General features: G+C 32.5%; 57 protein-coding genes, 1 other RNA gene and 1 riboswitch (2 of these 59 cut by a window edge). Of the genes, 52 read left to right on the forward strand and 6 right to left on the reverse strand.

The features are described 5' to 3' along the window. The 6 genes from PYW44_RS06770 to PYW44_RS06795 all read left to right on the forward strand — a co-directional run. On the forward strand, positions 1–573 hold the 3' portion of the coding sequence (locus PYW44_RS06770; RefSeq protein ID WP_002507550.1) for a segregation and condensation protein A. The gene continues 162 nt to the left of window position 1, outside the view; only the last 573 of its 735 coding nucleotides appear in the window; its start codon lies off the left edge, out of view; its stop codon occupies positions 571–573. Further along, a complete protein-coding gene (gene scpB, locus PYW44_RS06775) occupies positions 563–1,105 on the forward strand; it encodes an SMC-Scp complex subunit ScpB (protein WP_031265982.1) in 543 nt (180 codons plus the stop codon). Before PYW44_RS06770 ends, scpB begins: the two co-directional genes overlap by 11 nt. Next, the gene (locus PYW44_RS06780) at positions 1,098–1,835 is read left to right on the forward strand and encodes a pseudouridine synthase (protein WP_115075994.1); all 738 of its coding nucleotides are present in this window, start codon (positions 1,098–1,100) and stop codon (positions 1,833–1,835) included. The genes scpB and PYW44_RS06780 overlap by 8 nt, the downstream gene beginning before the upstream one ends. A gap of 133 nt (positions 1,836–1,968) precedes the next feature. Continuing rightward, positions 1,969–2,694: a response regulator gene (locus PYW44_RS06785; protein ID WP_021339222.1), complete on the forward strand. Its 726-nt coding sequence runs from the start codon at positions 1,969–1,971 to the stop codon at positions 2,692–2,694. After that, complete coding sequence (locus PYW44_RS06790) at positions 2,678–4,453, forward strand: ATP-binding protein (RefSeq protein ID WP_037539570.1); 1,776 nt, start codon at positions 2,678–2,680, stop codon at positions 4,451–4,453. Before PYW44_RS06785 ends, PYW44_RS06790 begins: the two co-directional genes overlap by 17 nt. A 223-nt stretch (positions 4,454–4,676) precedes the next feature. Then, positions 4,677–4,812, forward strand: a riboswitch (FMN riboswitch). A gap of 65 nt (positions 4,813–4,877) precedes the next feature. After that, positions 4,878–5,423: an ECF transporter S component gene (locus PYW44_RS06795; protein WP_002507555.1), complete on the forward strand. Its 546-nt coding sequence runs from the start codon at positions 4,878–4,880 to the stop codon at positions 5,421–5,423. Positions 5,424–5,704: 281 nt separating this feature from the next. On the opposite strand, the gene PYW44_RS06800 is transcribed toward PYW44_RS06795, so the two are convergent. Next, positions 5,705–5,953, reverse strand: coding sequence for a ferredoxin (locus tag PYW44_RS06800; RefSeq protein WP_002507556.1), 249 nt, complete (start codon positions 5,951–5,953; stop codon positions 5,705–5,707). 109 nt (positions 5,954–6,062) lie between these two features. Here PYW44_RS06800 and PYW44_RS06805 point away from each other — a divergent pair, with 109 nt between their 5' ends. The 4 genes from PYW44_RS06805 (at position 6,063) to ypdA (ending at position 11,541) form a co-directional block, all read left to right on the forward strand. Beyond that, on the forward strand, positions 6,063–7,028 hold the full coding sequence (locus tag PYW44_RS06805) for a helix-turn-helix domain-containing protein (RefSeq protein ID WP_021339221.1): 966 nt from the start codon (positions 6,063–6,065) through the stop codon (positions 7,026–7,028). Beyond that, on the forward strand, positions 7,015–8,394 hold the full coding sequence (locus PYW44_RS06810; RefSeq protein WP_002507558.1) for a RecQ family ATP-dependent DNA helicase: 1,380 nt from the start codon (positions 7,015–7,017) through the stop codon (positions 8,392–8,394). Before PYW44_RS06805 ends, PYW44_RS06810 begins: the two co-directional genes overlap by 14 nt. A gap of 148 nt (positions 8,395–8,542) precedes the next feature. Then, positions 8,543–10,360: an elastin-binding protein EbpS gene (gene ebpS / locus PYW44_RS06815; RefSeq protein ID WP_021339220.1), complete on the forward strand. Its 1,818-nt coding sequence runs from the start codon at positions 8,543–8,545 to the stop codon at positions 10,358–10,360. A gap of 194 nt (positions 10,361–10,554) precedes the next feature. Beyond that, a complete protein-coding gene (ypdA, locus tag PYW44_RS06820) occupies positions 10,555–11,541 on the forward strand; it encodes a bacillithiol disulfide reductase YpdA (protein ID WP_002507560.1) in 987 nt (328 codons plus the stop codon). A 143-nt stretch (positions 11,542–11,684) separates the two neighbouring features. On the opposite strand, the gene PYW44_RS06825 is transcribed toward ypdA, so the two are convergent. Next, positions 11,685–12,659, reverse strand: coding sequence for an asparaginase (locus PYW44_RS06825; protein ID WP_021339219.1), 975 nt, complete (start codon positions 12,657–12,659; stop codon positions 11,685–11,687). A gap of 78 nt (positions 12,660–12,737) precedes the next feature. Here PYW44_RS06825 and cmk point away from each other — a divergent pair, with 78 nt between their 5' ends. The 25 genes from cmk (at position 12,738) to PYW44_RS06950 (ending at position 38,075) form a co-directional block, all read left to right on the forward strand. Continuing rightward, positions 12,738–13,397, forward strand: coding sequence for a (d)CMP kinase (gene cmk, locus PYW44_RS06830; RefSeq protein WP_031265979.1), 660 nt, complete (start codon positions 12,738–12,740; stop codon positions 13,395–13,397). Between the two features lie 307 nt (positions 13,398–13,704). Continuing rightward, complete coding sequence (gene rpsA / locus PYW44_RS06835; protein WP_002512432.1) at positions 13,705–14,886, forward strand: 30S ribosomal protein S1; 1,182 nt, start codon at positions 13,705–13,707, stop codon at positions 14,884–14,886. 190 nt (positions 14,887–15,076) lie between these two features. Continuing rightward, on the forward strand, positions 15,077–16,387 hold the full coding sequence (der, locus tag PYW44_RS06840) for a ribosome biogenesis GTPase Der (protein WP_021339217.1): 1,311 nt from the start codon (positions 15,077–15,079) through the stop codon (positions 16,385–16,387). Between the two features lie 18 nt (positions 16,388–16,405). Then, positions 16,406–17,404, forward strand: a complete 999-nt coding sequence (locus tag PYW44_RS06845; protein WP_021339216.1) for an NAD(P)H-dependent glycerol-3-phosphate dehydrogenase — start codon at positions 16,406–16,408, stop codon at positions 17,402–17,404. 168 nt (positions 17,405–17,572) lie between these two features. After that, positions 17,573–17,845 (forward strand): HU family DNA-binding protein, encoded by a 273-nt coding sequence (locus PYW44_RS06850; RefSeq protein ID WP_002483248.1) that lies wholly within the window; start codon positions 17,573–17,575, stop codon positions 17,843–17,845. A gap of 329 nt (positions 17,846–18,174) precedes the next feature. Then, the gene (locus tag PYW44_RS06855; protein WP_021339215.1) at positions 18,175–18,744 is read left to right on the forward strand and encodes a hypothetical protein; all 570 of its coding nucleotides are present in this window, start codon (positions 18,175–18,177) and stop codon (positions 18,742–18,744) included. Positions 18,745–18,750: 6 nt separating this feature from the next. Further along, a complete protein-coding gene (locus PYW44_RS06860; RefSeq protein ID WP_002507567.1) occupies positions 18,751–19,452 on the forward strand; it encodes a demethylmenaquinone methyltransferase in 702 nt (233 codons plus the stop codon). Between the two features lie 26 nt (positions 19,453–19,478). Continuing rightward, positions 19,479–20,432 (forward strand): polyprenyl synthetase family protein, encoded by a 954-nt coding sequence (locus tag PYW44_RS06865; protein ID WP_169926928.1) that lies wholly within the window; start codon positions 19,479–19,481, stop codon positions 20,430–20,432. A gap of 139 nt (positions 20,433–20,571) precedes the next feature. Then, positions 20,572–21,021: a nucleoside-diphosphate kinase gene (gene ndk, locus PYW44_RS06870; protein WP_021339213.1), complete on the forward strand. Its 450-nt coding sequence runs from the start codon at positions 20,572–20,574 to the stop codon at positions 21,019–21,021. 396 nt (positions 21,022–21,417) lie between these two features. Beyond that, complete coding sequence (gene aroC, locus PYW44_RS06875) at positions 21,418–22,584, forward strand: chorismate synthase (protein ID WP_021339212.1); 1,167 nt, start codon at positions 21,418–21,420, stop codon at positions 22,582–22,584. A gap of 38 nt (positions 22,585–22,622) precedes the next feature. Next, on the forward strand, positions 22,623–23,690 hold the full coding sequence (gene aroB, locus PYW44_RS06880; RefSeq protein ID WP_002507571.1) for a 3-dehydroquinate synthase: 1,068 nt from the start codon (positions 22,623–22,625) through the stop codon (positions 23,688–23,690). Between the two features lie 9 nt (positions 23,691–23,699). Further along, positions 23,700–24,998 carry a 3-phosphoshikimate 1-carboxyvinyltransferase gene (gene aroA / locus PYW44_RS06885; protein WP_021339211.1) on the forward strand — a complete coding sequence of 433 codons (1,299 nt, stop codon included), beginning with the start codon at positions 23,700–23,702 and terminating at the stop codon, positions 24,996–24,998. Positions 24,999–25,002: 4 nt separating this feature from the next. Further along, positions 25,003–26,250, forward strand: a complete 1,248-nt coding sequence (locus PYW44_RS06890) for a tetratricopeptide repeat protein (RefSeq protein ID WP_021339210.1) — start codon at positions 25,003–25,005, stop codon at positions 26,248–26,250. An 18-nt stretch (positions 26,251–26,268) separates the two neighbouring features. Next, a complete protein-coding gene (locus tag PYW44_RS06895; protein ID WP_021339209.1) occupies positions 26,269–26,829 on the forward strand; it encodes a YpiB family protein in 561 nt (186 codons plus the stop codon). Between the two features lie 4 nt (positions 26,830–26,833). Next, positions 26,834–27,436 (forward strand): DUF1405 domain-containing protein, encoded by a 603-nt coding sequence (locus PYW44_RS06900; RefSeq protein ID WP_002507575.1) that lies wholly within the window; start codon positions 26,834–26,836, stop codon positions 27,434–27,436. A 37-nt stretch (positions 27,437–27,473) separates the two neighbouring features. Next, positions 27,474–28,169: a zinc metallopeptidase gene (locus PYW44_RS06905; protein WP_002512429.1), complete on the forward strand. Its 696-nt coding sequence runs from the start codon at positions 27,474–27,476 to the stop codon at positions 28,167–28,169. 372 nt (positions 28,170–28,541) lie between these two features. Further along, positions 28,542–28,859 carry a nucleotide pyrophosphohydrolase gene (locus PYW44_RS06910; RefSeq protein ID WP_002512428.1) on the forward strand — a complete coding sequence of 106 codons (318 nt, stop codon included), beginning with the start codon at positions 28,542–28,544 and terminating at the stop codon, positions 28,857–28,859. Positions 28,860–28,891: 32 nt separating this feature from the next. After that, positions 28,892–30,040, forward strand: a complete 1,149-nt coding sequence (gene bshA / locus PYW44_RS06915; RefSeq protein WP_021339208.1) for an N-acetyl-alpha-D-glucosaminyl L-malate synthase BshA — start codon at positions 28,892–28,894, stop codon at positions 30,038–30,040. Next, a complete protein-coding gene (locus PYW44_RS06920) occupies positions 30,033–31,238 on the forward strand; it encodes a CCA tRNA nucleotidyltransferase (protein ID WP_021339207.1) in 1,206 nt (401 codons plus the stop codon). Before bshA ends, PYW44_RS06920 begins: the two co-directional genes overlap by 8 nt. Next, entirely contained in the window at positions 31,225–32,196 is a 972-nt protein-coding gene (locus PYW44_RS06925; RefSeq protein ID WP_021339206.1) for a biotin--[acetyl-CoA-carboxylase] ligase, read from the forward strand. Before PYW44_RS06920 ends, PYW44_RS06925 begins: the two co-directional genes overlap by 14 nt. 23 nt (positions 32,197–32,219) lie before the next feature. After that, on the forward strand, positions 32,220–34,919 hold the full coding sequence (locus PYW44_RS06930) for a helicase C-terminal domain-containing protein (protein ID WP_065367447.1): 2,700 nt from the start codon (positions 32,220–32,222) through the stop codon (positions 34,917–34,919). Positions 34,920–35,015: 96 nt separating this feature from the next. After that, positions 35,016–36,308 (forward strand): asparagine--tRNA ligase, encoded by a 1,293-nt coding sequence (gene asnS, locus PYW44_RS06935; RefSeq protein WP_115075995.1) that lies wholly within the window; start codon positions 35,016–35,018, stop codon positions 36,306–36,308. 96 nt (positions 36,309–36,404) lie between these two features. After that, positions 36,405–37,091, forward strand: a complete 687-nt coding sequence (locus PYW44_RS06940) for a DnaD domain-containing protein (RefSeq protein ID WP_021339203.1) — start codon at positions 36,405–36,407, stop codon at positions 37,089–37,091. Continuing rightward, positions 37,081–37,740: an endonuclease III gene (nth, locus tag PYW44_RS06945; protein WP_002507584.1), complete on the forward strand. Its 660-nt coding sequence runs from the start codon at positions 37,081–37,083 to the stop codon at positions 37,738–37,740. The genes PYW44_RS06940 and nth overlap by 11 nt, the downstream gene beginning before the upstream one ends. Positions 37,741–37,745: 5 nt before the next feature. After that, complete coding sequence (locus PYW44_RS06950; RefSeq protein WP_021339202.1) at positions 37,746–38,075, forward strand: YpoC family protein; 330 nt, start codon at positions 37,746–37,748, stop codon at positions 38,073–38,075. Positions 38,076–38,240: 165 nt separating this feature from the next. On the opposite strand, the gene PYW44_RS06955 is transcribed toward PYW44_RS06950, so the two are convergent. Together PYW44_RS06955 and recU are read right to left on the reverse strand one after the other, a co-directional pair. Further along, a complete protein-coding gene (locus tag PYW44_RS06955; RefSeq protein ID WP_021339201.1) occupies positions 38,241–40,508 on the reverse strand; it encodes a transglycosylase domain-containing protein in 2,268 nt (755 codons plus the stop codon). Continuing rightward, positions 40,505–41,131, reverse strand: coding sequence for a Holliday junction resolvase RecU (gene recU, locus PYW44_RS06960; protein WP_002507587.1), 627 nt, complete (start codon positions 41,129–41,131; stop codon positions 40,505–40,507). Before recU ends, PYW44_RS06955 begins: the two co-directional genes overlap by 4 nt. Before the next feature lie 249 nt (positions 41,132–41,380). Between recU and PYW44_RS06965 the strand changes: the two genes are divergently transcribed. The 9 genes from PYW44_RS06965 to PYW44_RS07005 all read left to right on the forward strand — a co-directional run bounded on the left by PYW44_RS06965 (position 41,381) and on the right by PYW44_RS07005 (position 51,299). Beyond that, positions 41,381–41,719, forward strand: a complete 339-nt coding sequence (locus tag PYW44_RS06965) for a DUF1798 family protein (protein ID WP_002507588.1) — start codon at positions 41,381–41,383, stop codon at positions 41,717–41,719. Further along, positions 41,716–42,282, forward strand: a complete 567-nt coding sequence (locus PYW44_RS06970; RefSeq protein ID WP_071665189.1) for an SLOG family protein — start codon at positions 41,716–41,718, stop codon at positions 42,280–42,282. Before PYW44_RS06965 ends, PYW44_RS06970 begins: the two co-directional genes overlap by 4 nt. Before the next feature lie 11 nt (positions 42,283–42,293). Further along, positions 42,294–42,653 (forward strand): cell division regulator GpsB, encoded by a 360-nt coding sequence (gene gpsB, locus PYW44_RS06975; RefSeq protein WP_002507590.1) that lies wholly within the window; start codon positions 42,294–42,296, stop codon positions 42,651–42,653. A 137-nt stretch (positions 42,654–42,790) separates the two neighbouring features. Then, an RNA gene (gene rnpB / locus PYW44_RS06980) (RNase P RNA component class B) lies at positions 42,791–43,166 on the forward strand. Between the two features lie 171 nt (positions 43,167–43,337). Continuing rightward, positions 43,338–44,471, forward strand: coding sequence for a THUMP domain-containing class I SAM-dependent RNA methyltransferase (locus PYW44_RS06985; RefSeq protein ID WP_002507591.1), 1,134 nt, complete (start codon positions 43,338–43,340; stop codon positions 44,469–44,471). Between the two features lie 38 nt (positions 44,472–44,509). Next, positions 44,510–45,415, forward strand: a complete 906-nt coding sequence (rarD, locus tag PYW44_RS06990) for an EamA family transporter RarD (protein ID WP_064782911.1) — start codon at positions 44,510–44,512, stop codon at positions 45,413–45,415. Between the two features lie 569 nt (positions 45,416–45,984). Next, the gene (locus PYW44_RS06995; protein WP_021339197.1) at positions 45,985–46,620 is read left to right on the forward strand and encodes an SDR family oxidoreductase; all 636 of its coding nucleotides are present in this window, start codon (positions 45,985–45,987) and stop codon (positions 46,618–46,620) included. Positions 46,621–46,956: 336 nt separating this feature from the next. Continuing rightward, positions 46,957–50,397 carry a dynamin family protein gene (locus PYW44_RS07000; RefSeq protein WP_115075996.1) on the forward strand — a complete coding sequence of 1,147 codons (3,441 nt, stop codon included), beginning with the start codon at positions 46,957–46,959 and terminating at the stop codon, positions 50,395–50,397. A 20-nt stretch (positions 50,398–50,417) separates the two neighbouring features. Further along, positions 50,418–51,299: a 5'-3' exonuclease gene (locus PYW44_RS07005; RefSeq protein ID WP_064782913.1), complete on the forward strand. Its 882-nt coding sequence runs from the start codon at positions 50,418–50,420 to the stop codon at positions 51,297–51,299. A 62-nt stretch (positions 51,300–51,361) separates the two neighbouring features. Here PYW44_RS07005 and PYW44_RS07010 read toward each other — a convergent pair whose 3' ends face one another. Beyond that, positions 51,362–51,769 carry a ribonuclease HI family protein gene (locus tag PYW44_RS07010; RefSeq protein WP_064782914.1) on the reverse strand — a complete coding sequence of 136 codons (408 nt, stop codon included), beginning with the start codon at positions 51,767–51,769 and terminating at the stop codon, positions 51,362–51,364. Positions 51,770–51,936: 167 nt separating this feature from the next. Between PYW44_RS07010 and PYW44_RS07015 the strand changes: the two genes are divergently transcribed. Further along, positions 51,937–52,518 carry an RBBP9/YdeN family alpha/beta hydrolase gene (locus PYW44_RS07015; protein WP_115075997.1) on the forward strand — a complete coding sequence of 194 codons (582 nt, stop codon included), beginning with the start codon at positions 51,937–51,939 and terminating at the stop codon, positions 52,516–52,518. A 16-nt stretch (positions 52,519–52,534) separates the two neighbouring features. Here PYW44_RS07015 and PYW44_RS07020 read toward each other — a convergent pair whose 3' ends face one another. Beyond that, positions 52,535–53,239 carry a queuosine precursor transporter gene (locus PYW44_RS07020; RefSeq protein WP_064782916.1) on the reverse strand — a complete coding sequence of 235 codons (705 nt, stop codon included), beginning with the start codon at positions 53,237–53,239 and terminating at the stop codon, positions 52,535–52,537. A gap of 240 nt (positions 53,240–53,479) precedes the next feature. Here PYW44_RS07020 and PYW44_RS07025 point away from each other — a divergent pair, with 240 nt between their 5' ends. The 7 genes from PYW44_RS07025 to PYW44_RS07055 form a co-directional block, all read left to right on the forward strand. Next, positions 53,480–53,674 carry a zinc-finger domain-containing protein gene (locus tag PYW44_RS07025; protein WP_021339191.1) on the forward strand — a complete coding sequence of 65 codons (195 nt, stop codon included), beginning with the start codon at positions 53,480–53,482 and terminating at the stop codon, positions 53,672–53,674. 12 nt (positions 53,675–53,686) lie between these two features. Further along, entirely contained in the window at positions 53,687–53,944 is a 258-nt protein-coding gene (locus PYW44_RS07030; protein WP_002507599.1) for a NifU N-terminal domain-containing protein, read from the forward strand. A 21-nt stretch (positions 53,945–53,965) separates the two neighbouring features. Continuing rightward, on the forward strand, positions 53,966–55,081 hold the full coding sequence (locus tag PYW44_RS07035) for a conserved virulence factor C family protein (protein WP_002512418.1): 1,116 nt from the start codon (positions 53,966–53,968) through the stop codon (positions 55,079–55,081). 46 nt (positions 55,082–55,127) lie between these two features. Beyond that, positions 55,128–55,562 carry a bacilliredoxin BrxA gene (gene brxA / locus PYW44_RS07040; RefSeq protein WP_064782918.1) on the forward strand — a complete coding sequence of 145 codons (435 nt, stop codon included), beginning with the start codon at positions 55,128–55,130 and terminating at the stop codon, positions 55,560–55,562. Positions 55,563–55,846: 284 nt separating this feature from the next. After that, positions 55,847–56,803 (forward strand): thymidylate synthase, encoded by a 957-nt coding sequence (locus PYW44_RS07045; RefSeq protein WP_002507602.1) that lies wholly within the window; start codon positions 55,847–55,849, stop codon positions 56,801–56,803. A 97-nt stretch (positions 56,804–56,900) separates the two neighbouring features. Continuing rightward, the gene (locus tag PYW44_RS07050) at positions 56,901–57,386 is read left to right on the forward strand and encodes a dihydrofolate reductase (RefSeq protein WP_115075998.1); all 486 of its coding nucleotides are present in this window, start codon (positions 56,901–56,903) and stop codon (positions 57,384–57,386) included. 9 nt (positions 57,387–57,395) lie between these two features. Further along, positions 57,396–57,671: the 5' portion of a DegV family protein gene (locus tag PYW44_RS07055; RefSeq protein WP_002507604.1), read on the forward strand. The gene runs 564 nt beyond the window's last position; the window shows 276 of its 840 coding nt (coding positions 1–276); its start codon is at positions 57,396–57,398; its stop codon lies off the right edge, out of view.

Below are 57,671 nucleotides of genomic sequence, written 5' to 3' on the forward strand. Positions count from 1 at the left end.
AGTGAATATTTGGTTATGGCCTCTGAACTACTTATGATTAAAAGTAAAATGCTGTTGCCTCAAACAGAAGAATCCGACGAATTAGAAGAGGATCCACGTGAAGACCTAGTGGGACGATTAATTGAATATCAAAATTATAAAGAATATACTGAGATTCTAAACGAAAAAAAATCTGAGCGTGCTTTTTACTTTTCAAAGCATCCAACTGATTTAACACACCTAGAATCTAATGAAACTTGGGATTCAAATAACACAATTGATTTAACAGATTTAATCATCGCTTATCAAAAAGTTAAAAATCGCGTTGAATTCAATACACCAAAAACTGTAGATATCCGTAAAGAAACATTTACGATTCAACAAGCAACTTCTCAAGTTAATGCGCGTTTACAACAACATGATTCGTTTAATTTTTTTAGTTTGTTTAATTTTACAGAACCTGTTGAAATGGTAGTCACACATTTTCTAGCAATACTTGAAATGTCTAAATCAGGCATTGTAAATATAGAACAACTCAAAAATTTCGACGATATCAATATTATAAGAGGTGTAAACTATGGCATTGAACGATAAAGGTATACTAGAAGCATTACTTTATACAGCAGGTGACGAAGGTTTAGATGAAAAACAATTACTCGAAATTTTAGACATAGACCAAACACAATTGTCACAACTCGTTTCTGAATACATATCAGATGGCTTAGAAATTCAACATTTTGGTCAAACTTATGTACTTACAACAAAAAAGGATGCAGCAAATTATATTGAAAAATTAATAGAACAAAAATCAAAAATGAAATTATCTCAAGCAGCAATGGAATCATTGTCTATTATTGCCTACAATCAACCTTTATCACGAAGCGATATCGAGATGATTAGAGGTATAAATTCTGACGGTGCTGTTAAAACTTTAATCGCTCGAGGATTAATAGAAGCTAAAGACGAAGCGGATTCCAGAAGTCAACAACTCTATACTACAGAACTATTTTTAAACGTATTTGGCATTGAACATTTAGATGATTTACCAACAACTGATGAGGAAGATGAAGAAATAGAAGCTTTCTTCAGTAATTTAGTAAATCAAAAAGGAGAAAATAATGAATAAAGAGACAGAAAGATTACAAAAGCGTATTGCAAACAGTGGTCACACCTCACGTAGAAAAGCTGAAACATTAATCACAGAGGGCAAAGTGTTAGTTAATGGCTCAGTTGTAACAGAATTAGGTACGAAAATTAAACCTTCTGATACGATTGAAGTTGAGGGTATTAAATTGGAACAACAAGATAAACTATATATTTTATTTTATAAACCAGCACAAGTTATCACTAGTGTATCTGATGATAGAGGTAGAAAAGTGGTTACAGATTACTTTAAACAAATTAAAACAAGAATTTATCCAGTGGGTCGTTTAGACTATGATACATCAGGTTTACTTTTATTAACTAACGACGGCGAATTCACTAATTTAATGACACATCCGAGTTATAAAATTAAGAAAAAATATGTCGTTAAATTGAAAGGCTATTTAATGCGTGAAGAAGTTAAAGCTTTAGAACATGGTGTTGAACTGGAAGATGGTCATACACAACCAGCTACTGTAAAAGTAAAAAACCAAGACAAAGATAAAAATTCAACACTTGTTGAAATTACAATTACAGAAGGACGCAATAGACAAGTCCGTCGCATGTTTGAACACTTTGGTCACGAAGTTACAAAATTACAACGTATTGAAGTTGGACCACTTAATCTTAAAGGGCTTAATGCAGGTGAGGGCAGAGTCTTAACACCTCATGAAGTAAAAGTGATGCGTCAACTTGCAGAACACGGTAAATAATAGTTATTACGTTTAGCTTGATTCAAACTATGAGAAAGGTTTCACAATCTTTTCCTTCGTAATCACTTTTCCTGCTAAACGTATGATATAATGTGATTAAATTGAAAGTTAGCAGTGTGGGAGGTACATACGTATGTCAAATGAAATACTTATCGTAGATGATGAAGATCGAATCAGAAGATTATTAAAATTATACCTTGAAAGAGAATCTTTTGAGATATATGAAGCAAGTGATGGTAATGAAGCATATAAAATGGCGATGGAACATGATTATTCATGTATTTTATTAGACCTCATGCTTCCAGAGATGGATGGTATCACTGTAGCCTCACGTCTCAGAGAACACAAAGAAACACCAATTATTATGTTGACTGCTAAAGGTGAGGAAACAAATAGGGTAGAAGGATTCGAATCTGGTGCAGACGATTATATCGTGAAACCATTTTCTCCTCGTGAAGTGGTATTACGTGTCAAAGCGTTGTTAAGACGTACACAAGTAGCGCATACAGAACAAAGTGAACCACATGCACGTGATTTAATTGAATTTGACCACCTTGTCATTGATAACGATGCACACAGAGTATTAGCAGATAATAACCAAGTTAATTTAACACCAAAAGAATACGAACTGTTAATATTTCTAGCTAAAACACCTAACAAAGTCTTTGATCGTGAACAACTTCTAAAAGAAGTATGGCATTATGAATTCTACGGTGACTTGCGTACTGTAGATACTCACGTTAAACGTTTAAGAGAAAAGTTAAATCGAGTATCTGATGCGGCAGCTCAAATGATTCAAACTGTTTGGGGCGTCGGTTATAAATTCGAGGTTAAGTCCAATGATGAATCGGCTAAATAATGTAGTGATAAAACTGTGGTTAACTATTATTTTAATAGTAACGACAGTTTTAATTTTACTAAGTGCTGCACTCATAACATTTATTCAGTCCTATTTTACGCAAGAAACTGAAGATTCATTACTCAAAGATGCACAGCGTATCAGTCAATTGGTGGAAAGCGCTGATGACAAAGCTACAGCTATTGAATACAGTCGTAAATTGATAGAAAATCCAGATGGACTTATTATTATGAATGATAAGCATATGGTGAGCCAACATAAAGATAAAATTAAAGACAAGATGTTTAAAGAAATTAAAAACAATAAAGATTATAACCAAGTGTTTGATAAAGGAAAACAAATTTCGGAACATGTTACTGTTAAAATCAATGGGCAACAGCGAACTTATGTGTTAATTGGTTATCCTGCTAAAAACTTGACTGAACAAGATAATAATCAAAATAATAACTACAGTGGCGTATTTATATATCAAGATTTAAAAACTGTTGAAGAAACCAATAACGTAATTACAGTTATTATTTTAATTATAGCTATTATCTTCTTAGCTATTACAACCGTTTTTGCCTTTTTCTTATCATCTCGTATAACAAAACCGTTACGAAATTTACGGACACAGGCCTTGAAAGTTTCTAAAGGAGATTATGCGCAAGTCGTACCTGTCAATACACGTGATGAAATTGGTGAATTATCTCGTACGTTTAATACGATGAGTTCAGAAATTCAACAACATATAGATGCCTTATCATCTTCTAAAAATATTCGTGATAGCCTAATCAATTCTATGATTGAAGGTGTATTAGGATACAATGATAAAAAAGAAATTATAATTTCTAATAAGATGGCTCAAAATACACTTCAAATACTGGATGAACATGAACTGAAAAAGCTTGATAAACAAAATGAACGTACTTTCAAAAACAAGCAAACACAATTTGAAGAATATGAAATAAACACACGTTATTTAGTAATAATAACGAGTTATATTGATCAAATTCAGCCAGATGGTCGTAGTGGTATTGTCGCTATTATTCGTGATATGACAAACGAACATAACATAGATCAAATGAAAAAAGATTTTATTGCTAATGTTTCACATGAATTACGTACGCCTATTTCATTATTACAAGGGTATACTGAGTCTATTGTGGATGGAATCGTCACAGAGCCTGATGAGATACATGAATCACTTTCTATTGTACTAGATGAAACTAAACGCTTAAATCGACTCGTAAATGAGCTACTCAGTGTTGCACGTATGGATGCTGAGGGTCTATCAGTAGAAAAATCTGTTCAGCCTATTGATACATTACTAAATAAAATGCAACAAAAATACCATAGTCATGCAGAAAGTTTAGGTTTAAGCATCAATTTAAATCCAAATACGCACGAACAGTTGTGGTATTATGATTTAGATCGAATTGAACAAGTATTAACTAATTTGATAGACAATGCAACAAGGTATACCGAAACAGGAGATGCCATCACTATCAGTTATGGAGAGTCAGAAACAGAAAATATATTATATATTACTGACACGGGCTCTGGTATTGCGCCAGAACATCTACAACAAGTGTTCGAACGTTTTTATAAAGTTGATTCTTCACGTAAACGTGGTAAACAAGGTACAGGTCTAGGTTTATTTATATGTCGAATGATTGTAGATGAACATGGAGGCAGTATTGACGTTAAAAGTAAACTAGGTCAAGGAACAACCTTTATTATCAAATTACCAAAGTTAACTGATAATGAGATGTTATAGCACTTACTTGAGTGTTACTGTTTAAATTAAACAATAATATAAAGACCGACGAAATCATTATTGTTATTTCGTCGGTCTTTATTATCAATTATGCTTACAAACTTACTAAAGAGTGTATATTTCCTATAATTCAGTCGCTTTCACTCCTTTTTAACATATTTAGAGCAATAGTATTGTTTTTATCTGAGTAATAAGCTATGATATATTTATAAAAATTTAAGATATTCATCTTCGGGGTAGGGTGCAATTCCCAACCGGCAGTAATTAAAGCCTGCGACCCATTTATTTTCATTTAAATAAATGGCTGATCTAGTGAAAATCTAGAGCCGACAGTAAAGTCTGGATGGGAGAAGATGGAGGGTTGTTTGTTGTGCTATTAAATCCTCCTATTCGATAAAAGATGAATGGAAGGAGATAATTTAATATGCAACAACAAACAAAACGACTTATTACGATAAGTATGTTAAGTGCGGTTTCTTTTATATTGATGTTTATAAAATTTCCAATACCATTTTTACCGCCTTATTTAACTTTAGACTTTAGTGATGTACCCGCATTATTAGCTACATTCACACTCGGACCGCTCGCTGGTATTATTGTGGAATTTATAAAAAATTTATTGAACTTTTTATTCAATCTTGGAGATCCAGTTGGTCCAGTTGCTAACTTTTTAGCAGCATCCAGTTTTTTACTGACAGCTTATTATGTCACTAAAAACAAATATAACCTTAAATCACAAATTATAGGTTTTACTGTAGCAACTATTGTGATGACAATTATTTTAAGTATCTTAAATTACTTTGTGTTGTTACCTTTATATGGCATGATTATGAATTTATCTGATGTTGTTGAAAACGTTAAGATTGTTATTGTATCTGGCGTTATTCCATTCAACATTATTAAAGGCGCTATTATTTCTATAGTGTTCATTGTTTTATTTAAACGTTTAAAAAATGTATTACCAAAATAAATTTAAAAATATCTGGAGATTAATACTCAGATAAATAAAAACAGGGTGATTTCTATTGAAGTAATACAGAAATCACCCTGTTTTTATATTTTAAATTAACTATTAATAATTCAGAACCATCTTAGACATAAAAATTAGCATGTTCCACATAATGAGAACACGCTAACCTTAAACATAGCCATTAGTAATTATAGATAGTAATCACTGTTTTCAGGCAAATGCTTATTATATATAATTAAGTATAAACGGCAATACTTACTTTTATGGAACTAACCTTGCTTTTATTCAAACTTTAATGCATCTCCATCAAATGATTCTTCTTCAATTTTAATTGAATCAGTAGGACAACCATCTAACGCATCTTCCATATCCTCATATAATTCTTCCGGCACCTCTGCTGTACCTTTGTTGTCATCTAGTATCACATAGGCAATACCTTCATCATCATAGTCATATATATCAGGGGCAGCGGCACCACAAGCACCACATGCAATGCATGTATCCATATCAACAATTGTATATTTAGCCAATTTCTTCGCCTCCTTTGACAAAAATGCTACACTAATAGCACAATTATTATTGTAGTCACTGTACTAAGTTTTTTCAAATGTTTTCGTTTTATAAAATGAGGGAGTAAACATGTATAATATAATCCAATTTGCACAAACACATGCACACAATTACAAAACTGAAAAAAGTATATTTAATATTATCACAGGGAAAAAGTCACATCAAACTTTTTTTGATGCCTGTAGTCAACAACTCTTATCATTATATCACAGCATGCCTAACTTGAAATATCAGTCGTTCGAGCGATACCTCAATCAATTTAATGATCAACATAATAGCTATCAAAATATCGTTAATCATCCGAGACATACGTTTGATAGTTTAACCAATACATTTAAAGCCATACAATTGTTAACTCAGACCCTATCTAACACACAACATAAGGTCTATCAATTCGTACCTATTACTCAACATAGTACTGTACACCAACAAGTTAAATTTGTATATAAAGAAATTATAAGCAATCAATTACAAGAACAATTCGTTGCAGAACTTACAACATTATTCCAATCTATACTGAATAAAAATAATACAATATATATTCACTATTACCTACAAGGTTTTGAAGAAAGTATGTATACACGACAACAAATCAGTTTAATAGAAGACATACCACAAGAACACTTATTTGAATTAGAATTTACAGATTTGGTCACTTTAATGTACGAGATTGAGCACGAGTCTAACTATCCACTGTTAAACAAACTCATTGTGCTACCATCATTATTAAATAAAACAGAGCAAACTTACTTAGGTTTACAAAATGGATTAAACTTCGAACAACTGGCTGCACAACAAAATGTTAAACCTAATACGATAGATGATCATATTTTAGAACTATTTATAAAAGGCTACATATCGAATTATGAAGATTATTTAACACATTCAACTTATACTGATTTCATGACTTACTACATTTCACATCGTAGTGAGAGGCTACGCAATTATAAAGAAATATTTCCGGACCTCAGCTATTTTGAATTGAAATTGATTATCGTTGGAATTGAGAGAGGTGAAATCAATGTTGCAACATGAGCTGAAAAAGTGGTTCGGGTTTGAGGATTTTAAACCTGGTCAACAAGAGATTATAGAAAGTGTATTGAACAATGAAGATACATTAGGTATTTTACCTACAGGAAGTGGTAAAAGTCTTTGTTATCAATTACCAACCTACATACGTCAACAACCGACACTCATCATTTCACCCCTCATTTCTTTGATGGATGATCAAGTCATGCAACTCAAATTACACGGTGAACATCATGTTTGTTGTATTCATTCAGGTATGGATGAAAACGAGAGAAAAAGAAACATTGAAGCACTAACAAAAAGTCGTTTTATCTATTTAAGTCCAGAATTTATACTCCAACCACAAAATTTTAAACTCATTAAAAATTTGGATATCGGCATGGTCGTATTAGATGAAGCACATTGCTTATCTGAATGGGGATATGATTTCAGACCTCACTATGCACTTATAGGTAAAATTATCTCCCGTTTTCCGACAGCAACCGTGCTTGCGCTTACAGCAACTGCACCGAATTATTTAACTTATGATTTAAACAATATGTTAAAAAAGTCTTTTCATGTTATTAAAACGAGTATGAACAGAGACAATATTTCTTTAGCACATAAAAATTTCAAAGATGATGAAGCTAAATTAAAATGGTTACTACCAGCATTAGAAAATTCAGGACCTACAATTATTTACGTTTCTTCTAAAAAAGTGTGTCTAACTTTAGCAAAAGAAATATATAATTATGGTTTTTTAACAGGAATATATCATGGAGATTTATCTTATCAAGAACGGCACACAGTTCAGCATCAATTTTTAAATAATGAAATACCTATCATCGTGGCAACCAGTGCATTTGGTATGGGCATTAATAAAAAAGATATACGTTCTATTTTTCATTACCACCTATCGACAAGTCCATCAAACTATATGCAAGAAATTGGTCGCGCTGGTCGTGATGGGGCAGACAGTCAAGCAATTAGTTTATTTCAACCTGATGATAGTTTTTTACTAGAAACACTATTATTTACGGATATGATGACCACTAATGACATAGATGCTTTTGAAACAGGTGCCTTTGTAACTCCGGACAAATTTGAAATATTAGAAATTTTAAATAGCTATTACTCATTTGCTGAGTTACGTACGATATTCGACAGGACCTATCAGCGAAAACGCCAAGGTTATATACGTATGCTAGGATACAAAAACCTAGACCAATGCCGACGCACTTATATGATGGAATTCTTTGGTGAAACGTTAAGTAAAAGACCTGATCAATGCTGTGATAATGATTCTGATTTAAATGTAATTAATTTAATTAATAGAAAAAAAGTAAAAAGAAAAATGGATTTTAATGAAAAAATACAAAATTTGTTTAAATAATAGACAAATACTTTACTTCACTTTTTCAAACAAGCTATAATACTACATATATACTAGCTTAATAGTAATTTTTTGCATAAAAAGTTATACATATTTACTTATTTTTAGGGTATAACAGTATATACTTAAATTAAAACAAGGAAGGATGATGAATTTGTCTAACAACAATTTTAAAGATGATTTTGAAAAAAATCGTCAATCTATTGATCCAAAAGAACATCAAGACAATGCAAAGGATTCCGTTAACGGTTCAGTTGACAACGTAAAAGAGGAAGTTTCTGATAAGACAGACGAACAATTCCCTCCTAGAAACGCTCAAAGAAGACAGCGCAGACGTGACACAGCAACAAATCAGAATCCAAATAATCAGCCTGAACAAGATAAAGGTGAAGTTCAAGGCGATGATCAATCACTACAAGATAATAACGCATCAGAAGCAGATTATGATAATAATAACTCAACAAAAGATCCTTCGAAGAATAATGATTTAAACCCCGAATCTACGAACAATCAAAATAACAAAGGAAACCAAAATGATTCCAACGAAAACGTTGAATCACAAAAAGATAATGAATCTAATAAAAAAGGTGCTGCTGTAGCTGGTGGCGCTGCTGCAACTGGTGCAGGTGCTTATGCTGCTGGAAAGCACAATGATAATAAAGATTCAGCAGAAAATGACTTAAATGATAATGAACAAAATATCAACAACTCTGATAACGAACGAGCAGACAAATCAGATGATGCTTCGCATTCAGAAAATGATAACAATAGTTCTAAGAAAAAGGGTGCTGCTGTAGCTGGAGGTGCCGCTGCCGCAACCGGTGCAGGTGCTTATGCTGCTGGAAAGCATAGCGATAATAAAGATGAACATAACCAAGATAACAACCAAGATAATAACAATAAAGCAACCGAGCAGAATAAAAATGAACAAGATATAGAAGATCAAGATAAAAAAGATCAAGATAAAGAAGGCTCTAAGAAAAAAGGTGCTGCTGTAGCTGGAGGTGCCGCTGCAACTGGTGCAGGTGCTTATGCTGCTGGCAAGCACAAAGGCAACAAAGACAATAAAGATAATCACAGCGAAAACGAAGCACAAGATAAAGATGAAAAGAACAAAGAAAAAAATGGTTCTAAGAAAAAAGGCGCTGCTGTAGCTGGTGGCGCAGCTGCTGCCGGAACAGGTGCTGCCGCAGCGGCACATTCTAAAGCTGGCGGTGGCAATGGCAACGGCGGTAATGGTAATGGCGGCAATGGTAATAATGGTGATAACAATGACGACGATAATAAGAAAAAGAAAAAAGGCGGTTTATTAGGTAAATTATTACCAATATTGGCTGCGATATTAATATTAGCTGCAATTGCTATTTTCGGTGGCATGGCTTTAACTGGCGATGACGAAGGTGACAAAAATAGCGATGACAAAAAAGTAGCTGATAATAAAGATAGTAAGTCTGATTCTGAAAAAGATAAAGATGAAGATAAAAAATCAGAAGATGATAAAGCCAATAAAGATGAAGACAAAGATGACTCATCTTCAAACTCAGAAGACAGCAATAGTGGTTCAGATTCTGCCAATTCTGATAGCGAAAACGCTGACCAAGCAAACAGTGATGCTAATTCTGATTCAGCTAGCAACGGTTCACAAGATGCAACAAATAGTACGCAAGACAGTCAAGGTCAAAGCGACCAAAACAGTCAGAGCGGTCAAGATCAACAAAGTGATCAATCTAACGCTCAAAGCAATTCATCTTCAGATCAATCACAAGCAACTAACAACCAAGATAGCGAACAAGCAAATAGTAACTCTGGCCAACAATCACATGTAGTCAATGGTCAAAATCTATATAGAATTGCTATTCAATATTATGGTAGTGGTTCTCCAGAAAACGTTGAAAAAATCAGACAAGCCAATAATCTACAAGGAAATGAAATCCATAATGGACAACGCCTTGTTATTCCACAATAGTTCATCATGTTATAAGTAAAAACCTATTAAACGACCAAACTCTTTAAATTAGTGAGTTTGGTCGTTTTTGTATTTAGTTTTTAAGATTAATAAAGCGTCAATATAATTTGTGCAAGAATATTCGATTTCTATCATTTGGTTTTTTCTAAACTACTGGTATAATATATTGGTGGTATAAGGAGGACAAATAAACTATGCAAACAGTTGAAAGTATAATTATTGGTGGCGGTCCTTGCGGATTAAGTGCTGCTATTGAACAAAAGAAAAAAGGTATTGATACTTTAGTTATTGAAAAAGGAAATGTTGTAGATGCAATCTATAATTATCCAACGCATCAAACTTTCTTTTCATCAAGTGATAAATTAAGTATTGGGGATATTCCATTTATTGTTGAAGAAAGCAAACCACACAGAAATCAAGCTTTAGTATATTACAGAGCAGTGGTTAAGCATCATCAATTGCGAGTTAACGCTTTCGAAGAGGTCCTCACAGTGAAAAAAATTAATAACCGTTTTACGATTACAACAACTAAAGATGTCTATCAATGTAGATTCCTTACTGTAGCAACTGGCTATTATGGTCATCATAATCATCTTGAAGTAGATGGAGCTGAGCTTCCAAAAGTAATGCATTATTTTAAAGAAGCACATCCTTACTTTGACCAAAATGTTGTAATTGTCGGAGGTAAAAACTCAGCTGTAGATGCTGCTCTAGAGTTAGAAAAGGCTGGAGCAAACGTAACAGTTATTTATCGCGGAGAAGATTATCCAAAAGCAATTAAACCTTGGATTCTACCGAATTTTGAATCTTTAGTACGTCATGAAAAAATTAACATGGCATTTAATTCAAATGTTACTAAAATAACAGAAGATAGTGTGTTTTATGAGCAAGGAAATCAAACAATTGAAATTCCTAATGATTATGTCTTTGCTATGATTGGTTATCATCCAGACTATGATTTCCTACAATCAATTGGTATAGATATCAATAGTAATGAGTTTGGTACTGCACCAGTTTATAATAGAGAAACTTATGAAACAAATGTCGAAAATTGCTATATCGCTGGTGTCATTGCGGCAGGCAATGATGCAAATACAATATTTATAGAAAACGGCAAATACCACGGCGGTATTATCACTCAAAGTATTTTATCTAAAAAACAAACACCACTTGAATCATAATAATATAACAAACTAGAGCGTAAGACAGAAATTAAATTTTTCTAATGACATTTTTGTCTCATGCCCAGCTCTGCAAAATCAATTAAAAAATGATGGTTCCTACGTTTAATAAAGTAGAAACCATCATTTCTTTTTTTAAATCATTATAACTGTGATTCGAAATATTTTTTTAACTGCTTAGCGTTTAATTGGTTACTTAAACCTACTAAAAGTTTAAGTCTTGCTTTCGGTCCATTTAATCCATTTGAAAAAACAACGCCTTTTTCAGCTAAGGTAGCACCGCCACCTTCATAGGCATAAATTGGGCCAACAATACCATTAAATGAGCGTGAGACAAGCACAACTGGTATCTCTTTATCTAAACACTTTTCTAGGCCTTCCAAACAAGTAGGTGGAAGGTTGCCTTGTCCTAGACCTTCGATAATAATACCATCAACTTGATGCTCACTATAAAAGTTTAATACATCATTATTCATACCCATATAAGCCTTTACTAAAGGAATGTTTAAATCATGGTTAATATCATTTAAAACTAAATGTTCGTATGGTTTATGGTGGAATTGAACACTATTTTTTGTCACTACGCCCAATGGTCCATGATTAGGACTCTGGAATGTATTCGTATTGGAGGTATGCGTTTTAGTCACATTTCGTGCAGTATGAATTTCATCGTTAAATACAACCATAACACCCATATCTGCTGCATTATCACTTGAAGCCACTCTAATAGCTGAGATAAAATTATATAAACCATCTGAGCCAATTTCATTTGAAGAACGCATAGCACCCGTAATTGTTATCGGTTTTGAAACATTTATAGTAAGATCTAATAAGTATGCCGTTTCTTCTAACGTATCTGTACCATGTGTAATAACAAACCCATCATAATTTTCATCCCTATTAGCATCTTCAATAATAAGCTTTAATGTTTCTACATACTTTATATTCATATGTGGGGATGGAACGTTAAATGGCGTAATTTCTGTTACATCAGCATATTGTTTAATAATGTCTTGATGGTTGGATATTGGATTGTCTGAATTTGTTACTACTTTATTAGTTTCATCTTGTGACATGCTAATCGTCCCACCAGTATGTATGAGAAGAAGTTTTTTCATATGGGCATTCCTCCTATTTATAACTTACATATTTATGATAAAATATTATACATAAAACAACAAGGAAGGTTTACTAAAATGAAATTAATTAATATCGCACTTGATGGACCTGCTGCAGCAGGGAAAAGTACAATAGCTAAACGCGTTGCTGCACAATTATCTATGATTTATGTAGATACTGGCGCAATGTATCGAGCTATAACTTATAAATATTTACAACAAAACAAGACTGAAGACTTCTCGCAATTGATAGATTCATCTGAATTATCATTAACATATGATGAAGAAAAAGGTCAGAGAGTCATTTTAGATAACTATGATGTTACTGATTTTTTAAGAGAAAATAATGTAACAAACAATGTTTCCTTTGTAGCATCTAAAGAAGCTGTGCGTACTTTTGCAGTTAAGAAGCAACAAGAATTAGCAGCTCAAAAGGGCATTGTTATGGATGGTAGAGATATCGGAACAGTTGTATTGCCAGATGCAGATTTAAAAATTTATATGATTGCCTCTGTTGAAGAACGTGCAATGCGTAGACAAAAAGATAATGAACAAAGAGGCATCGACTCTAATGTAGAACAACTAAAGCAAGAAATTGCGGATCGAGATAATTATGACATGACACGTGAAATTTCACCTTTGAAAAAAGCGGATGATGCAATTACGGTAGATACAACTGGTAAAAGTATTGAAAAAGTAACTGAAGAAATTTTATCATTAGTTACTGAAATTAAATAAAATAATAGTTTTTTTATAAATACAGCGTATTATAGTGCCGTTTCTTTTTAAATTGTGTAAAAAGGTTATATAATAACTAATGTAGGGTATATAAATAAGGTACATTTTTATATCAATTAGATCTGCATATATATAAATAAATGTAATTTTTAGGTAAAAATTTCAAAGCTTTAGTTAGCTATAAACCCTGATTTTACAACTTTTTAACAAATAGAATTTGAATTCCTATAATAAAGGGGAATTTCTTGACAATTCTGTCAGTTTATAAGATGTTATAATTATGTAGTGTAATAAGGAGGCAGACAAGATGACTGAAGAATTCAACGAATCAATGATCAAAGAGATTAAAGAAGGGGATACGGTTACTGGTGAGATTCAAGAAATTGATGAAAAACAAGTAATTGTAAACATTAACGGTGCTAAATTTAATGGTATTATCCCTATTAGTCAACTTTCTACGCATCATATAGACAACCCAGGTGATGCTGTCAAAGTTGGTGATGAAATTGGTGCATATGTTACAAAAGTAGAGTATGACGAAGAAAATGAGACAGGTGCTTATATTCTTTCTAAACGTCAACTTGAAACAGAAAAATCATATGAATTTTTACAAGAACAATTAGACAACAATAAAACGATTGAAGCTAAAGTCACTGAAGTAGTAAAAGGTGGTTTAGTAGTCGATGTTGGTCAAAGAGGGTTTGTTCCAGCTTCATTAATTTCAACAGACTTCATTGAAGATTTCTCTGATTTCGAAGGACAAGTTCTTAAACTAAAAGTGGAAGAACTAGATCCTGCTAATAATCGTGTCATTCTTAGTCGTAAAGCTGTAGAGGCATTAGAAAATGCAGAGAAAAAAGACGATTTATTAAATTCACTTAATGAAGGCGATGTTATCGAAGGTAAAGTTGCACGCTTAACTAACTTTGGCGCTTTTGTAGATATCGGCGGCGTAGACGGACTTGTTCACGTTTCTGAATTATCTCATGAACACGTTAAATCTCCAGAAGACGTAGTATCTATTGGAGATACAGTTAACGTAAAAGTAAAATCAGTTGATAGAGATTCAGAGCGCATTTCATTATCAATTAAAGATACTTTACCAAGTCCATTTGAATCAATAAAAGGTGAGTTTAACGAAGGTGATGTCATCGAAGGAACTGTTGTTAGACTAACTAACTTCGGTGCCTTTGTTGAAATTAAACCAGGCGTTCAAGGTTTAGTACACATTTCTGAAATAAGACATACTCACATTGGTTCACCAAGCGAAGTATTAGAGCCTGGAGAAGTCGTAGGTGTCAAAGTACTAGGTGTCGACGTAGAAAAAGAACGTATTTCGTTATCTATTAAAGCAACATTAGAAGCGGAAAATGTAGTTGAAAGTGATAGTGCCACTACGAAATCATACTTGGAAAGTGGTTCTGACGATGATGACAACCCTACTTTAGGTGATGTTTTCGGAGATAAATTAAAAGACTTCAAGTTTTAACGTATAAATTTAACACCAATTTTAAATCTTGTCCTAACATCTATTTAGGACAAGATTTATTTTTATGTAATCTCTAAAAACAGTTTTTTTAAAGCTAACCTAATAATATTAGTACAGATTAAATATTTCTTTTGATTTGCTTTCCCCTTATGATAGAATTATAGAGATTAAAAAAGAGAGGAAGTTAGTTATGACTAAACCTATAGTAGCAATTGTAGGCAGGCCCAATGTAGGCAAATCTACAATTTTCAATAGAGTCGTAGGTGAGCGTGTATCTATCGTAGAAGATACACCCGGTGTGACTCGAGACAGAATTTATTCATCAGGCGAATGGTTAACACATGATTTTAACGTCATCGACACAGGTGGTATTGAAATTGGTGACGCACCATTCCAAACACAAATAAGAGCACAAGCAGAAGTTGCAATTGATGAATCTGATGTCATTATTTTTATGGTTAACGTACGTGAAGGTTTAACACAAAGTGATCAAGTTGTTGCTCAAATGTTGTATAAATCAAAAAAACCTGTTGTTTTAGCAGTTAATAAAGTAGATAATCCAGAAATGAGAAATGAAATCTATGATTTCTATGCGCTTGGCTTTGGCGACCCTTATCCAATTTCTGGTTCGCATGGTTTAGGTCTAGGTGATCTTTTAGATGAAGTTGTCAAACACTTTAAAGAAGAAGAACCTGATCCATATGATGACGATACGATTCGCTTATCTATTATCGGACGTCCAAATGTTGGTAAATCTAGCTTAGTCAATGCAATACTAGGTGAAGAACGTGTTATCGTTTCGAACGTAGCAGGAACAACACGTGATGCAGTCGATACTCAATATACTTATGACGACCAAGACTATGTCTTAATTGATACAGCGGGTATGCGTAAAAAAGGTAAAGTATATGAAAATACGGAAAAATATTCTGTATTACGTGCCCTAAAAGCCATCGAACGCTCAAACGTTATTTTAGTTGTTATTGATGCTGATCAAGGCATTATAGAACAAGATAAACGCGTGGCCGGATATGCTCATGAAGAAGGTAAAGCTATTGTAATCGTAGTAAATAAATGGGATACAGTTGATAAAGAAACGAATACTATGAAAAAATTCAAAGATGAGGTTCGTAAAGAATTCCAATTCTTAGATTACGCTGAAGTTGCATTTGTTTCTGCAAAAGAAAGTCAAAGACTTAAAACGTTATTCCCTTATATTACACAAGCCAGCGAAAACCATAAAAAACGCGTGAAGAGTTCAACTTTAAATGAAGTAATCACTGACGCTATTTCTATGAACCCAACTCCGACTGATAAAGGTCGTAGATTGAACGTTTTCTATACTACGCAGGTAGCAATTGAACCACCAACCTTTATCGTTTTTGTAAATGATGTAGAATTAATGCACTTTTCTTATAAACGTTATTTGGAAAATCAAATCAGAGCAGCATTCGGTTTTGAAGGTACACCTGTGCATATTATACCTAGAAAGAGAAATTAATTATCGGAGGAGATATTCATGTCTAAAGTAACAGTCTTTGGTACAGGAAGTTTCGGTACAGCTTTAGCAAATGTTTTAGCTGAAAATGGACACCAAGTATTGATGTGGGGTAAAAATGAACAAACAATCAATGAAATTAATAAACAACACATCAATAGTAAATATTTAAAAACAGCTAAGATTAATGATTCAATCAAAGCAACATTAGATATTAAAGCTGCTATAAATTTTTCTGAAGTTTTTTTAATGGCATTGCCTACAAAAGCTATTAGAACAGTAGCAAGCGAAATTGATTCACTTTTATCAACTCCAAAAACATTTATACATGTAGCAAAAGGAATAGAAAATGATACTTATAAACGTGTCTCTGAAATGCTAGAAGATTCTATTTCAGCAGAACATAATGCAGGTATCGGTGTATTATCAGGCCCAAGTCATGCAGAAGAAGTTGTCATTAAACAACCAACGACAGTTGCTGCATCTTCTAAGTCACCTGAAGTAAGTAAATTAACACAAGACTTATTCATGAATGATTATTTACGTGTTTACACAAATGATGATCTTGTAGGCGTTGAATTAGGTGGCGCCTTAAAAAATATCATCGCTGTAGCAAGCGGTGTGATTTCAGGTATGGGCTTTGGTGATAATGCTAAAGCAGCACTCATGACAAGAGGTTTAGCTGAAATTAGCCGTTTAGGTGAAAAACTAGGTGCTGATCCTATTACTTTCTTAGGTTTAGGGGGCATTGGTGACTTAATCGTTACATGTACATCTACGCATTCTAGAAACTACACTTTAGGATTTAAATTGGGTGAAGGAAAATCATTAGACACAGCGTTAGATGAGATGGATATGGTTGTCGAAGGTGTGTACACCACAAAATCAGTTTATCATTTAGCAAAAGCGCAAGATGTTGACATGCCAATAACGAATGCACTTTACAGTGTATTATTTGAAAACAGACCTGTAGATGAGAGTGTTAAAGATCTTATGGGCCGTGGAAAAAAATCAGAATAATGAAGCATTATTACACTTTTTAACAAATATATAGCAATTTGTTGTTAAAATCCTATTATTTCAACGTTTTCTGCGCATAAATCATTGCAGTTGCAGTATTCGTTGTGTTAAAGTCATACCATAATGATATTAAGTATCATTATAAACCCTAGGGGAGGTGAATTCATAATGAACAAGACAGATTTAATTAATGCTGTTGCAGAGCAAGCTGATTTAACTAAAAAAGAGGCTGGTTTAGCTGTAGATGCAGTATTCGAATCAATTCAATCATCACTTTCTAAAGGTGAAAAAGTACAATTAATTGGATTCGGTAACTTCGAAGTACGCGAACGTGCTGCTCGTAAAGGCCGTAACCCACAAACAGGTAAAGAAATTGATATCCCTGCAAGCAAAGTTCCAGCATTCAAAGCTGGTAAAGCATTAAAAGACGCAGTTAAATAATTCTTTACTAAAACTAAAGCCCTTTTATAAGGGGCTTTTTCTTTTTTTATACACTTTTAATTTAAGAACGTTAAACAATTTGCATTTATTTATACTTAATATGATATCATCGATATAACGTTGAAATAAATTAAATATTATAATTGTCACAGCGCTTAATATAAATTAAATTATACATACATAAGTCAAAATATTAATCGCTTCATCACTCTAAAAATGTATTTATACAAATACTTCATACATAAATATTTACCACTATAACTATCGTTGATTTTATTTTTCTCTATATAATGTTAATATGTATATGGATAATAACGTGAGGTGTGAACATGGAAACGACATTAAGCATATTAGAAAAACAAATTGTATATAGACTTAAAGGTATACATTATTATGAATCTATAGCTATTGATGAAAACTTAGCGCAAATTCTCGATTCATATGATATTCCTGAAGAAGCTAGATTGGCTTGCCTCACAATAGATACTGCGATGCGTCATTTAGACGAAGTTTCTACAACGTTATCGTCTAAAAAGTCTATTTTAATTGGTGACTTATTGAGCGCACATTTTTATACATTATTAGCAAAGTTAAACGCTCCAACTTATCAAAAAGAAATAAGTGCAGCAATCGTTGAAGTGAACGAAATGAAGTCGTCAATACATCACGGTGCACTTACTAAAGAGAACATCAGTCAATATATATTAAAAGTTGAAAACCTATTTCCACGTATTACAATTCAACATTTTGCTCCTGATGCCAATCTTGAATCACTCAATGATAAATTATTAGCGAACTTAGCTAAAAAACATCCTTCTTATTTAAGTAAATTTTCTAAAGATGAATTAATTACATTTTTAGGTGAAATAAAGACTGAAATACATTCAAAAAAGAGGTAATTAACTATGGCAGATAATAAAGCAAAAAAAGAACAAGTACATGACGTTTTTCAAAATATTTCTGGCAAATACGATCGCCTAAATAATATTATTAGCTTTGAGCAACATAAGACTTGGAGAAAACGGGTTATGAAAGAAATGAACGTTAAACCTGGTAGTAAAGCTTTAGACGTATGTTGTGGTACTGCTGATTGGTCTATCTCACTCAGTAAGGCTGTAGGCCCCACAGGCGAAGTCATTGGTGTAGATTTCAGTGAAAACATGCTCGAAGTCGGCAAAGGTAAAACACAAGATATGCATAATATACAACTTGTACATGGCGATGCAATGAATCTACCATTTGAAGACAATGAATTTGATTATGTAACCATTGGATTTGGTTTACGTAATGTACCTGACTATTTAGCTACACTTAAAGAATTATACAGAGTGCTTAAACCAGGCGGTATGGTTGTCTGTTTAGAAACTAGCCAACCTACAACACCAGTATTCAAACAAGGTTATAAACTCTATTTTAAATTTATAATGCCTATTTTCGGTAAAATTTTTGCAAAATCCAAAGATGAGTATGAATGGTTACAACAATCTACTTTTGATTTTCCAGATAAAGAAAAGTTAAAACGTCTGTTTACTCAAGCAGGTTTCAGTAATATAAAAATACGTAGCTTTACAGGTGGCGTTGCAGCGATGCACCTTGGCTATAAATAAAAATGAATCAACCAAAGGTGATTAACGTGTCAAAGTTAAACATGAATAGTGAAATAAAGAAAATCGAAAAGCGATTAGAACAATCTCTTATAAGCAATGATAAAGTACTAGAAGATGCTTCTTATCATTTGTTTTCTTCAGGTGGTAAACGCGTTAGACCTGCCTTTGTAATTTTAAGTAGCCAGTTTGGTAAAGAAATGAATGAGGATGTTTATCGTGTAGCTGTTGCGCTTGAATTAATTCATATGGCAACTTTAGTTCACGATGATGTCGTAGATAAGAGTGATAAACGTCGAGGAAGCTTGACTATAGCTAAAAAGTGGGATCAAAATACTGCTATTCTTGCCGGTAACTTTTTACTTGCATCAGCGCTTGAACATATTTCTAGCATTGAAGATAACCGTATTCATTCGGTGATTTCAAATGCCATCGTTGAAGTATGTATGGGGGAGCTATTTCAATTTCAAGATCAATTTAATGGTTATCAAACAATCACGAGTTATTTGCGCAGAATTAATCGCAAAACAGCATTACTGATACAATTATCTACAGAAGTAGGTGCGATTGCTTCTGGTGCTGATTTGAAAACAGTTCATAATTTAAAAATGATTGGTCATTATATTGGCATGAGTTTTCAAATTGTTGATGATATCCTCGATTTTACAAGTACAGAAAAAAAATTAGGGAAACCAGTTGGTAGTGATTTAATGAATGGTCATATCACTTTACCTGTATTATTAGAAATGAGAAAGCACCCAGAGTTTAAAGCACAAATACAACAACTTACTCCAGATACAGATCAAGAGACGTTTGACTATTGTATCCAGCGCATTCAATCATCTGATGTTATACAAGAATCACAAGTAATCAGTGATAAATATTTAGAAAAAGCATTAAACCTACTTGATCAATTGGAAAGCGAAGCTGCTAAACCTTTATTTAAGAAATTAATTAAAAAAGTGGGGAAAAGAAATTTATAATTACATGAAAAGCATTGAAAGCGCTTTAATTACCTGTTAATATATTAATGTATCTCAAAACATAATATTTTATTGATACATAGTCATGTACATTATTACTGTACAATTGATACATAACAAACAGGGGGATTCACACATTATGGAAAGAACATTTCTAATGATCAAACCAGACGCGGTACAACGCAATTTGGTAGGAGAAATCATTTCTCGTATTGAACGTAAAGGACTAAAGCTTGTAGGCGGTAAATTTATGACTGTACCACAGTCACTTGCAGAAGAACATTATGCAGAACACACAGATAAACCGTTCTATAACAAATTGATTGACTTCATCACTTCTGCACCAGTTTTCGCTATGGTAGTTGAAGGTGAAGATGCAGTAAATATTTCGCGTCATATTATTGGTAAAACTAATCCATCTGAAGCTACACCAGGCACTATTAGAGGAGACTTAGGTTTAACTGTAGGTAGAAACATTATTCATGGTTCAGACTCGGTAGAATCAGCTAAAAAAGAAATTAACCTTTGGTTTAAAGTTGAAGAATTAAGTGATTATACTGGATCACGTGAAGCATGGTTATACGAATAACGTTAACTTCAATAAATCATAGGCTTTATGAAATGAATTATTATAATAAAAAAGCTAACTGAAAAATTCAGTTAGCTTTTTTATTTTATGTTTAACATTTATTTATACACTATACTTAGTATAGTGTATAAAATGTTGTAGATGGAGAGTAAGAAATCAAATTGAACCTTTGCTTTCTTTTCCTCCTATTAAATAGATAATATTGGAAAATGTTAATATTTCTATATAAAATCTAAAGTTATTACTATAAAAAATATTCAAATGTTACACTTAAAACATGGAAGTTTTCATAAGATTCAATATTTGTAAATTTTTCTGTTAATTTGAACAATTGAATGTGATAAGATATAGAGAATATTATAATTTAAAGTACTAAAGGAACGGAGTGGGAAAAGTATGAGATATTTAACTTCTGGTGAATCACATGGACCACAGTTAACTGTAATTATTGAAGGTGTACCAGCAAATCTAGAAATCAACGTAGCAGATATTAATGAAGAAATGTTTAAACGACAAGGTGGATACGGCAGAGGTCGTCGTATGCAAATTGAAAAGGATGCAGTTGAAATTGTTTCAGGAGTGCGTAATGGCTATACTTTAGGTAGTCCAATCACATTGATTGTTACAAATGATGACTTTACACATTGGAAGAAAATCATGGGTGCTGATCCAATAAGTGAAGAAGATCAAGACAATATGAAACGTGTAATTACTAAACCACGCCCTGGCCACGCTGATTTAATTGGTGGTATGAAATACAATCATAGAGATTTAAGAAACGTGTTAGAGCGTTCTTCAGCAAGAGAAACTGCTGCACGTGTTGCAGTAGGTGCAGTTTCTAAAATTTTATTAAAACAATTAGATATTAACTTTTATAGTAGAGTGGTTGAAATTGGTGGCATCAAAGATGATATCGAATATGACCTTGAAACGATTAAAGCTAATATTGATAAAAATGATGTTCGTGTTGTAAATGATGAGATAGCTCAAGAAATTCGTGATAAAATTGACTCAGCTAAAAAAGCAGGCGATACAATAGGCGGTGTAGTTCAAACAATTGTCGAAGGCTTACCAGTAGGTATTGGCAGTTATGTACATTACGATCGTAAACTTGATGGTAGAATTGCCCAAGGCGTTGTAAGTATTAATGCATTTAAAGGGGTAAGCTTTGGTGAAGGATTCAAAGCAGCTGAAAAACCAGGCAGTGAAATTCAAGATGAAATCTTGTATGATACTACAAATGGTTACTACAGAGGTTCAAATCATTTAGGTGGATTCGAAGGTGGTATGTCTAATGGTATGCCTATCGTGGTTAATGGTGTAATGAAACCAATCCCAACACTTTACAAACCACTAAACTCCGTTGATATTAATACAAAAGAATCATTTAAAGCTTCTATTGAGCGTTCTGACAGCTGTGCTGTACCCGCAGCAAGTGTTGTAGTTGAGAATGTTGTAGCATTTGAAATTGCAAAAGCATTACTTGAAGAATTTCAAAGTAATCATATAGAACAGTTAAAATCACAAATAGATGAGCGTCGTTTATTAAATATAGAATACTAAGTAGCAATTTAAAATTTATGAAGTAACTAGGTGAGCATATGAAATTAGAAACTACTTATACATCCAATAACTATCCAATTATTGTAGAACACCATGCATTAGATCAATTACATCAATATATAAATGATTATAAAGATGTTGTGTTGGTAGTTGATGAAACGGTAAATAATAATTGGAATGAAAAGATAGATTTTATCAGTTCTGAATATGGCGCACATAAACTTATCATTCCTTCTGGTGAAACGACAAAATCGTTAGCCTTTTATGAAGAAACGATTGAAGTATTACTCAGTAAACAATTAACACGTGATACTTGTTTAATCGCAGTTGGCGGTGGTGCTACTGGCGATTTTACAGGATTCCTTGCTGCAACCTTATTAAGAGGTGTAGATTTTATTCAAGTACCAACGACTATTCTTGCACATGATTCAAGTGTAGGAGGCAAGGTAGGTATTAATTCTAAACATGGTAAGAATTTAATAGGCGCCTTTTATAGACCTAATGCCGTTATTTATGATTTGAACTTTCTAACAACTTTACCCTATGGAGAAATTTTAAGTGGGTATGCAGAAGTTTATAAACATGCCTTATTGAGTGACATGGAAGCTGTACAAAATATTGAAACACAATACTCTGATCAGCCAGCACTCGCTTCGTTAAATGAAATTGAATATTATTTATTTAAAGGAATCCAAACGAAATTAAATATTATCGTCAAAGATGAAAAGGAATCCAATGTCCGTAAATTTTTAAATTTAGGTCACACATTTGGACATGCAGTTGAATACAACTTTAAAATTCCTCATGGCCATGCAGTGATGATAGGCATTATTTATCAATTTATTGTTGCTAATAAAGTCTTAAATAGAGATTTTGATATATCTCATTATTTTAATTATTTAGTCTCATTAAATTACCCATTAGATATCATTAATGAATTTGAGTTTGAAACCTTATATCAACTCATGTTAAAAGATAAGAAAAATGATCAACAAGGGATTCAAATGGTATTATTGGATGGCATTGGCAATCCTGTGGTAAAACACATAGATAAGCCAACACTTCTACATGCATTCACAGATTTCCTAACATATTTTAAAAAGTAGGTGGATTTTTTGACAAACAGTAAAACAATTGATATTAACGGACCATTGATTGGTGAAATAGAAGTACCAGGAGATAAATCTATGACACATAGAGCCATTATGTTAGGTTCTCTTGCATCTGGCACCTCTACAATATATAAACCACTTCTTGGTGAAGATTGCCTGAATACAGTGGAAATTTTCCAACAATTAGGTGTTGAAATTACTGTTGGCGAAGATAAAATAGAAATTAATTCTCCTGGTTATAAACACTTCAAAACGCCTCATCAAGTACTTTATACAGGTAATTCTGGTACAACGACACGTTTGGTGGCTGGTCTGTTAAGTGGTTTAGGCATTGAAACTGTTATTTCAGGTGATGAATCTATTGGTAAAAGACCGATGGACAGAATTATGAAACCTTTAAGCTTAATGAACGCTAATATAACAGGCGTCGATAATAATTACACACCGCTAATCATTAAACCTGCACAAATTAACGGCATGTCTTATCAAATGGAAGTTGCGAGTGCACAAGTGAAAAGTGCAATTTTATTCGCCAGTTTGTTTGCAGAAGAGCCGACAACTGTTAAAGAATTAGGTACAACACGCAATCATACAGAAACGATGTTCCAACATTTCCATATTCCTATTACTACTGATGGGAAAACGATAGAAATGCCAAAACGAGGAATCGAACATATTCAATCCGTAGATTTTCATGTGCCAGGTGATATTTCTTCAGCAGCATATTTTATAGTGGCGGGCTTGATAACAAAAGACAGTGATATTACAATTCACAATGTTGGCATAAACCCAACACGTTCAGGTATTATAGATATCGTGAAACAAATGGAAGGGAACATTACGCTATTCAATCAAACAGATGGTCCAGAACCAACTGCTTCAATCCGCATACAATATTCACCTGATATGAAACCACTCCAAATTGATGGAGATTTAGTGCCAAGAGCAATTGACGAAATTCCAATTGTAGCATTACTATGTTCACAAGCTGAAGGTACAAGTATTGTAAAAGATGCAGAAGAATTGAAAGTTAAAGAAACAAATCGTATTGATACGACTGCGAATATGCTAAATTTATTAGGATTTATGTTACAACCAACAAGCGATGGTATGATTATACATCCTTCAACTATGGAGCAAACAGCAACAGTCGATAGTTTTACTGATCATCGTATAGGTATGATGCTTGCTATTTCATCATTATTAACAGATGAATCGTTAACTATTAATCAATTTGATGCTGTAAATGTTTCTTTCCCGGGTTTCTTAACGAAGTTAAAACAATTAGAAAAAGAGGGATAAAAGTATGGAAGATATCTATAAACTCATAGACGATATCAACTTACAAAAATTAGATAACTTAGACACTCGTGTGAATGAAGCATTAAGTTCTCCAAAGGACGATGCACTTTTTATACTTGGTGAAACGTTATATAATTACGGTTTAATGCCTCAAGGGCTCGAAGTATTCCGTACGTTATACCATAAATATCCTGATGAAAGTGAACTACTTATCTACTTCATCGAAGGTTTAATGGCTGAGAATCAAACTGATGAAGCTTTAGAATATTTAAACCAAGTTGAATTATCAACTGAACGTTTAATGTTAGAAGCTGATTTATATCAACAATTAAATATGTTAGAAGTTGCGATAGATAAATTAGTCGACGCCATAGATATAGAACCAAATGATCCAATTATACACTATGCACTTGCTGAATTATTGTATTTTGACGGACAATACTTACGTGCAGTTTCTGAATACGAAACTGTGCTTGAAACAGGCGAATATCAAGTGAATGGCACAAATTTATTTTCTCGCTTAGCAGATTGTAGTTTGCAAAGTGGAAACTACAGTGATGCGATTAAAATGTTCGATGAAATCAATGAAGAAGAAATGGTTTCTGAAGATTACTTTAAAAAAGCGATTGCTTATGAAAAAAATGAGCTCTCTCAAGAAGCAATTAATTTAGTTCAAACACTATTATCTAAAGATCCTGACTTCTTACAAGGCTATTTTTATCTGCAACAACTTTATGAAAATGAACATAACCATGCAGAAGCCATTGAAATTGGTAAAGAAGGCTTGAGATTAAGTCAATTTTATAAAGAGTTGATGGTATCAACAGGCAGTATAGCAATTGAACATGGCGATGCTAATGAAGGTGTACAATTATTATTGCAAGCCTTAGAAGTTGATAATGCTTACCAAGAACCACTTTTAATCCTAAGTGATTTATATAGACAAGAAGAAGACTACGAGGCACTTATAGCATTATTGAAATATGTTGATGAAGAAGATTTAGATCCCGTGTTTATGTGGCATTTAGCATTTGCGTTAGGACAAGAGGAACGTGACAAAGAAGCACAACATTTCTTTGAATTAGCATATCCAACATTGCACACGCAATCTGCGTTTCTAAGTGATTATTATTTCTATCTAGTTGAAATCGGACAAATTGAACAAGCAAAAACAATGCTAAATCAATTACTGGAATTAGATCCAAGCAATGAAACATGGCATGATGAAGCAGAAAGATTATTATCTTTCTAGTCAAGGAAGGTGAGTAAGATGAGTAATACCCTACAACAAGTGAAAGCTAATTTCATTGAATATCTGCTTTTTCAATATCAGTTTAAATCTAGGATTAGTGTGTGGGTATTAAACTTAATTAAGTCTTCACCTGAGTTACTACAACAAATTCATTTTGTGGATGAACTCATTTCCGATCATCATATTTTGGAAATTGCTATGGAAGATACTGAGCAACAAGGAATCAGGTTTACACTTAAAAACCAGCAGTTGATTAATAGTGACGAAATCTTCAATTATATAGCAAATGATGCTGTGTCTTTTGATATCAAACTGCATTTTAGCAAAGCACAATCTCGAGAGACTCGTTTAGATGAATTATTATTAATGCAATTGTTACATTCACCATACTATGCTATGTATATGCAAGACATCTATAGTATCCCGCTATCAAAGCAAAGCGAGTCCTCTATTATCACGCATTTACAAGATAATATTGATTTAAGTTTACAATTGCATGATAAAGCACTGTTTTATCAATTAACTCAAATCCTTAATACTTTTGAGTTAAGAAATGTAAATAAAACAATGAAGGATTGACCTTATGAATATAAAATCTTTATGGCATTTACTCATTTATAATAAAGGTGTACTTTACTTTCTGCTTATTTGTAATTTATTAGGCACGATATATGGTTATATATGGTATGGTAATCAACTGAGTGTATCGAGTTGGCAGTTCATACCGTTTGTGCCAGACAGTCCAACCGCTTCATTATTTTTATGTATTGCATTAATCGGACTTATCGCAGGTAAGAACTTACCAATTATTGAAGCTTTAGCTTTTGTATCGCTGATAAAATATGGTGTATGGGCAGTTATTATGAACATCATTATGTTTATACAATACGACTCAGTTACAATTATTGGCTGTATGCTTATATTTTCTCACGGTATTATGGCTATAGAGGCATTTTTCTTTTACCCAAGATTTAAAATTACTATTCTTGCTTTTACTATTGCTGTGATATGGGTATTCCATAATGACATTATTGATTATGTATTTATGCAATATCCTTACTATGATTTCATTGCTAACCATGTTGAAGGTATTGCTTACCTCGCGTTTTGGTTAAGTGTCATACCTTTAGTGCTATATTTAAATTTAACTCGATTTAAAAAGGATAAAATATTTGACCATCATTAACGTTCACAGTAAAATGTTTATAAAGGAGTGAGGATTTTTGTCTTTTATCTATATGATTATATATTTTGTTATTCTAATGGTATTGCCTTTATGGGCGCAGCACAAAGTTAAGTCTAATTATGAAAAATATTCACAAGTAAGATCGACAAGTGGTAAGACAGGTCAAGAAGTTGCTATAGAAATACTTCATGCAAACGGCATTTATGATGTTGATGTCGTTGAAGGAAAAGGGTTCTTAACAGATCATTACGACCCTAGAAAAAAAGTTCTCGTGTTATCACCAGCTAACTTCAGTAGACCTTCAGTTGCTGGTACAGCAATTGCAGCCCACGAAGTTGGTCATGCGATACAACACGCAGAAGGTTATTTCTTCTTAAGATTCAGAACATCTTTAGTACCACTAGCTAACGTAGGTAGCTCAGTTGGTTACTTAGCAGTATTTGCAGGTATTATTTTAACTACTATGCAAAGTACTTTAGGTTCTACAGCATTATGGATTGGAATTGCATTCATGTCTCTTGCAGTATTATTCTCAATTGTTACACTACCAGTTGAATTTAACGCAAGTAGTAGAGCTATGAAACAAATAAAAAGCTTAGACATTGTTAATGAAAAAGAACACCGCCATGCTAAAAAAGTACTTACAGCAGCGGCAATGACTTATGTTGCTTCAACTGCAGTTGCATTAGCAGAGCTTGCAAGATTTATTCTTATTGCTAGATCAAGTGAATAATAATATAAATAAGGTTGAGACATATAATTATGTCTCAACCTTATTTTTTTAGTCATCTTTGCAGGAGTGAAACGACGAAATCTTATTAGAAAAATTAGATTTCTGTCTTGCTTCCATTTTTGTTTAAACTGACATTCTTATTATTTCGGATTTAAATCTCACCAAAAAACACATCTAAGCAAAAATATTAATTTACTCACTTTTAAAAAGAAGTGGTTACTACTTAATTACGTGTAATAATGAAATAAACAAATTAAAACGATTATAGTCAAATAGTAAATAATATAACGGTTAACTATTGCAGGAATAATGCATGAAGCCTAAAATTAGTCTATACTATATAAGAAACCGTTAGAATGTGAGGCGTATATGATGAAGACTATGAAAAATATGCAAACTGAAGTGGATGACTATATTGGTCAATTTAAAACAGGGTATTTCTCTCCCTTAGCTAATCTTGCGCGATTAACTGAAGAAGTTGGTGAACTGGCAAGAGAGATTAATCACTACCATGGTGAGAAAAAGAAAAAAGAGACAGAAGACGAAAATACAATTAAAGCAGAACTAGGTGATAATTTATTCGTTTTATTATGTATTGCCAATTCTTTAGATATTGATATGACAGAAAGCTTTGATGAAACAATGAAAAAATTTAATACACGTGATAAAGATCGTTTTGAACGAAAATAATTTAATTTGAAATAGAAAGGGTGTCCCACCTTATGAAAATAGGCATTACTTGTTACCCATCTATGGGTGGTTCTGGAATCATCGCCACTGAATTAGGCATAAAACTTGCTGAACGTGGGCATGACATCCATTTTATTACATCTAATATACCTTTTAGAATACGCAAGCCATTACCAAATATCACGTTTCACCAAGTTGAAGTCAATCAGTATGCTGTTTTTCAGTATGCTCCTTATGACATAACTTTAAGTACTAAAATTGCTGAGGTTATCAATGAGTATGATTTAGATTTGTTACATATGCACTATGCAGTCCCTCATGCAGTTTGTGGTATTTTAGCAAAACAAATGTCCAAAAAAGACATTAAAATTATGACTACATTGCATGGGACTGATATAACTGTACTAGGTTATGATCATTCTTTAAAAAACGCAATTAAATTTGGTATAGAAGAAAGCGATATTGTGACGAGTGTAAGCCAGTCACTCGCAAAACAAACTAATGATATCATTGAAACAAACAAAGAAATTATTCCAATATATAATTTTGTTCGGGAAAATGAATTTCCAACAAAACCCGATGTACAAACTGAAGAAGATGAACGATTAAAAGCTTGTTATGGAATAAAACCAGAAGAGAAAGTTTTAATTCATGTTTCAAACTTCAGAAGTGTAAAACGTATTGATACAATTATCGATACATTTGCAAAAGTACATAAATCTATGCCGTCAAAATTATTATTATTAGGCGATGGTCCAGAATTAATGGATATGAAACAAAAAGCACGTGATCTAAATATTGAAGATGAAGTTCTTTTTTTAGGAAAACAAAATTGGGTTAGTGAATTTTATCAAATTTCAGACTTAGTCTTACTACTAAGTGAAAAAGAAAGTTTTGGTCTAACACTACTTGAAGCAATGAAATCTGGAGTAGTGCCAATTGGATCTACGGCTGGTGGAATTAAAGAAGTCATTAAACATGAAGATACTGGTTTTTTAGTTGATGTAGGTGATAGTACAAGCGCAAGTGAGTATGCCTTAAAATTACTCACAGATGCAAAGCTTTATAAAACAATGCAAACACAAATGCTAGCAGATGTCTCAGAACGCTTTTCGTCTGACTTAATTGCAGATCAATATGAGTATTACTACAAAAAAATGTTAGAGGGTAACAATGACTAAAACATTATTCGAAGCGGCAAAGCCAATTTTAGAAACTTTACAAAAACATCAGTACCAAGCATTTTATGTTGGTGGGGCAGTTAGAGATTACTTAATGCAAAAATCAATTCATGATATCGATATTACGACTAGTGCCACACCAGATGAAATTGAAGCAGTATTTGATAAGACCATTCCTATTGGTAGGGAACATGGCACGATTAATGTCGTCTATAATGGCGATCAATATGAAGTGACAACTTTTCGTGCTGAAGGTGAGTATGATGATCATCGTAGACCTAATGAAGTCTTTTTTGTAAGAGACTTATACGAAGACGTAAAACGAAGAGATTTTACAATGAATGCCATTGCTATGGATGTGAATTATCAAATCCATGATTACTTTGATGGACTAAAAGATATAGAACAGCGATTAATCAAGACAGTTGGAGATCCAGCAGAACGATTTAACGAAGATGCATTACGTATTATTAGAGGTTTGCGCTTTCAATCACAACTTGGGTTTACGTTGGAGAAAGCTACATTTAATGGTATGCATGCCCATATAGCAGATATTGCGCATTTATCTATTGAACGTATCGTAATTGAACTTAAAAAATTAACATTAGGTCAATATGTGGCCCAAAGTTTCAATAATTTAAAGTACTTTAATGCATTTAATTATATACCATTTTTTAAACGTTTTGACTTATCAAAATTTATATTAGAAGAATCAATATCATTATCAATGTTAATTGCATTCTTAAAAGCACAACAACCCGATGTTGACACACAGCTGTCAGATTTGAAAATTAGCAACAATGAAAAGAAATATATCACTAGACTCGAACGCATGTTACAACAAATGCCAGAAATCCACAGCAAACAAAGTTTGAAGTTATTTGTTTATGATTTCGGAAAAGAAGATATACTACAAGTACTAAGTTATGAACGTATGCTCAATAGTAATAATATTATAAAAGTATCTCCATTGATTTTTAATGCTGCTTCCATCAATGAAATTAGCCAAAAGTTACCGATTTCATCAAGAAAAGAAATGGATATAAATGGTAAAGATATATTACAAGTATTAGATAAACCAAGTGGTGCATGGCTTAAACCCATATTACGTCAAGTTGAATGTGCCATACTATCAGGTGAGGTCAAAAACTTTAAACCAGAACTGCTAAAGTGGGTGAAAACACATGTCCAAGTATAGTAAAGATGTTGTTCAAATGTTATATCAGCACCAACCTGATTACATATCGGGTCAATTTATAGCAGAACAACTAAGCATTTCACGTACAGCTGTAAAAAAAGTAATAGATCAACTTAAATTAGAAGGGTGTCAGATTGAATCAGTGAATCATAAAGGGCATCGCTTAATCCAATTACCTGATAAATGGTATAGTGGCATTGTATTACCAATGCTAAAAGCACAAAATGTATTTGATCATGTTGAAATATTGGAAAGTGTTAATTCAACTCAATTACTGGCTAAGCAAAAATTAGTAGGTAATACAAATACCTTTCTTATTTTAAGTGATGAACAAACACAAGGTAAAGGCCGATTCAATAGGCCTTGGTCCTCTTCCAAAGGAAAGGGCTTGTGGATGTCGATTGTTTTAAGACCTGATGTACCTTTTGAAATGATAACAAAATTTAATTTATTTATGGCTCTAGGCATAAGAGATGCGATACAACAGTTCAGTATCGATCCGGTTACCATTAAATGGCCAAATGATATTTATATAAATAAACAAAAAGTTTGTGGCTTTTTGACAGAAATGGTTGCGAATAGTGATGGTATTGAAGCGGTTATTTGCGGCATTGGTATTAATATGAACCATTTACAAGAAGATTTTAGTAATGAACTACAACAAAAAGCTACAAGTGTCCGCATTCATGCTGACGAAAAAATTAACCGCTACTATTTTTTACAATCGCTTGTAAGTCATATTGAATATCGATATAAACAATTTCTTGCAGAACCATTTTTAACTATTCGAGACGAATACATAGCAGCCTCGAATATTTGGAATAAAACATTAAGATTTACCGAGAATGGTAGACAATTCCACGGAGAAGCGCTTGATATTGATGAAGATGGTTTTTTACTTGTATTGGATGAAGAAAACAATCAACATCGTTTAATCAGTGCAGATATAGAATTTTAACCTCGTTGAAAGGAGGAATGAGAATGACAAAACCGTGTTATGCCGTTATGGATTTAGAAACAACAGGAAACCAATTAGACTATGATGAAATCATTCAAATAGGTATTACTTTTGTTCGTGAAAATAAAATAATCGGCACGTACCATTCAATGATTAAAACAGATTTAGAAATTCCTCCTTTTATACAAGCATTAACATCAATAGAAGAAGCAATGTTAAATCAAGCACCATATTTCCATGAAATAGCTGAAGATATTTATAAACAAATTGATGGTTGTATCTTCGTGGCACACAATGTTGCTTTTGATTTGAACTTTATAAAAAAATCTTTTAAAAATTGTGATATCAACTATCGTCCCAAAAAAGTAATGGATACGTTAGAATTATTTAAAGTCGCTTTTCCAACAGATAAAAGTTACCAGTTAAGTGAGTTAGCAGAAGCACATGGCATTGTTCTAAACAACGCACACCGTGCTGACGAAGATGCTGCTACAACAGCGCAACTTATGATACTCGCATTTGAGAAATTCGAAATGTTGCCTTTAGATACTTTGAAACAACTATATTATTTAAGTAAGAATTTAAAATATGATTTACATGATATTTTATTTGAGATGGTACGTAATCATAAAGATAAGTCACTAGAGGATGTTTATGACCAATTCGAACAAATTATTTATAAAAAACAAAAAGATTTCAAAGCACCAACAGTAGATTTTGATGGCACTTTGAAAGATTTATATACCTTGATTACTAAGGAACTTAATTTGACCTATCGACCACAACAATTATATCTTTCAGAGATTATTTTAGAACAGTTAATGAATAGTGAAAAAGCAATGATTGAAGCACCACTTGGAAGTGGCAAGTCATTTGCGTATTTACTCGCTTCTTTAATGTATAACATTGAAACTGGTAAACACGTAATGATTTCAACTAATACTAAATTATTACAAAACCAATTATTGGAAAAAGATATACCTGCGCTTAAGCAAGCTTTAAATTTCAAAATAAATGCTACTTTAATAAAAAGTAAACGTGATTATATTTCATTAGGTTTAATTAGCCAAATCTTGAAAGAAGAAGCCAGTAATTATGAAGTCGGTATATTAAAAATGCAATTATTAATTTGGATTACCGAAACAGACACAGGTGATATTCAAGAGCTAGACTTAAAGGGCGGACAAAAAATGTATTTCGAACAAAAGCTAGAGACTTATGTACCTGTTCGAAATGATATACATTACTTCAACTTCATTAAACGAAATGCTCAAAATATTCAAATTGGTATTACAAATCATGCCCATTTAATACATGCTGCACATGATAATTCTATTTATCAATTATTTGATGATTGCATTATCGACGAAGCACATCGCTTGCCTGACTATGCCTTAAGCCAAGTAACCAATGAATTGAGTTATTCTGACATCAAATATCAACTCGGCTTAATTGGTAAGACAGAAAATGATAAGCTGCTTAAATCTATCGATCATTTAGAACAACAAAGAATACTTGAAAAATTAGATATACCGCCTATAGATGTTTTCGGGTTAAAAACAACAGTCAATGAGATACATGATTTAAATGAACAATTATTCACTACTATTTTTGAAATCATTCAAAGTTCTGAAGTGCATGACGATGAAGTTCACAAGCTCCATTTTGTCTATCATTTTGACGTTGCACCAATTTTGAACGATTTACATTCAATTATTCATAAACTTAATATGACTTTAGAATTCTTCAATGGTATGAGTCACAAAACAATCAAGTCTGTGCGCAAACAAATACTTTATATTAATGATCGTTTTAAAGAAATTGAGCACAGTTTAAAAAATAACCACACAAGTTATTTATCAATTAAAAATATAAATCAAAAATCAACAATTAGACTTAATGTCAAAGACTATGATGTTAAAGAAATATTAACGACACAAGTATTAGATAAATTTAAATCACTTACATTTATTTCAGGCACATTAACGTTTAACCATTCATTTGAAAATTTCAAACATTGGTTTAATAAAGATATCGTCTTTAACACGTATGAGATTGATTCGAAGGTAATGTCACCAAACCAAACTACCGTATTCATACCTAATGATGTGGCTTCATATAATTATAAAAGTATTGATGATTATGTGAGTTCTATCGTTAATTACGTGATTGAGTATATTAACATTGTAGAGTCTAAATGTTTAATACTATTTACAAGTTATAAAATGATGCATATGGTTCAAGAGTTATTAAATGAATTGCCGGAATTTGAAGACTATGTCGTTTTGACACAACAGCAAAATCAAAACTATAAGATTGTTCAACAATTTAATAGTTTTAATAAAGCAATCTTACTTGGCACAGGTACATTTTTTGAAGGCTTTGACTTTCAATCTAATGGCATAAAATGCGTCATGATTGCTAAGTTACCTTTTATGAATCAAAACAATACAAAATATTGGTTAATGGAATCTGAGTTTACTTCTACATTCAAAGATTATGTATTACCTGATGCTGTAACGCGTTTCAGACAAGGCCTCGGTAGATTGATACGTAGTGAAAATGATAAAGGCATTATCGTATCCTTTGATGATCGCTTAATTCGTAGTAATTACAAACAATTTTTTGAACAATCGTTAGAGAGTTACCGTCAAAATAAAGGTGATATCAAACAATTTTCAAGCATACTCAAGAAATTAAAAAAAGAGGACAAACGTAATTAATAAACTCAGCACCCACAACTAGAACTTATACATCTATTTTGTTAAAATATATAAGGATAAAGAAAAGAAGACTACAATATTATTAGGAGACTGGCTATGAAGACAACGATTAAAGAAGCTAAACAATATCTTAACCAAGAAGTTACTATTGGCGCTTGGTTAACTAATAAACGTTCAAGTGGGAAAATAGCATTCCTACAATTAAGAGATGGTACAGGCTTTATGCAAGGCATCGTAGCAAAAGCAGAAGTAACTGAGGAAACATTTAAATTAGCTAAAGAATTAACACAAGAATCATCTATTTATATTACTGGCGTTATTTCTGAAGATAATCGCTCAGATATTGGTTACGAAATGCAAGTGAAATCAATAGAAGTAATCTCAGAAGCTCATGATTACCCAATTACACCTAAAAGTCATGGTACAGAATTTTTAATGGACCATCGTCATTTGTGGTTACGTTCTAAAAAACAACATGCTGTAATGAAAATTAGAAACGAGATTATTCGTGCAACTTATGCATTCTTTAATGACAATGGTTTCACAAAAATTGATCCACCTATTTTAACAGCAAGTGCACCTGAAGGCACAAGTGAGCTATTCCATACAAAATACTTTGATGAAGACGCGTTCTTATCACAAAGTGGACAGCTTTATATGGAAGCTGCTGCAATGGCTCACGGTAGAGTGTTCTCATTTGGTCCAACATTCCGTGCTGAAAAATCTAAAACACGTCGTCATTTAATTGAATTCTGGATGATTGAACCTGAAATGGCTTTTTGTGAACATGCACAAAGTTTAGAAGTTCAAGAACAATATGTGACATATGTGATTCAATCTGTATTGACAAATTGTAAACTTGAACTTAATGTATTAGAACGTGATACATCTAAACTTGAAAAAGTAACTACACCATTCCCACGTATTACATACGATGATGCTGTAGTATTCTTAAAAGAACAAGGTTTTGACGATATAGAATGGGGCGAAGATTTCGGTTCTCCTCATGAAACGGCTATCGCTAATCATTATGATTTACCAGTGTTTATCACTAACTATCCAACAAAAATTAAACCTTTTTATATGCAACCGAATCCAGAAAATGAAGATACTGTACTATGTGCAGATTTAATTGCACCTGAAGGTTATGGTGAAATTATAGGTGGGTCTGAACGTATAAATGACCTTGACTTACTAGAGCAACGTATTAATGAATATGGCTTAGACGCTGAAAGTTATAGCTATTATTTAGATTTACGTCGTTATGGCAGCGTACCTCATAGTGGTTTTGGTTTAGGCTTAGAAAGAACTGTGGCTTGGTTATCCGGTGTGGATCACGTTCGTGAAACAGCACCATTCCCACGCTTACTTAATCGATTATATCCATAATATTTTAAATAATATAATAAGATTCACAAACAGCGTCCAGTCCACAAATAATGGCTGGACGTTTTTATAACAATATCAAAGATGGGAGGGGTTAATTTGGATAGAGAACAATTAAAAACAAGACCTATTGTAATTCGAAAAGAACTACTTGATCATTACAATGAATTAGGCTTAAATGAAACAGAGTTAGTGATTTTAATCAAATTATTACATGCCTCTGAAACATCTAATAAACAACCTTCAATTGAAACTTTACAGCAAGGATCTGCATTAGATTCAAGAGAAATCACTTCAATCATTCAAACTTTAATACAGCATGATTTACTAGAACTTAATGTTAATAAGGACGAAGAAGGTAAGTTCACTGAATATATGAACCTTGACCAATTCTATGATAGGTTAAGTGAAATTATGCAACAAATGAATGTAAAACAAGTCGAACATGAATCTGAGCTAGAGTTCAATACATTATTTCAAAAAATAGAACAAGCGTTTGGCAGACCTTTATCTCCATATGAGATAGAAACATTAAATCAATGGTTAGATATAGATAAACATGATTTAAGTGTCATTCAAGCTGCTTTAAACGAAGCAGAGAGCCAAAATAAAATGAGTTTTAAATATATCGATCGTATTTTACTAAATTGGAAAAAGAATAATGTAAAAACGATTGAAGATTCGAAAAAAATTAGCCGCCAATTTAACCAACCTAAAATGAAACATACAGTTAGTAAGGTCCCTAAATTTGATTGGCTGAATGGGGAGAATCCAAATGGTAAGTAATAAAAAAGCACTTGAAATGGTTGATGTCATAGCTGAAATGTTTCCAAATGCTGAATGTGAACTTGTCCATGACAATGCATTTGAACTTACAATTGCTGTACTCTTATCTGCACAAACAACTGATATTTCTGTAAATAAACTTACGAAACCTTTATTTGAAAAATATAAAACACCAGAAGATTATTTAAGTGTGGATATTTCAGAACTAGAAAATGATATACGTACTATTGGTTTATATAGAAATAAAGCCAAAAATATTCAAAAATTAAGTCAATCGCTTTTAGATAAATTTGATGGTAAGATTCCTCAAACACACGCTGAGTTAGAAAGCTTAGCAGGTGTGGGTAGAAAAACGGCCAACGTTGTTATGAGCGTAGCTTTTGGAGAACCTTCATTAGCTGTAGATACACATGTAGAACGTATCTCAAAACGTTTAGGTATATGTCGATGGAAAGATAATGTACGTCAAGTAGAGGATAAATTGTGTACAGTAGTTCCTAGAGAAAGATGGAACAAAACACATCATCAACTCATATTTTTCGGTCGCTATCATTGCTTAGCACGTAAACCGAAATGCGATGTTTGCCCATTATTCGAAGATTGTAGAGAAGGTCAAAAGCGCTATAAGGCAAGTTTGAAAGAGGCATGAACAAAATGATTACAAAAGAAGATTTTACAAAGTTAGAACTGGAATTGGATTCATACGCGAAAGTAAAAAAACTAAAATCACCAGAAGCAAAACGATTGTTAGATCAATACTTTAATCTGATTCAACTTTACTTTCAACAAATTAATGGTATTGAAATTATTGATTTTAAATACTTAGATGAATATGCTGTCGTTCCAATGAATTTCGAAGAAAGATATCATTATATGATAGCACGTAAATATCATTTTATGGGTTACAGCCAAATGAAAACATTAAAATCAGAACTTATTAAAATGAACGCATCTTATCAAATTCGTCTAAAAAACAAACATTAAAACAATAAAAACAGTGTAAGCTCTCAAAGTTAGAACAATTACGCTGTTTTTTATTCATTATTGTATTTATTTGATGAATTAATATGTATAAATGTACTTTAACTAAAAACAAAGACCCGATTTCCAATTAATATGGAAACCGGGTCTTTTAAAATTGAAGTCTTGTTATTGTGTACTATTTGAAGTAGCTGTGCCACTTCTATTTGCATTTGTAGTATTTGTACCGTTTGCATTGGTAGTGTTTGCACCACTTGTATTATTGGTATTTGTGCTACCAGTATTGTTATTACTTGAACTATTACTGTCTGAATCACTATCCGAATCATTATCTGAGTCACTGTCTGAATCGCTGTTATTGCCTTGACCTTTAGGATCATTATCAGTTGTATTGTCATCAGACTCACCTTTAACTGATAAATTATCTTTACTGTCTCCGCTAACAGAGTCTGGTTTCGTAAAGTCTTCACCATCACGTGGTGAAATAGTAGACATTACATCTTCTAATAGGAATTGAGGATATTCTTGTTCATCACTTCCTACAAAGGAGTTAGTTCCACCTTGTTTAACTTCATTGAATCCCATCCATACAGACATACTGTATTTAGGTGTGAAACCATTAACCCAAACATCTTTAGCAGCATCATCAGGTAAATTATATTGTTGGTAAGTTTGTTGTCCATACGTACCTGTACCTGTTTTAGCGCCTATGTTTACTCCAGAGATGTCGTGTCCATATGCAGAACCATAAGCTTCAAATGTACCTTTTAGCACTTCAGCTAGCATATAAGCAGTAGAATCTTTCATAGCTTTTTTGCTTGTATGGTCATATTCAATGACTTCACCATCTTGTTTTTCAACTTTTTCAATTGAATGCGCATTGTTGTACTCGCCACCATTTGCAATTGATGCAAATGCTGATGCTAATTGTGTAGGTGAGAACTCAGATGCAGAACCACCTAGTACTTCAGAAGGTCCAATATCTCCTTCATATTCTAATCCTACTTTTTCAGCGAATTCCTTCGGCGCATCATTTCCAGCATTTTCTTTCGTTGATTGCCAAGCTTTTAAGGCAGGGATGTTGAAACTTTGACGTAATGCATCATAAAGTTTAACCGTTCCGTGACTTTCCATGTCATAGTTTCTGAATGTAACACCATCAACTTGGTATTCCTCTTCATCTTTCATAGCATGGTCAGTTGCCCAAGACATGTTTTCAATTGCTGGGCCATAAGATAAGAATGGTTTTAAAGACGATCCGGTAGGGTGTGCGTCTGTTGCTAAGTTTCTATCAACGACGTCTTTATAATCTCTACCACCAGATATTGCAACAAGTTCGCCAGTTTCACTATCTACAATAGATGAACCAACTTGTTGATCCTCATTTTTATAGTAGCTACCATTATTAATACGATCTTGCAATGTTTCTTGAACGTCTTTGTCCATATTTGTATGGATCTTAATACCACTATTTAATACAGATCCTAAATCTTCATCTTTAAACTCTTTATTATTCATAAGTTCTGATTTTACAAAGTTAATATATGAATCATATTCTTTTTTAGAATCATCTTTACTTACTTGTCGCTCTTCATTAGTTCGTTGAACAAGTGTATCTTGTATTTTAGTATCTTGTGCTTTTTCTTTCTCTTCTTTGGAAATCCTATCATGATATTCCATGAGATAAAGCACAGTGTTTTTACGTGATTCCGCTTCTTCAGGATTATCATAAACATTATACGTATTTGGTACTTGTGGTAAACCGGCAAGATATGCTTCTTCAGTTAAAGTCAAATCTTTCAATTCTTTATCAAAGTAATACTTAGCTGCCGCTTTCACACCATAAACACCATCAGAATAATAAATCTTGTTCAAGTACATTTCGAATATTTCATCTTTACTGTACTCTTGTTCTAATCTGTATGATAAGTACGCTTCTTGTGCCTTACGTGCAATAGATTTTTTATCTGTCAAGAATGATCGTTTAACAACTTGTTGTGTTAAAGTCGATGCACCTTGCGAACCAAATCCACCAGTAATATTTTTGGCAACAGCGCCGAACAGACGTTTATAGTCTAGTGCACCATGACTGTAGAAGCGATTATCTTCTGTAGCTAATACAGCATCCTTCATTCCTTTAGGCACTTCATCTAATTCAACATGTTCACGTCGTTGTCCGTTATCAATTGTTTTCACCAATTCTCCATCTTTATCATAAATCTTAGCTGGGATTGGATCTTGTAATTTTGACTCAGTAAACGCTGGAGCTTTCCAAGCATAATAAGCAAATAACAAGATACCTATTAACGCTAAGACAATGAACGCAATGATAAGAAAGCCAACTATCTTGATTATCGTTCGTTTAATATTCCTATTCTTTTTTTGATCGGACTTGCCTTTCTTGTTAGATTGGGAAGTCCTTTTTTTCTCCGTCATACGCGGTCCTCACTTTCATCTAATATCAACTTATCAACAGCTTTGAGGTAATTCAATCGTGGTTGATACTGATAAGGAATATAGTAACCATTTTTTCTTACTTCTTCAACCGTTACCGACTTTTTAATGTTATTCGTATGTCTTTCCCAAAAATATTTAAACTTAGAATAGGGAAGGAGATATACTTCATCAAGCGTTTTAAATCGAATTAATAAAAATACTATCCCATTTTGTTTGAAACAAGACGCCATATGTGAAACTTGGTGTTCATGCATATTACTCAATGGGAAAGAAGTCTTATTTTTCGTTTCTTTCGCTTCAAAGTCAAGGTAATGTCCATTATAAATACCATTATAATCAGTTGTAGACGGCGTTCGGAAATAAGCCTCATTAATTACAGCCTTACTTCTCATAGGATAATGAACATTTACGATTTGAACAGGCGTTGGTTTTTTATGTATAACCGCCATTCCATGGTTCAAATAGTATGTGTTCGACAGTTCGATATCATTTTCAAGCGTCATACCTCTGCCACCATAGTCTATTTTACCCGTTTGACCCTTATGAGTTCGTCCGACTTGAGACTTATTTCTATTAAATGGTTTCCCATTAGGGTAATTCATTGTTTTTCACCACTTTAGTTTGGAAATCAAAAACTTTTTCCATTATACCCGACTTTGGCAAATTTTTCCAAACCTTGAAATATGAATCAATGTATTTACAAATACATCAAGTACATTTTAACGTGCTTTGCATAATTAAACAATATTTGGAACTAATTAAGGCGCTATTATAACATAAATGTAAGACGACGCTTTAGAAATGACTCACATTATCTTTTATGGTAAATTTATTGTGTAGGAGGAAACTTCATGCAACAGTTAATTACGCAATTATTAGATGATGTACAGCTTATGCAAGATAAATATGAATCCGTAAAAGCATCTGGCGAAGATTATGATTTTTATTCTGTTGTCGTCCCATTCACGAACAATATTGATGAATTACTCACATCCTTTATTCAATATGAAACTCAAATACTTCGCTTGCAATATATGAACAAACAAAAATTTGATTTATTAGTTTCTAATATCGAAGAATTATCTGTGGAGTGCCATTTTAAACGCTCAAGCCGAAAGTTGTTCACAGAAAAAATTAAGGCTGTTCAATATGATTTAAGCTATATTCAAAGAAGTGAGTTGTATCTATGATAAAAACAGTTTATGTCACAGGTTATAAATCTTATGAACTTAATATTTTCAAAGATGATGCTCCAGAAGTTTCCTATTTAAAAAAATTTATAGCACATAAATTAAATCAATTGATTGAAGAAGGCTTAGAATGGGTATTAATACAAGGACAGATGGGTATAGAGTTATGGACAGCAGAAGTAGTACTTGATTTGAAGGCAACACATCCAGAACTTAAATTAGGTATTATTACGCCATTTCATGGTCACAGCGATAGATGGAACGAACAAAATCAAGCTAAATACCAAAATATCACGCAAAAGGCTGATTTTGTAGATAGTGTGTTTCATTCACCATACGAAGGACCTCATCAATTTAAACAGACAGATCAGTTCATGTTAGATCATACAGATCAAACATTATTAATATATGATGAGGAGCAAGAAGCAAGTCCAAAATTCTTCAAGCAAATGTTAGTTGATTTTATGGAAAAAACAAATTATACTTGTGACATTGTGACGTTCGATGAATTAACTGAGTTCATCAATGATTTACAGTGGTCTCAAGAACAAAGTTTCGAATGAGGTGGGAAAAAATGGCAGATATTTCATTGAAATTATCAGCAAAGGATATTTATGAAAAAGATTTTGAAAAAACTATGACACGTGGTTATAGAAGGGAAGAAGTCGATGCCTTCTTAGACGACATCATAGCGGATTATCAAAAAATGTCAGACTTAGATAGTGAAGTTGTTAAGCTTTCCGAAGAAAACAACAAACTAAAAAAAGAACTTGAAGAACTTAGATTACGTGTAGCGACGTCAAGACCACAAGAAAATAAGAATTTCTCTTCCAATAGTAATGCTGCAACTAAGAGTAATAACAACAATAACAATAATAATGTTGATATTCTAAAAAGAATTTCTAACTTAGAAAAAGCGGTATTTGGAAAATAACACGCTAATGAATAATTATAGTGTGTGCAAATCGTAGATATAGCTTCATCTACATAAAACCAAGTTTTGATTTCATTCAAAACTTGGTTTATTTTATTTGTTTAGCCGTCTAAAGCATGGTATACTTTCAAAGATGGTGTTTTGGGTGATCGCTATAGCAATATAGAGGAAAGTCCATGCTCACACAATCTGAGATGATTGTAGTGTTCGTGCTTGATGAAAAAATAAGTCAAGGCATTAAATTGACGGCAATGAAATAACCTAAGTCTTATAGATACGGTTAAAATAGTTTGAAAGTGCCACAGTGACGTAGCTTTTATAGAAATATAAAAGGTGGAACGCGGTAAACCCCTCGAGTGAGCAATCCAAATTAGGTAGGAGCACTTATTTAACGGAATTCAACGTATAAATAGGACATGCTTTTAAAAGCATGTAGACAGATGGTTACCACCAGCGTACGAGTGTATCTAGTACACGATTGCAGTACAACGGTACAAAACATGGCTTACAGAAATATCATCACTAGACCCAAGCTCTCCCACATAGGAGAGCTTTTTTAATTTCTAAAGTTATAGAAGGTATTCATTAAACTGAGTTGCATTAGAACTTAGTACATTGTCATATCTATTTAAAAAATTTTTTGATAAAATATAAGTAAATCTTTATTTAAGAAGGAGCAAACTAATGTATCAATTATTAGCCGTATGTCCTATGGGATTAGAAGCAGTTGTGGCGAAAGAAGTTCAAGAATTAGGTTATGAAACAACTGTCGAAAATGGCAGAATATTTTTTGAAGGTGACGAATCTGCAATTGTTAAGTGTAATTTATGGTTACGTACAGCCGACAGAATTAAAATTGTAGTAGGTCAATTTAAAGCCACTACATTTGATGAGTTATTTGAAAAAACAAAGGCCTTACCATGGGAGACAATCGTTGAACAAGATGGTAATTTCCCAGTACAAGGCCGTAGTGTGAAATCAACGTTGTTTAGTGTGCCTGATTGCCAAGCAATTGTAAAAAAAGCAATTGTTGAACGTTTAAGACGTGCGTACCAAGAACGTGGTTGGTTAAATGAAACAGGTGCAAAATACCCAGTAGAAGTTTCAATATTAAAAGATAATGCACTCCTTACAATAGACACTTCTGGTTCAGGGTTGAATAAACGTGGTTACCGTTTAGCTCAAGGTGAAGCACCAATTAAAGAAACACTAGCAGCAAGCTTAATTCGTTTAGCGAATTGGACAGGTGACACACCGTTAATAGATCCATTCTGTGGTTCTGGCACAATAGCGATAGAAGCTTGCTTAATCGCGCAAAACATTGCTCCTGGATTTAATCGTGATTTTGTTTCTGAGAAATGGGACATGATGCCTGACAATTTATATGATGAAATGAGAGACGAAGCAGACCAACAAGCTAATTACGATAGAAAACTTGAAATTTATGCTTCGGATATCGATCCAGAAATGATAGATATTGCACGCAGAAACGCTGAAGAAGTGGGATTAGCTGATATTATTCAATTTAGCGTGAAAGATGTTAATACACTTACAATAGATACAGATGAGCCAATCGCACTTATAGGCAACCCGCCATATGGTGAACGTATTGGGGACCGTGATGAAGTAGAAGTTATGTATCGCTATATAGGTGAACTAATGCAACAACATCCTCATCTATCAACTTATATTTTGACAAGTAGTACAGAATTTGAACATTTAGTTAACCAGAAGGCAACTAAGCGTAGAAAGTTATTTAATGGATATATTGAATGTACGTATTATCAGTATTGGGGTAAGAGAAAACCTCAAAATTAAAAATTTAATAGAGTGAAAAGTAGAAAGAGGTGCATCTTTTGAACACTGAATTTAAAAAGGGAATCGTATTTGCTTTTGGTGCATATATTTTATGGGGTGTTCTACCCATATATTGGGATTTAATTAGAGAATTAGGCGCATTTGAAATTTTAGCATATAGAATTGTGCTTTCGATGATATTTATGCTATTTGTTGTAGTGTTCACTAAAAATACTGAACCCTTTAAACGAGATGTTCATCAACTCTTTACAAACCCAATTCAACTCATTGCTATTATTGCAGCAGGTTATGTAATTACAATTAACTGGGGCACATTCATATGGGCTGTAGCAAATGGTCACGTACTGCAAACTAGCTTAGGATATTATATTAATCCACTCGTAAGTATTATACTTGCACTCATATTCTTGAAAGAACGTTTTAATAAATTAGAGTGGATCGCAATTGCATTAGCAGTTATAGGTGTGCTCTATATGACATTAAAAATGGGTGTATTCCCAGGTATTTCGCTATTATTAGCAAGTTCGTTTGGTTTATACGGGTTAATTAAAAAACTAGTACCGATAGATGCCATTAGCAGTATCACTATAGAATGTATTGCTACTGCTCCAGCAGGCTTTATATATCTATGGTATATATGGCAACAAGGAAGTTCTTCTCTAGGAGTCAATAGTTCATCATTTTGGCTATTATTTTCAGGGGCGATTACAGCGATTCCGCTAATATTGTTTTCAGCAGGTGCCCGTAGAATCCCATTGTCATTAACCGGCTTCATTCAATACATCGCTCCAACATTGATGTTTGTATTAGGGATATTCTTATTTAAAGAACCATTTAATATTGACCAGTTAGTAACGTTCATATTTATATGGATTGGTATTATTGTCTATAGCATTTCTCAATACTTTAAAATTAAGAAAGATAAAAACCCTTTAATTCGTTAACAATTTAAGCTTATCATTACATTTAGATCTCTAGATGTTGAGAGACTGGGACATATCACGTGTCTCAGTCTCGTTTTTTATTTTGTCAGTGGCTGACTGAATTGAAAATGCGCTTATATCAAACTATTAAAGAAATACTACTTCATTTATTGTAATCAAGTAGTTCTTATTCAAGCTTTCCAACGATTGTATTACATTTTACAGTCACCTATGTCGGGCTCACACATACGACGAAATTTTATTAGAAATATTAAATCTCTGTCCCACTCCCTTAACATATCTAGAGATTTTACAATTCCACACATTATATGTACAAAAATGCATATCGCTAATATAGCTATGGTGATTAATCATCAATACATTATAGTAATCCAATTAAGCACTCAGATTGTAATCAAGTATGTTTTAAGTTTAATATGAGGGTAAAGAGGTTAACTATAGTACTGTGAGTTTAAACAGATTATATGTAATAAGCCTACTTCAGTCTTAGTAATGAAAAGAAACGAAGTAATATTTTTGATTAAATAGCAAAGTTATTAAAAACAATAATATAATATTGGAGTGATTGGATGACAAGAGTATTAATTCTAGGGGCAAATGGTGCAGTTTCTAAAGCAGCTATTAATTCTTTTTTAGAAAACACATCCTATACCTTAAGATTATTTTTAAGAGATGCGAATAGATTACCTGACTTTGCATCAGATAGAATTCGTGTGCGAGAAGGTGACGCTACTAACTTTGACGATGTTAATAGTGCAATGGACGATGTAGATATCGTCTTAGCTAGTTTATCAGGAGACCTTGATAAAGAAGCAGCAACTATTGTAAAAGCAATGCAAACAAATGATGTGAAACGTTTAGTCTTCGTAACATCTTTAGGTATATATAATGAGGTCCCAGGAGAGTTTGGGGAATGGATTCAACAACAAATAGGTGATAGATTACCTGTTTATAAAGCAGCAGCTGATATTATTGAAAGTTCAGGGCTAGATTATACTATTTTTAGACCAGCATGGTTAACACATACAAATGAAATTGATTATGAAATTACTCAAAAGAACGAATCATTCAAAGGTACAGAAGTATCTAGAAAAAGTGTAGCAGCTGTCGTTGTTAAAATCGCTAAAGATCCAAGTCTTTATTTAAAAGAAAACATAGGTATCAATAAGCCGAATACTGATTACAATAAACCTAAAGGGAGTTAATAATAAGTAGGTATATAAAGACTGAGTAAAACAATAGACAGACTATCAATACTGAAGCGTATATATAGATTAGTTCATCATAAACTACCTTATGCTGGTGTCATTCCAAATTTGTTTGGAGTGACTTTTTTATTACGATTGTTTTATATCATAACAACCCATTTCTATAATCATGCTAAGTGATTAGAATACACTACGTACATAACGTAACATTAAGATAAATTATCATTAATACGGATTAAAAGAAATTTAATTTCACTTACTACCTTTAGACAAACAATAATTTGTTATACAATAAGTTTAATTACATACAAGTAATCAAAGGGGATACATATAATGTCTAATACTGAGCAACTCGATATTTTATATAAACTAAAAAAAGAAGTTGAAAAATCAAATAATGGACGTCTTGTCCACATCATCAATCAAGTTATTAAAAAGGTATACTTAGAACAATATACTGCAACTTTTGTAGGCCACTTCTCAGCAGGTAAATCTACTTTAATTAACTTACTCTTGGAAGAAAGTATTTTGCCAAGTTCGCCTGTACCAACAACAAGTAATACGGCTATTGTGTCTGTGTCAGACGAACCAGGAATTATTGCAAACTTAAGCAATCAACAATATACATTATTAAATAATTACGATGAAGTTAAACAAATGAATCGTGAAAACATAGATGTAGAATCTGTAGAAATAAAATTCCCATCAGATAAATTCAAAAAAGGTTTCACGTTACAAGATACACCTGGTGTAGACTCTAATGTTGCAACACACCAATCAAGTACAGAGGAATTTATGTATACGAGTAATGTACTTTTTTATACAGTAGATTACAACCATGTGCAGTCAGCTTTAAATTTCCAATTTATGAAACAGTTAAATGCAGCAAATGTGCCAGTGGTATTTGTAATTAATCAAATAGACAAACATAGCGAAGAAGAAATTACTTTCGAGACATTTAAAGATCGTGTAGAGAAATCAATCGCTGAGTGGGAAATCGAATTAGATCAAATATTTTATGTCTCAAAATATGATCATGAATATAATGAAATTGACACGCTTTCTAATTATTTAATTGAAAAAGACACCCATAGAGAATCTATCGAGGATTATGTGGAACGAATTGTTGAATTTATTACTGATGAACAATTATCTTATATTCAATATGAAATTCAAGATATTTTAGATCAACTTGATATTTTCGAAGCGGATTTTGACCAAGCTTATCTCAATTTCCAACAAAACCAAGAGGTCAGTGAAGAAGCCAAGTTATTAAATAACCCTGATGAATTATATGACTTTTTAAAGCAAAAACGTAAAGATATTTTAGATAATGCATATATCATGACGCATGATATTAGAGAAAAAATCAAAATTTATTTAGAAAGTCGTACGAAAGACTTTAAAGTCGGCGGTTTATTTAATAAAAAACAAAAAACATTAGAAGAACAACAAAAGAGATTAACAGCAGTTGTAGAACAACTCCAAGACAAAGTAAATCAAGAAGTCAGACAACCACTAAGAGAAGACATGTCATTTTTAACACGTTTTATAAATTCTTCAGAGGTAAATGACGACATTCTTAATCAACATTATACAATACACCCAGAACTCATAACTGATTTATATCAAATGCAAATAACAATTAGTAATCAATATGTTTTAACATTTGCAGATGATTTGATGGCTTCACTTAAAAAATTTATTGCAAAAGAATCTGACCCATTATTTAAAAAGGCTATTAAACATTCACAAGCAAATGATATCGGTACAGAACAAGAAGACGATTATAATGATTATGTGAAATTTATGGAAATGCGTAATTTGAGAGAGTCTCTGGAAACACAAAACTATATGCATTATTACATTCATATGGATGACTCTTTAGATAAATTAATAGACCGAACAGAAATCAAATACACAGCACAAGACAATACTGATACTGTCAAGATGAGTAAAAGAAACACAATTGAGAAACATTACGATAACCAAGACAATACGCAAAACATCAAAAATGCACTTGAATTAATTCAAGATATACCTTTATTCGAACAAACAAAAAAAGACATTGATGATACATTAACGAGATTAGAAAATAAAGTTGTGAAAATAGGGGTCTTTGGTACATTTAGTGCAGGCAAAAGTAGTTTGATTAATGCCTTACTGGGTGGCTCGCACTTAGTCAGTTCACCTAATCCAACCACTGCAGCAATGACTGAATTAACTTATGGACATGAAAGTCAGATTACACTTAAATCATCTGAACAACTTTTAGACGAGTTAAATCAAGTTTTCGAAATTGAAAATAAAGCATTTGATAGTATTGAAACGTTTTTAAGTAAAAATACAGATAAAATCAAAGCGACTTTGGAAAAAAATCAATTGGCTTTTGTGAACGCAGTTGAAAAACATTACAGTATGTATAAACACATGTTAGAAGAAGGTCAAACACATACTATTCCACAAGATGATATTAAAAAATGGAGTGCAGAAGATGAGTATGCAACGTTTGTAAACACAGTACACCTTAAACTACCAATCGATTGGTTAAAAGATAAAATCATCGTTGATTCCCTAGGATTACATTCCAATAATCAACGTCATACAAATGAAACTGAGAAAATACTAACATCTTCAGATTTAATCTTATATGTAAGTTATTTTAATCATTCGTTTACAAACAATGACAAACGCTTTATTGAACATATGAAAGAAATGAATCAATTAAATGAAAATCAAGCTTTCAAAATGATTATAAATGCTACTGACTTAGCAGAAACTGATGAAGATTTAAATGCTGTGATAGAATATGTTGGTGATGCTTTAACTCAAGTTAACATGGATTCAGACATTTTTGCTGTTTCCAGTAGAGAAGCACTTAAGTCTGGCGATAAAGGAATAGATAAATTACAAGAGAGTATTCAACACTTTACTCAAGTTGAATCTAAATATATACTTCAACAACAAATGTTAAAACAACTCACACATATTTCCGAAGCGTTTGAACAAATGATTGAAGAAACAAAGAACAACAAAGCTCAAATTGAACAACGTAAACAAAAATTAAAAAATTATGAACAATCAACAGTGTTGAGTTATAACATATTACAAACTGCAGAACAACGTGCTTCAAATGAGGTAGAAGACCAAATCTATCACTTAAACGAACGCTTGAAATTACAATTACAAGATGAAGTCAAATCTATTTATAATGGACAAATGACAAAAAATAGTAATTTCAACGAAGAAAAACGTCTATCTACAAAAATTTATTTAGATCAAATTCATCAACGCTTGTACTTAGAGCAATCCTTACTTGTTGAACGCGTCAAAAAATATTTCCACGAACAATTGCATAATGAAATTGCACCGTTAAAGCAAAAACTTGAACAATTGCATGTGTTTATTGAACCAAAATTTGATAAAAACAATATTGAATTAGATGAACCTTATTTAAAAGTTGAGTTAAGTCATATGGTTGATGCATTACCTAAATCACTTTCTAAAAAGAATATCCTGCAACCTAAGACACAAGGTGAGTTACAAGAACAAATTACTCAAGAAACAATCAAGTTACTTGCCCCTTGTATCGCTGATCTTAGAAAAGCACTCAATGAAATCGTCTTAGTTATGAACGAGAATGCTGAAACAAAATTCAAGCAATTTGAAAGTGATATTCATCGTCAAATCAAAGAATTATTATCATTTGAAATCGATGATGCATTGATTCAACAATTGCAAGAAACGAACGCACAATTAAAAGTGCTATTGTAAACAAGAAAGAGGTACACAAAATGTCTAATAAAATATTACTAATAGATGGCATGGCTTTATTATTCCGCCATTTTTATGCTACAAGTCTTCACAAACAATTTATGCGCAATTCTTCAGGTACACCTACAAATGGCATACAAGGATTTGTGCGTCACGTGTTTAGCGCAATCAATGACATACAGCCAACACATGTAGCTGTATGCTGGGATATGGGGAAATCCACTTTTAGAAATGATATGTTTGATGGTTATAAACAAAATAGACCAGCACCACCTGAAGAACTTATCCCTCAATTTGATTATGTGAAAGAGGTTTCCAATCAATTTGGTTTTGTTAATATTGGCGTTCAGAACTATGAAGCTGATGATGTTATTGGAACGTTAGCACATCAATATTCTGATGAAAATCAAGTTTATGTAGTAACTGGTGATAAAGACATACTACAATGTATCAATCCCAATGTAGAAATTTGGTTAACTAAAAAGGGGTTCAGCATTTATAATCGCTACACGCTTGATAGATTCCAAAGTGAATATGGATTGAATCCGTTACAACTTATTGATGTAAAAGCCTTTATGGGAGATAGCGCAGATGGTTATCCCGGCGTAAAAGGCATAGGAGAAAAAACGGCAATTAAACTTATTCAAAATTATGGTTCTGTAGAATCTGTCGTTGACGCAATAGATGAATTGACACCTGGTCAACAGAATAAAATAAATAATGATATGCAAAACTTAAAGGTTTCCAAGTCTTTAGCTAAAATTCACACTGAAGTGCCTTTAGATACAACAACATTATTACAAGATATGAAATTTGGTACAGATATCACTAAGATATTAAATATCTGTAACGAACATGAGTTATACGTATCCGGAAAATACTTATCTACTCATTTCAGTTAAGCATACAAATAAAAAAGTGGTTGTCAGCAATCCATTCGGAAAGCTAGCAGCCACTTTTTATATTATTTGCCTTTTTTATTTTTAGTGATTTTATACAGTGCATTTTTAGCATGATGATTTGCTTCCTTATTTTGATTTCTAGGAATCCATCTTACAAAAAGTAAATCAAACTGTTGTTCTAATTTTAACATTTCACGATAATAAGGTTTGAATTTATCATTTTTTACGCGTCCCTTATTCAAACTATCTTCAATTAATTTTGAATCTGTATAAACTATCGCCGTCGTCACTTTGTGTTTCACAGCACTTTCTAAGGCAAACACCAACGAGGCCCATTCAGCACTATGATTATCCATTATACCCAAACTAGTATCATACTGAATTCTTTCGTTGTCTGTTACTATGACAACTGCACAAGCACTTTCACCTGGATTACCGGCAGTAGCTGCATCAAAATATATTTTCGCCATAAATTCACCCACATTATTTAAGTTAATCTTATCTTATCAAAACTATTTCATTTATACTATATAAGCACTAACCATATCAGTTGGAAATTCAATATATTTTTCGTATCCTAGATATATATTGAATTTATACTTGAATAGTCGGAGTTAAGCAAGAGAGGTCTGATACTTTGAAAAATATGTTTATTATACATGGTTACCAAGCACATACTGATAGTCATTGGTTTCAATGGTTAGCTACTAAAATGAAAGCTTCTGATTATAAAGTTGAAGTCATACATTTACCAAATTCAAATCATCCAGATATAGATCAGTGGTACAAAGCATTACACAATAGTATGGCACATAAATTGAATTCTGAAACGCTTATTGTCGCTCATAGCCTTGGAGTAATAACCGTACTTAATTATTTATCTCAACTTTCTCAATACCCGCATATTAAAGGGTTATTTTTAGTTTCAGCCTTTAATGAAACATTAGAGAATTTACCAGAATTAGATTATTATATCAATCAAACTAACGTTCAACTTGATCGCATTAATGCTCAACATATTATTACTATCGGTAGTGATTATGACCCTGTTGTTAGTATTAGCGCAACAGATAGATTATCTAAAGCTTTAGGAACTCAAACAATTCATATTCCACACAAAGGGCACTTTCTAGCTAGCGATGGTTATGAAACATTTGAATTTTTAAAAGAACAAATTATCACTATTTTAAATCAAAAAAACTCTGAAATTGGTATATAACCAATTTCAGAGTTTTTTAGTAACCTTCATCTAATTTTTGTATTTTACCTTTTCGATACATAGATTTTGCCCAGTAACCGAATGGCACGTTAAATATTGTAGAAATTATTTTCAACAAGTAAGTTGTTATAAAAATTTCAAAAACTGCTTCATTTGGCATTGTCCCTAAAAACGCAATAGCTACGAATAATGCTGTATCTATAATATTACTAATTATCGTACTTCCATATGCTCTAATAATAAACGTACTATCTGAACTGAATACCTTTTTAATCAATGAAAACAGCAGTACATCTAAGTGCTGTCCAATGATATATGCAATAACAGAACCTAACGCTATTCTAGGTACAAGATTAAATATTGTATCTAGTGCACCTTGAGTCGTGTCCACTGGAGATGGGGTGAAGTATAACGATAGTTGCATGACAATAATCATGACTAACGTTGAACTAAAACCTAACCAAACCGCACGCTTTGCAATTTTTCTACCATATATTTCATTCAAAATGTCAGTAGCTAAATATATCGATGCAAACATTACATTACCTAACGTTGCAGAAATAGTAAAAATATCTACTGTTTTTATTACTTGTATATTAGCAATAATTGTACCAATTGCAATCCAAGCAATTAATCCTTGTTTTCCAAAAAAACGATACATTGCGACTAATAATAAAAATGTGATTAAAAACGTTAACACACCAAAAACTTCGTTAAACAATTTAAATTCCTCCTAAATTTTGATGATGCGGGTGTTTAGAAACCGCATATTTAACAACTGCATAATCTTATCAGAAAAATTAAAAATTGCAAGTATACTTTTAAAATTAATACACCTTATTTTCAGATTAATCTTAATTGCAAATTTAATATTAAACAATCGTAGTTACAAATGATATAATACCTTCAAGCGTCAAATCTTAATATAATTAAATACTTTTATTTACAGAAACACAGGAGAGTGAAGTTTATTCTAACTTATTCTGAAAAAGAAGCAATTGATGCGATAGATCATTTAATGAACACCTACTGCAAAGAATGCTTACTTAAAAACCATATCAGAAAGACTGAAGGAAAAACCCAAGCACATCACTTTTGTATAAATGAGTGTTCAATTGGAAAACAAATCAAACAAATAGGAAATGAATTACAATAAGGAGGATTTATAATGGAAATTTTAAATGTAGAAGCAACACCAAATCCAAATACAATGAAATTTGTATATAGCGTTGAAGGTGGAGACACAAAACCCAATACGTATACTAAAGTAAAAGAAGGTCAGCCTGAATTTATTAATGCAGTATTAGAAGTAGAAGGCGTAAAATCTATATTCCAAGCTATGGATTTTATTTCAGTTGATAAACAAGCTAATGTTGAGTGGGATGATGTATTACCGAATATATTAGCAACGTTAGAAAGAATATAAATATAACAAGGAGGTTCCTTGATGGAAATTGTTCGTGTTGAACCTACACCAAGTCCAAATACAATGAAAATTGTCTTGAGTGAGAAAAGAGAAGATAATAAATCAAATACGTATACTGCAGTTGCCGAGGGACAACCTCATTTTATTAATGATGTATTAGCAATCGAAGGCGTTAAGTCTATATTCTATGTCATGGACTTTTTAGCAGTGGACAAAAAGCCAAAATTTGATTGGGAAGATGTTTTACCTAATGTAACTGCAACGTTAAATGAAGACCAAGAAGAAATAAATGAACCTTTACCAGATGAACATTATGGAGAGGTTAAGGCTGAAGTATTAAAATTTAAAGGCATTCCTTACCAAATTAAACTTACTACAAGCTCTGAAGAAAAACGCAAACAATTACCAGAAGTTTATATCGACAGCATGCTAGCTGCACAAAAAGATAATGATAATATCGTCTTTCTTCGTAAATGGGATGATTTAGGTGTGCGCTATGGTGATTTAGATGAGATTATGTCTGAAGTATTTGAAGAAATCACTGCTATTTATCCTGAGGAACGATTAAAAACACTTGTGCAAGAAGCATTAGCTACAAATATTGTTGTTCCAGAAAAACAATATCAACATGTTTCCCTTGAAGCTTACCAAGCTGCTGATGATTGGAAAGAACGATTAAGAATGTTAAAATCCTTTCCAACACCAACTGTACAAGATTTTCCACTATTAGGTGAAGCAGTGAGTGATGAGCAAAAAATACCCTTGAGACGTGAAGCTATCGTACTACTTGGAATGGTGGAAGATAAAGCTGTATTACCTTATCTGTTTAAAGGGTTAAATGACAAAAGTCCTGCAGTAAGACGTACAGCAGGAGATTGTTTAAGCGATTTAGGTTTTAAACAAGCGCTGCCAGAAATGGAAAAAGCGTTAAATGATTCGCAAAAGATTGTAAGATGGAGAGCAGCAATGTTTATCTTTGACGAAGGTGGTCCTGAACAACTCGAATCATTAAGAGCACATGCAGATGACCCTGCATACGAAGTCAAATTACAAATAGAGATGGCAATTTCTAGAATAGAAAATGGTGACGAAGCTTTAGGATCCGTTTGGAAACAAATTGCTAACAGAAACAAGTAATTACTGATAAAAATGAATTAAAAGATAAATTTTAGGAGTGTTATCAATGAATGCATATGATGCTTATATGAATGAATTATCTACTCAAATGCGTAGTGAATTAACAGAACATGATTTTGAAAGTTTAGAATCTGCTGAAGCAGTTTCTAATTATATGAACAATGTCGGAACAGATGACACAACTTTTGTAGTTATTAACTCTACATGTGGTTGCGCAGCTGGGTTAGCAAGACCTGCAGCAGTGACTGTAGTTGAACAAAATGATAAAAAACCTAGTAATAAAGTCACAGTTTTTGCAGGACAAGACAAAGAAGCTACTGAAGAAATGAGATCATTTATTCAGCAAGTACCATCAAGTCCATCATACGCTTTATTTAAAGGTCAAGAATTAAAACATTTTATTCCTCGTGAACATATTGAAGGTAGAGATATTCAAGATATTTGTATGGATATCAAAGATGCTTTCGATGAATATTGCTAGTTACTTAATTTAATATAATCTGTTATTTTATATTAAATGGTAATGGTGATTGAATCTGGATAAACGTTACTTTAAACCAACCTATTATATCTTACTTATTATTTAAGATATGGTAAGTTGGTTTTTTAAATTTAAAAATAATGCTACATTTTAAACGTTTTCAAAGAAATAATGTATACTTTGTATAAAATGACTTATTTTTTACACTATTAATAGTAAACTCTTTTAATTGTTAGTGATTTCCAATAAGATAAATATAAATAATAGAAAGGAGTGTGGTTGTTATGCTTAATAGTTTTGATCAATCATATCACAATCTATGCGAAGAAATTTTAGACATCGGTAAACAAAAAAATGATCGCACAAATACAGGTACAATTTCAAAATTCGGACATCAATTAAGATTTGATCTATCGAAAGGGTTTCCTTTATTAACAACTAAAAAAGTATCCTTCAAATTAATTGCCACGGAGTTATTGTGGTTTATTAAAGGTGATACGAACATTAAATATTTACTCCAATATAATAACAACATTTGGAATGAATGGGCGTTTGAAAATTATGTAAAATCATCAGATTATAAAGGACCAGATATGACCGATTTTGGACATAGAGCACAAGCAGATGAATCATTTAATAAAATATATAAGGAACAAATGCAACAGTTCAAACAACAGATTTTAAACGATGATGCATTTGCACAAAAATTTGGTGACTTAGGAAATGTATATGGTAAACAATGGCGCGACTGGGAAGATAAAGATGGTAACCATTTCGATCAACTTAAGACTGTTATAGAACAAATCAAAAACAATCCGAATTCTCGACGTCATATTGTGTCAGCTTGGAATCCAACTGAAATAGATACCATGGCATTGCCACCATGTCATACGATGTTTCAATTCTATGTACATGAGGGTAAATTAAGTTGTCAGCTTTATCAAAGAAGCGCAGATATATTTCTAGGCGTCCCTTTTAATATTGCTAGTTATAGCTTATTAACGCATTTAATTGCTAAGGAATGCGGACTAGAGGTGGGAGAATTTGTGCATACATTTGGTGATGCACATATTTACGCTAATCATATTGACGCTATAGAAACACAATTATCACGTGATGGTTTTGAACCACCTCAATTAAAAATCAATAGTGATGCTTCTATTTTCGATATCAATTACGAAGATCTGGAAATTATAGATTATGACTCTCATCCAGCAATAAAAGCACCAATAGCAGTGTAATCTACAAAACGATTAAAATTGATTAATAGCTTAATATATAATGAATATTAAAAAGTAAAGTTAAAATCTTGCTATATTAGCATTAAGGAGGAAATTTATGACACTTTCAATACTTGTGGCGCATGACCAACAACGTGTTATCGGCGTAGATAACACATTACCTTGGCATTTACCGAATGATCTTAAGCATGTAAAAAAATTAAGCACTAACCATACACTTGTGATGGGGCGCGCAACGTTTGACTCTATAGGAAAACCACTTCCTAACAGGCGAAACGTTGTATTAACTAGAAATAAATCATTTCAACATGAGGGCGTTGATGTCATTCATTCTATGGAGGATATATTTGATTTACCTGGCCATGTTTTCGTATTTGGTGGCCAATTATTATATGAAGAAATGATTGATAAAGTTGACGATATGTATATCACAGTGATTGAAGATAAATTTAATGGGGATACATTTTTCCCACCTTATACATTCGAAGACTGGGAAGTCGAATCATCAGTTAAAGGGGAATTAGACGAAAAAAATACAATTCCTCATACTTTTTTACATTTAATTCGTAAGAAAAATTCATAGGAGGACATTATGATTAAAAAGAAAATTGTAACCGATTCAACTTCAGACTTATCAAATGACTATTTGGTTGAAAATGATATCCATGTTGTACCACTTAACTTAACAATTGATGGAAAATCATATGTAGATCAAGTAGATATCACTTCTGAAGCATATATACAAAAAATACAGGATGATGCAGATGTTAAAACAAGTCAACCAGCTATTGGCAAATTCATTGAGATGTATGATGAATTAGGTGCTGATGGTTCTGAAATCATTAGTATTCATATCACTTCAGGATTA

This window comes from Staphylococcus equorum (assembly GCF_029024965.1).
GTDB classification, from domain to species: domain Bacteria; phylum Bacillota; class Bacilli; order Staphylococcales; family Staphylococcaceae; genus Staphylococcus; species Staphylococcus equorum.

Coding starts and splice junctions, on each gene's coding strand:
- PYW44_RS06850 (WP_002483248.1), top strand. CDS start 17,573: ATGAACAAGACAGATTTAATTAATGCTGTTGCAGAGCAAGCTGATTTA.
- PYW44_RS06780 (WP_115075994.1), top strand. CDS start 1,098: ATGAATAAAGAGACAGAAAGATTACAAAAGCGTATTGCAAACAGTGGT.
- PYW44_RS06810 (WP_002507558.1), top strand. CDS start 7,015: ATGTTGCAACATGAGCTGAAAAAGTGGTTCGGGTTTGAGGATTTTAAA.
- PYW44_RS07050 (WP_115075998.1), top strand. CDS start 56,901: ATGACACTTTCAATACTTGTGGCGCATGACCAACAACGTGTTATCGGC.
- PYW44_RS06890 (WP_021339210.1), top strand. CDS start 25,003: ATGGAAGATATCTATAAACTCATAGACGATATCAACTTACAAAAATTA.
- aroC (WP_021339212.1), top strand. CDS start 21,418: ATGAGATATTTAACTTCTGGTGAATCACATGGACCACAGTTAACTGTA.
- ypdA (WP_002507560.1), top strand. CDS start 10,555: ATGCAAACAGTTGAAAGTATAATTATTGGTGGCGGTCCTTGCGGATTA.
- PYW44_RS07030 (WP_002507599.1), top strand. CDS start 53,687: ATGGAAATTTTAAATGTAGAAGCAACACCAAATCCAAATACAATGAAA.
- PYW44_RS06920 (WP_021339207.1), top strand. CDS start 30,033: ATGACTAAAACATTATTCGAAGCGGCAAAGCCAATTTTAGAAACTTTA.
- PYW44_RS06995 (WP_021339197.1), top strand. CDS start 45,985: ATGACAAGAGTATTAATTCTAGGGGCAAATGGTGCAGTTTCTAAAGCA.
- bshA (WP_021339208.1), top strand. CDS start 28,892: ATGAAAATAGGCATTACTTGTTACCCATCTATGGGTGGTTCTGGAATC.
- PYW44_RS06860 (WP_002507567.1), top strand. CDS start 18,751: ATGGCAGATAATAAAGCAAAAAAAGAACAAGTACATGACGTTTTTCAA.
- PYW44_RS06965 (WP_002507588.1), top strand. CDS start 41,381: ATGCAACAGTTAATTACGCAATTATTAGATGATGTACAGCTTATGCAA.
- rpsA (WP_002512432.1), top strand. CDS start 13,705: ATGACTGAAGAATTCAACGAATCAATGATCAAAGAGATTAAAGAAGGG.
- PYW44_RS07045 (WP_002507602.1), top strand. CDS start 55,847: ATGCTTAATAGTTTTGATCAATCATATCACAATCTATGCGAAGAAATT.
- der (WP_021339217.1), top strand. CDS start 15,077: ATGACTAAACCTATAGTAGCAATTGTAGGCAGGCCCAATGTAGGCAAA.
- PYW44_RS06925 (WP_021339206.1), top strand. CDS start 31,225: ATGTCCAAGTATAGTAAAGATGTTGTTCAAATGTTATATCAGCACCAA.
- PYW44_RS06930 (WP_065367447.1), top strand. CDS start 32,220: ATGACAAAACCGTGTTATGCCGTTATGGATTTAGAAACAACAGGAAAC.
- ebpS (WP_021339220.1), top strand. CDS start 8,543: ATGAATTTGTCTAACAACAATTTTAAAGATGATTTTGAAAAAAATCGT.
- PYW44_RS06795 (WP_002507555.1), top strand. CDS start 4,878: ATGCAACAACAAACAAAACGACTTATTACGATAAGTATGTTAAGTGCG.
- gpsB (WP_002507590.1), top strand. CDS start 42,294: ATGGCAGATATTTCATTGAAATTATCAGCAAAGGATATTTATGAAAAA.
- PYW44_RS06805 (WP_021339221.1), top strand. CDS start 6,063: ATGTATAATATAATCCAATTTGCACAAACACATGCACACAATTACAAA.
- PYW44_RS06790 (WP_037539570.1), top strand. CDS start 2,678: ATGAATCGGCTAAATAATGTAGTGATAAAACTGTGGTTAACTATTATT.
- asnS (WP_115075995.1), top strand. CDS start 35,016: ATGAAGACAACGATTAAAGAAGCTAAACAATATCTTAACCAAGAAGTT.
- PYW44_RS06910 (WP_002512428.1), top strand. CDS start 28,542: ATGAAGACTATGAAAAATATGCAAACTGAAGTGGATGACTATATTGGT.
- PYW44_RS07035 (WP_002512418.1), top strand. CDS start 53,966: ATGGAAATTGTTCGTGTTGAACCTACACCAAGTCCAAATACAATGAAA.
- PYW44_RS06825 (WP_021339219.1), bottom strand. CDS start 12,659: ATGAAAAAACTTCTTCTCATACATACTGGTGGGACGATTAGCATGTCA.
- nth (WP_002507584.1), top strand. CDS start 37,081: ATGGTAAGTAATAAAAAAGCACTTGAAATGGTTGATGTCATAGCTGAA.
- PYW44_RS07010 (WP_064782914.1), bottom strand. CDS start 51,769: ATGGCGAAAATATATTTTGATGCAGCTACTGCCGGTAATCCAGGTGAA.
- brxA (WP_064782918.1), top strand. CDS start 55,128: ATGAATGCATATGATGCTTATATGAATGAATTATCTACTCAAATGCGT.
- PYW44_RS06845 (WP_021339216.1), top strand. CDS start 16,406: ATGTCTAAAGTAACAGTCTTTGGTACAGGAAGTTTCGGTACAGCTTTA.
- PYW44_RS06970 (WP_071665189.1), top strand. CDS start 41,716: ATGATAAAAACAGTTTATGTCACAGGTTATAAATCTTATGAACTTAAT.
- PYW44_RS06895 (WP_021339209.1), top strand. CDS start 26,269: ATGAGTAATACCCTACAACAAGTGAAAGCTAATTTCATTGAATATCTG.
- ndk (WP_021339213.1), top strand. CDS start 20,572: ATGGAAAGAACATTTCTAATGATCAAACCAGACGCGGTACAACGCAAT.
- PYW44_RS06985 (WP_002507591.1), top strand. CDS start 43,338: ATGTATCAATTATTAGCCGTATGTCCTATGGGATTAGAAGCAGTTGTG.
- cmk (WP_031265979.1), top strand. CDS start 12,738: ATGAAATTAATTAATATCGCACTTGATGGACCTGCTGCAGCAGGGAAA.
- aroB (WP_002507571.1), top strand. CDS start 22,623: ATGAAATTAGAAACTACTTATACATCCAATAACTATCCAATTATTGTA.
- PYW44_RS07000 (WP_115075996.1), top strand. CDS start 46,957: ATGTCTAATACTGAGCAACTCGATATTTTATATAAACTAAAAAAAGAA.
- PYW44_RS06950 (WP_021339202.1), top strand. CDS start 37,746: ATGATTACAAAAGAAGATTTTACAAAGTTAGAACTGGAATTGGATTCA.
- recU (WP_002507587.1), bottom strand. CDS start 41,131: ATGAATTACCCTAATGGGAAACCATTTAATAGAAATAAGTCTCAAGTC.
- PYW44_RS06900 (WP_002507575.1), top strand. CDS start 26,834: ATGAATATAAAATCTTTATGGCATTTACTCATTTATAATAAAGGTGTA.
- PYW44_RS06855 (WP_021339215.1), top strand. CDS start 18,175: ATGGAAACGACATTAAGCATATTAGAAAAACAAATTGTATATAGACTT.
- PYW44_RS06955 (WP_021339201.1), bottom strand. CDS start 40,508: ATGACGGAGAAAAAAAGGACTTCCCAATCTAACAAGAAAGGCAAGTCC.
- PYW44_RS06785 (WP_021339222.1), top strand. CDS start 1,969: ATGTCAAATGAAATACTTATCGTAGATGATGAAGATCGAATCAGAAGA.
- PYW44_RS07005 (WP_064782913.1), top strand. CDS start 50,418: ATGTCTAATAAAATATTACTAATAGATGGCATGGCTTTATTATTCCGC.